Source organism: Rhodomicrobium udaipurense JA643 (assembly GCF_000636015.1).
In the GTDB taxonomy this organism is placed as follows: domain Bacteria; phylum Pseudomonadota; class Alphaproteobacteria; order Rhizobiales; family Rhodomicrobiaceae; genus Rhodomicrobium; species Rhodomicrobium udaipurense.
Window position 1 is genome coordinate 1 of record NZ_JFZJ01000010.1, and the last position, 51,694, is coordinate 51,694.

The window sequence follows — 51,694 nt, forward strand, 5'->3', positions numbered from 1 at the left end:
CCCGCTGGAGGTCACGCCGTTCCGCCTCTTGCTGTCGGAGCACGTCGATCTCATCAACGACGCCAACATTCTCGGTGTCGAGCAGGGGACGGACGCCGTCGTTCTCACCGTCGAGGACAAGAAAGGCGACGGCTCGGGGCGCATCCGCCTCATGTTCTCGAAGCCGGACATGGTGCTGAAGGAATGGATCATCACCGATGCGCAGGGCCTGAGCACCAAGATCGAGGTCGCGAATCTTGAGGAAAACAAAGAACCTGCGCCCGATGTTTTCAAATTCTCGCAGACGATCGGTTTCAAGGCCCCGAACTGACGCGGTCAAGCTGCGACAGATTCGCCACTGTCAAGGTGCGAATTGCCGATTTTTCATTTGCAATCGATGAGGGCCGTGCTATCTTACCTTGCATAGAGAGATTGATGCCAGTCACCATCGGTAGTGCCCCCCCGTCTAGCCGAAGGCATTAATCTCTCAGCGTCGGCTTCCCTCCCGACGCATGCGTGAAAACGCAAAAGCGCCCAACCTTCGCCGGAGTTGGGCGCTTTTTTTTGTGCGCGATCGAGCGGCAGGCGCAGCGGTCACGCTCTCGATAGTGGGTGACGCGTGGCCGGTAAGTGCTTACGCTTCGGCATCCACGGCTGGGCCAAACGTGCCACTTTCCGCGATGACGGAATCCTGCGCGCCGACGTTGACGGGCTACCGTCGAGTGGTTCGTGCGATGTCATTAATGCGAAGCCGCTGTTCACCGGGCGGCCTATGCGGCACGCGCCATCGGCAAAGACGAAGCTCGTGGAAACGCCGATGGTCGTAGCTTCTTTCAGACTTTGCGGGATCGATTCGCCCGGCTGTGCGGCAGAGCGGGGCGCGGATCGCTCTCCCCCGAGTTCTCGACATCCATCCGCCGCAATGAGGCGTTTCCTGCCTGCCTCGGGATGAGCCCTAAGCCGCAGCCCGCGTGGCCTCGGCACCGAGGTCGCCGTGGCGACGGGCTCACGTAAAAGCGAATCGAGCGCATGACACTCCGCATCACCACCTGGAACATCAATTCCGTCAGGCTCCGCTTTGAGCTCGTCGCCCGCTTTGTGCGCGAGACGCGGCCGGATATCCTCTGCCTGCAAGAAATCAAATGCCGCGACGAGTTTTTCCCGCTCGAAGGCTTCCGCGAGCTTGGCTTCGAGCACATCGCGATCTGCGGGCAGGCGGGCTATCACGGCGTGGCGACGCTGTCCAAGCTACCGCTTGAACCGCTGCCGCGTCAGAGCTTCTGCGGCACGGAGGAAGCGCGCCATCTCGGCGCCAAGATCGCGCTGCCAAGCGGCGGCACGCTCGCCGTGCATAATATCTACGTGCCTGCGGGCGGCGACATCCCCGACCCGGAGTTGAACCCGAAATTCAAGCAGAAGCTCGCCTATCTCGCGGCGTTGGCGAAGTGGGAGCGCGGCTGGACCGACGACGCGAACGCCGTGCTCGTCGGCGACTTCAACGTCGCGCCGCTCGAAACCGATGTCTGGTCGCACAAGCAGCTTTTGAAGGTGGTGAGCCACACGCCCGTCGAGGTGGAGGCGCTAACGAAGGTGCGCGAGGATGGCCGCTGGGTCGATCTCGTCCGCAAGGTCATCCCGCCGGAAGAGAAGGTCTACAGTTGGTGGAGTTACCGCGCGCGGGACTGGGCGGCGTCGGATCGCGGGCGGCGGCTCGACCACATCTGGGGCAGCGCGGCAATGGCCGAGCGCACGCGCGCCGTCAGCGTGCTGAAAGATGCGCGTGGCTGGCCGGGACCGTCCGACCACGTGCCGGTCACGCTTGAGTTCGAGAGGTAAAGCGCGACCTCCCCCGTCAGCCAAGCACGCCGCGATCACTCGCGCACGGCGCGGCTTTCCTTGTCGACAAATGACGGATGCGCAATCGCAGGCTGCGCGAGGCCCCGCGCCTCAAGCTCACGGCGCGCTTCGAGGCGCAGGCGCTCCGATGCTGTTTCGATCTCGCTTTCGAGCCGCTGCATGAACTCCAGCTTCGGCAGCCCCGGCGGGATCGGGTCGAGGAATTCCACGACGATAGTGCCGGGATAGCGCAGGAAAGAATTGCGCCGCCAGAACATGCCGGAGTTGAGCGCCATCGGGCACACGGGCACTTTGAGATCTTGATAGAGGACAATGATGCCCGGCTTGTAATTGGGAGCAGCGCCCGGCGCGGCTCGCGTGCCCTCGGGAAAGATCACGATCTCGCGGCCTTGCGCGACGCGGCCGCGCGCCTCGCGCATCATCTGGCGCAGCGCAGCCGGGCCAAGCTCGCGCTGGATCGGGATGAGCTCGAATTTCTTGCAGAACCGGCCATAGAGCGGGATCGACAGCAGTTCCGCTTTCATCACAAGCGCCGGGTCGCGCATGAGCGAGAGCGGCGCGAAGGTGTCCCACGTCGCCTGATGTTTCGCGGCGACGATGCACGGTCCCGGCAGAAGCTTCTCGCGCCCGCGAACCTCCATTTTAGTGCCGCAGATCACGCGCAACAGCCATTGCGACACGTCGCCGTGCAATTTCAGCGCCGCCATCGCCCAACTGCGCGGCACGAACGGCAGAAGCAGCCAGCTTCCGAGGATCAGAAATATCGCCCAGCTAATGTAGAGGATCGGAATGAACAGCGCGGATCTGAAATAGAGGAGGGCTTTAGCTGGCGCGCGCATTGATCAACTGTGGCTCGTGTTCGACTCTGGCGGAGGCGTTGGAGATGGAGTTCGCGCCGTAACGCGCCATCGCCGTGATGTACTTCATATACTCCTTCCAGAGAACCCACGCAGTGCGCGAATCGCGCCACCAGCGCTCGTCGAGGCGCGGCGCCCTGACCGGATACGGAACAAGCTCCACGTCCCGCATCGCCTGATGAAGTTCGATCAGCGCGCGCGGCATATGATAGGTGGACGTGACGACGATGATCGACCGGTAGCCGCGTTTTCGCACCCAGTTCGTGGTCTCGGCCGCGTTGGCTTCGGTGTTGTGAGCGTTGTCGAGATCGACGCAGCAGGAAAACAGCGACCAGCTTCGCGACCCGCGGGATGTGGTGAGGCTCATGATCTGCGGCGCGCGTGTCGTCTTGTGCACGCCCGAAATAAGCAGTCGGCGCGCCTTGCCCTCCGACAGAAGGCGCACGGCGGCGGCGATGCGCTCCTCGTCACCAGTAAGCGCGACGATGGCGTCGGCGTCCCTCAGCCTCGCTGACGGCATGATGCTGACCGAATACGCGAAGATGAAAAAGCCGCACATGATGGCGAAAGAAAAAAGTGCGGTTATGCGCACGGCGCGACGGAAGATGGCTCTGGGAGAGAGCAGATTACGCGGGCAAGTCCTGTCGCCGTCGGTGCTCATTGCTCCGGCAGTATAGCGCCGGGCTGAGGAATTGCCTATTTTTTTTGGATCGCGTGCCTCGATCATTAACCTTAAATGTTCTGGTTGTTGAGGATTCTCCGCACACCGTAGCGCGAAGTAAGTTTGCAGATGAGAGCAACCGCGACCACGACCACCACAAGCACGGCGTATCCGCCTATGTCGAGCGTGCCCGCGCCGACGAGGCGGCGAATCTCGGCCGCCGATGTCGCGGACGTGCTGATGCCCTCGGTGATGTAGGGCAGGCAGAAGAAGAGAAGGCCAGCCAGCCCCGCGCCGAAAATCCCGGCCCTCACACCAACCTTGACGAAGTGCGTCTCGAACTGGCGCGCGATAAATTTTTCCTCGGCGCCCACAAGGTTCAGCACAGACACGATCTCGCGGTTCGAGGCGAGAGCGCTCGTCGCGGCGGCCACGATCACCGCCGCCGTCGCCATCGCCATCAGGAACAGCATACCGATGCCGCCGATTTCGAGGAGCCGCGTAAGGCGCCGGATTTCGTTGCGCCATAGCCCATGGTCGTCGAGCAGCGCACCCGGAAACTTCGATTCGAGCACCGTCTTGAGCGTGGCGATGTCGGGCGGGCTCGACATATCGATCTGCACCGCGATGAGCTTTGGAATCGCGAAGCTCTTGAGCACCTCGGAGCGGCCGATCCACGGTTCGACCAGCTTCAGCGACTGTTCCTGTGAAAATGGCGTGACGCGAGCGATGCCGTTCTGGCCCTTCAGGAACTGGACGATCTCGGCGGTGTCGTCGCTGGAAGAGTCGGCGTGCGGCTGGATCTGGATGGTGATCTCGGCCGAGATGCGATTCGTCCACACATTCGCGGCGTTGAAGACGACATACACACCGCACGCCGTGATCGAGGCGAGGAAGCCCATGATCGCGATCACGAGCGCGAGCGAGTGGCCCGTGACCGATCCCGGCGGCACGATGGGAGCGTTCGGCCGTGCATATTTGGGCTGCGACTGCTTGCGCGTCTTGTAGGGGACGGGAAGCGAGGACGCGGGTTGAACGGTACTCATGATTCGACGGTACTCATGGCCACATCGCTACTCGTGCATTTCCAGCCGGCCGTTTTCAAGCTGCATGCGCGCTGCCGGGAACTGCGACATGAGCTGATAATCGTGGGTCGCGATGATGATCGACGTGCCGAGGCGGTTCAACTCGATGAACAGGCGGAGAAGGCGGCGCGCCATCTGCGGGTCGACGTTGCCGGTCGGTTCGTCAGCGAGGAGCAGTTCCGGCTTCGCGATCACGGCCCGCGCGATGGCGGCGCGCTGCTTCTCACCGCCCGATAGCACCGCAGGGAAGGCGTGCATGCGGTCGCCGAGGCCCACCCAGCGCAGAAGTTCCGTCACATCGTCCTGATAGTCGCTCTGCTTGCGGCCCATCACGCGGAGCGGAAGCGCCACGTTCTCCCACGTCGTGAGATGGTCGAGCAGGCGAAAATCCTGAAAGACGATGCCGATGCGTCGCCGGAGATCCGCGCGCTGACTCGTCGTATTCTTGGCGATATTTCGTCCGAAAAGATAGACGAGGCCGCGCGTTGGCCTGAGCGACATGAAAAGCATGCGGAGAAGCGTTGTCTTCCCGGCGCCGGACGCTCCGGTCAGGAAGTGAAACGAGCCAGGATGCAGATGAAAATTTACGTCGCGCAGGACTTCCTGGCCGGCCCCATAACGGAGACCGACATTCTCGAATCGAATAAGAGCATGACCGGTATTCACAACCTCAACCCTGCTGTTCGCTCCCGAGCCGATTTATGATAAGCCCGGGTCGATCTAGCAATTGATTTCGACAAAGCCGAGACGGCGGTAGCGGAAAACGAAGAACAGAGTTGATCCGATGATCATCGAATGCCCGGCCTGCACGACGCGCTATGACATCAAGGCCACGCTGCCGCCGGAAGGCCGCTCCGTCCGTTGTGCCAAATGCGGCACGGTCTGGCGCGCGCTGCCTGATGCGGTGGCGGAGCCGCAGGAGTTTCAAGACGCCGTGACGCAGCGTGTTGCCGAGGAAGAGCCGTCCGTTCCCGAGGTGGAGCGTCAGAAGCGCGACCTGGCCGCGGAGCTGCGGCGGCAATGGGCCGCGGAAGCCGCTCCCCGGCCGGAGCGCGAGGATGCCGCGCCGGATGCTCATGCCGATGCGGATATCACAGCAGCCGTGCAGCAGCATCTCGCCGACGAGCCCGTGCAAGAAGAGCCCGTGCCGGAAACGCGTTACGCCTCTTTCGGTGAAGGTTGGCGCCGCGACGCCGCCGCTTCACCCGACGAACCCGATGTTCGCGCGGAAGCCGAAGCGCAGCCGGTCGCCGGTGTCGCGCCTTCGCTGAACGACGAGCGCGACGCGCAGGTGGTCGCTCAGCATGGGCCGCAGGCGGCGCGAGAGCCCGCAGAGGATGTGCCCGCCGAGGAGGCGGTGTCCTCTGCCGAGCCGCCGGCTCCAGATGCCGAGGATGTAAGCGGGCAGGATGCTCCGCCTGAGGACGGCAAGGTGAGCTGGTTTGGCAGCTTCCGCCGTCGCCACAAGCAGAAAGACGCCGAAGCTTCCACCTTTGCCAAGGAAACGGCCGCTTCGCCCCAGGTCGCCGAAACGATCCCCTTTCCGCGCCAGCCGACTGTCGCGGAAGCCGAAGTGGCTGGGCCTGCCGAACCCGATCTTCGCACGCTGGAAGAAGCGCGCGCGGCTGTTCGCGGGGTGTTTTCGAGCCTAGGCGACGGCCGACCGTCCCTTGCGGGCCATTCCTTCGCCTCGCCCATGACCGCGCCAGTCAGCGAGGCGGCGCGCGACAGCGATTTGTCCGCGAGCGGTAAGGATACAGGCGCGCCCGCGACCCAAGGCTTAGGTGAGTGGCGCGAAGGCAAGTATGATCGCAACGCCTGGCGGGCTCCCGAAGACGAGCGCAGGGAAGAAAGCGCAGGCACGGCGGATGCCGGCAGGTCCGATTCCGCTTCCCTTCGCTGGACGCCGACCCAAGAGCACCCCGTCGTGTCCAGCGATCCCGAGGTCGCGCTGCGAAAAGCGATGCAGTCGCAATTCTCCGAAGCCTCGGATGACAAGGAACTGGCCGAGGAGCTGGAAAGCCATCTCCGCGCCGCGGCGGGGCCACGCGATGAAGCGCGGGCCGAAGACGATCTTCAAGGCGATCTCGCGGCGATCTGGAAGCGCCCGCAGGTGCGCGCGCCGATTGCACCCGCCGAGGATGCTTATCCGGCGGCCGAGGAAGCGGAGGAAGCGAGTTTCGATCCTCGCTTGGCGCGCGAAATCGAGGAAACACAGGAATCGTCCGGCGTTGTGCGCCGTGGCTTCGGTAGCCTCGCGGTCGCTGCGGCGTGGGGGCTTTTCGTGACCGTCGCCGCCGGGCTCGTGGTCGGCCTTTTCGCTTTTCGCGATATCGTCGCCGACTCAGCGCCGGGTCTTGCGCCGCTCTACACCGCGTTCGGAATGCCCGTCACGGTTCAGCCGCTCTCGTTCGATGCCGTCACATATAAATGGACGCTTACGGACGGAAAACCGACGCTTCTCGTCAGCGGAGCCATTTACAACACGTCCAAGCGCAAGGTCAAAATGCCGGACTTTACGATCACCATCAAGGATCGCGATCCCGCGCTCGACCGCGAATACTCCGCCGCGCTTCGCAGTGGAACAACCAAGATAAGGTCTAGGCAGCGCGAAGATTTCGATATTGAACTGGTCTCGCCAAGTCCGACATTGTCTTCCATCGAACTCGCGCTCAAGAAAGTCCGCTAGGCCATAATGACAGCCGGTCTCCTGGAACGCTACCGCCGCCTTCTGGCTGACGGTAAGATCTCACCTGACCCCGCGCAGGCGCTCGCCGTCGAGAAACTGCAAATCCTCACAAACCGGCTCGCGCTCTATGTCGCGCCGACGAAGACGGACTTCTTCTCCTTCTTCACGCGGAAGCGCGGCGAGGTGCCGAAGGGGCTTTACGTCTACGGCGCGGTCGGGCGCGGCAAGACGATGCTGATGGACCTCTTCTATCAGGAAGCGCAGGTGGAGAAGAAGCGCCGCGCGCACTTCCACGAGTTCATGGCCGATGTCCATGCCGCGCTGACGGTGGCGCGGCGCGCGGCGAAGGACGATCCTATCGTGTCCGTGGCGAAGTCCATCGCGGCGGAGGCGCGGCTTCTGTGCCTCGATGAGCTGTTCGTGACCGACATCGCCGACGCCACCATCGTCAGCCGCCTGTTCGCCACGCTGTTCGATGCGGGGACGGTCGTCGTCTTCACCTCGAACGCGCACCCGATGCAGCTTTACAAGAACGGGCGCAACCGCGACCAGTTCGTGCCCTTCATCCATCTGATCGAGAACACGATGGAGGTTCTGCAACTGGAATCCGCGCAGGATTACCGCCTTCAGCACCTCACCCACGGCGCGCTGTATTTCACGCCCGCCGACTCAGCCGCGAAAGCCGCCATGGACGAGCTTTGGAAAAAGCTTACGTTCGGCGAGCCCTGTGCGCCCGAAGCCATCCCGGTGCTCGGCCGCGAGCTTCACGTTCCGCGCGCATGCCTCGGCGCAGCGCGCTTCACCTTCGCGGAGTTGTTCGAGCAGCCGACCGCCGCCTCCGATTATCTGGCGCTCGTCCGGCACTACCACACGATTTTCGTGGATGGCATTCCGGTCCTGACACCCGCCGACCGCAACGCCGCGCGCCGCTTCATCACCTTCATCGATACGCTTTACGATGCGCGGACCGGCTTCGTCGCCTCGGCCGATGCGCAGCCGGACGATCTCTACAAGGCGGGCGACGGCTCGGAGCTTTTCGAGCGCACGGCATCGCGGCTCATCGAGATGCGCTCGCCCGACTATTTCACGAAGGCGGCCGCGAACCTGGAAACGGCGGAGGAAAGCGAATAACTCGGCGGCTACCCGCGAGGTTCGCTGCGGTGTTTCGTCCGCTTGCCCTTGACACAACCCCAGCGCATCCGCCACACCTTGCGCAATGAATTCTTACGCGCGAGCGCTTCCATGAAAATCAACGGCAACGAAATCCGTCCCGGCAACGTCATCGAGCACAACAACAGCCTTTGGGTTGCAGTGAAGACGCAGGCCGTGAAGCCCGGCAAGGGTCCGGCTTACAATCAGGTCGAGTTGAAAAACCTCATCAACGGCTCGAAGCTTAACGAGCGCTTCCGCTCGTCCGAGACGGTGGAGAAGGTTCGCCTCGAACAGAAGGACTTCCAGTTCCTGTATAATCAGGAAGACATGCTGGTTTTCATGGACACCGAATCCTACGAGCAGATCGAGCTTGCGAAGGATTTCGTCGGCGAACGCTCGGCTTTCCTTCAGGACGGCATGAAGGTCATCGTGGAGATGCACGAGGGCCGCGCCATCGGCATCGAGCTGCCCGATCAGGTGACGCTGACCATCGTGGAAGCCGATCCGGTCGTGAAGGGCCAGACGGCGGCCTCGTCCTACAAGCCCGCGTTGCTCGAAAACGGCGTGCGTGTCATGGTCCCGCCCTTCATCTCCTCGGGCGAGAAGATCGTCGTCGACACGAACGAGATCGCCTATATCCGCCGCGCGGAGTAGACTACCCTCATAACGCGCTTCCTTTCGGGCATCGCACTCTTCGACGCGATGCAATCGGAGTGCGGTTTTCGCATGCCGGAACCGGCTTGAGCTGGCGTCCGGCATTGTCGCGAAGACGCAACGCGGAAGTGTTACGCTCCCGCGAACGCGTCGTTTTCAGATTTTTTCGGCAGGCCCAAGCCGCCGCCGCCATCGTGGAGTGCCCCGCATGCCCGCATCAGCGCTGATGACGATCATGATCAACGCAGCCCGGAAAGCGGGACGCAGCCTTGCGCGCGATTTCGGCGAGGTCGAACACCTTCAGGTCAGCGTGAAAGGCCCGGCGAATTTCGTCTCCGCCGCAGATCACCGCGCCGAAACGATACTCTATGAGGAACTGTCGAAGGCGCGCCACGGCTATTGCTTCCTGATGGAAGAGCGCGGCCTCGTCGAAGGACCGGACAAGTCGCACGTCTGGATCATCGATCCGCTCGACGGCACGACGAACTTCCTGCATGGCATCCCGCTGTTCTCCATCTCCATCGCGCTCGAACGCGAGGGCGAACTCGTGGCGGGCCTCATCTACAATCCGGCGACGGGCGATCTTTACACCGCAGAGAAGGGCAAGGGCGCGTTTTTCAACGACTCGCGCCGCCTGCGGGTGGCCGCGCGCGATAACCTCGATGCGGCGGTAATCGCCACGGGCATCGCCCATCGCGGCAAGCCCGCGCAGGAGCAGAACCTGCACGAGATTTACAACGTCATGGTGGATGCGGCAGGTATCCGCCGCACGGGCGCGGCGTCGGTCGATCTGGCGTGGGTGGCGCAAGGGCGCTTCGATGGCTATTGGGAGCGCAACATCCAGTCGTGGGACATGGCTGCGGGCATCGTCATCGTTCGCGAGGCGGGCGGCTACGTGTCGGATGCGGAAGGCCGCTCCAACATGCTGAAGTCCGGCACCATTGTCTGTGGCAATGAGTCGATTCATGCGGCGATTTTGAAACGCATCGCCATTAAAGCTTAGCAAGATTGCGTTTTTCAGGGTGAAGTTGTATTCCGCGCTTTCCGCAAATGGTGTATAGGGCGTCCCAAAGCTTGAGTTTTGCACCGATCGACGCGACCGCGGGACACGCTGATCATGAGTAAATCGCCCTACTACAAGACGTTATCCGGCCCCGGACGGTTCGTCGGCCGCATGCTCCTGTTCCTGATCCTCGCCGGGTTGGTCGGGTTCATCATTCACAAACCGATCATCGAGAATTTCGACCACAACCGCCCGTTGAACACGCTGATCGTGGGCGTGCTGCTTTTCGGCATCCTCTACACCTTCCAGCAGGTGTTCCGCCTCTTCCCCGAAGTGCGCTGGGTAAACAATTTCCGCCTCTCCGATCCCGTGGCGACGGATCGCTCGCCTGCCATGCTCGCGCCGATGGCGACGCTGTTGCAGCGGCGGCAAGGCCAAGGCACGATTTCGCCCTTCGCGATGCGCTCGATCCTCGATTCCATCGCCTCCCGGCTCGACGAAAGCCGCGAAACCACGCGCTATCTCGTCGGCCTGCTCATCTTCCTCGGCCTGCTCGGCACATTCTGGGGCCTGCTCGAAACGACGGGATCGGTCGGCCAGACCATTTCCGCGCTGAACACCGAAGGCAAGGAAACGGCGGAAGTCTTTCAGGAGCTGAAGACCGGCCTCGAAGCGCCGTTGCGCGGCATGGGCACCGCGTTCTCGGCCTCGCTGTTCGGCCTTGCGGGCTCGCTCATCCTCGGCTTCCTCGACCTTCAGGCCGGACAGGCGCAGGCTCGCTTCTACAACGAACTCGAAGAGTGGCTCTCGACCATCACCGAACTTCGCTCCGAAGGCCCGGCCGACGCGCCCGGCTCGCAGGCGCAACTCCGCTTCGCGCTTCTCGACATGCAGCGCAGCATCTCCGACCTCGCCGAGAAGATCGAGCACGGGTTCATACGCGGAGGCGGCGCGAACAGCGAACACCTCGCCAGGCTTTCTGAGGGCATCGACAAGCTCGTGCAACAGATGCGCGCGGAGCAAAAGGTCTTGCGCGAGTGGGTGGATGAGCAGTCGCACAATCAGGGCGAGCTTGCCTCCGTGTTGAGAGAGCAAAACCGCCTCGCCGGTGCGCTTCGCGAGATCGCCGCGCGCGCCCGCCGCGACCCCGTGGACCGGTAGCCCCGGAGGATCACCGATGGCCCTTTCGAAGCGCCGCCGCCCGCACGCCGTCGATTACTGGCCGGGCTTTGTCGACGCGCTGTCTACGCTGCTCCTCGTCGTGACGTTTCTCATGGTCCTGTTCATGGTCGCGCAATATTTCGCGGCGCAGGACGCGAGCGGCAAGGACACGGCGCTCGCCAAGCTTCAGCGCCAGATCGCGCAAATGGCCGACCTCCTTTCGCTCGAACGCTCGCAGAAGAAAACCGCGATGGAAGAATCGAGCGGGCTTCGCGAGACGCTTGCCGCCACCAGCGCCGAGAACAAGCGGCTCACAAGCCTCCTGTCGGTCGATTCGGCGAAAAGCGGCGATGCCCGCGTCGCGGCGGTCACGACGCAACTCGATGAGCAGAAAAGCATAACGGCGCAGGCGCTCGCGCAGGTGGAGCTTCTGAACCAGCAGATCCTCGCGCTGAGGAAGCAGCTCGCCGCGCTTGAAAATTCGCTCGGCGACTCGGACAAGCGCGACAAGCAGGCTCAGGCGCAAATATCCGATCTCGGCCAGCGGCTGAATGTGGCGCTCGCGAAGCGCGTGCAGGAGCTGTCGCAATACCGTTCGACGTTCTTCGGCGAACTCAAGAAATCGCTCGGCGACCGGGACGACATTCAGGTCGTCGGCGACCGCTTCGTGTTCCAGTCCGAAATCTTCTTCGATAGCGGCTCGGCGGACCTCTCGCCGCTCGGTTACGCCGAACTCGACAAGCTCGGCACGGCGCTGAGAGACCTGGAAAACAAGATCCCGCGCGACATCAACTGGGTTCTTCGCATCGACGGCCACACCGATGTGCGCCCGATCGCGACGGCGGCGTTCCGCTCGAACTGGGAGCTTTCCTCGCAGCGCGCGATCTCGGTCGTGAAATATCTCGTGTCGAAGGGCGTGCCGCCGAACCGGCTCGTCGCGGCGGGCTTCGGCGAATATCAGCCGCTTACGAGCGGCTATACCGACGCCGACCTGCGCCGAAACCGCCGGATCGAACTGAAACTCACGGAGAAGTAGGCGCGGCGCGGTTGCGGATCGCGCGCCGCTTCGTTACGTAAATCGCCATGCTGCCACCGCAAAAGAAATCCTCCGGCGCCGAAATCGAAGAGCTGATCGCGCTGCTCGCGAAGCTGCCTGGGCTCGGGCCGCGCTCGGCGCGCCGCGCGGCGCTGCACCTCATCAAGAAGCGCGAGCAGCTTCTCCTGCCGCTCGCCCGCGCGCTGGGTGTCGCCGCCGACAAGATCGCGATCTGCAAGGAATGCGGCAACATCGACACACAGCAGCCCTGCGCGATTTGCGCGGATGCGGGCCGCGACGCCTCCACGATCTGCGTGGTTGAGGAGGTGGGCGACCTGTGGGCGCTGGAGCGGGCGGCCATCGTGCGCTCGCGCTATCACGTGCTCGGCGGTACGCTGTCGCCGCTCGACGGGCGCGGGCCGGACGACCTCTTCCTCGTCAAGCTGATGGAGCGCGCGCGCCAGCCCGGCGTTAACGAAATCATCCTCGCGCTCAACGCCACGGTGGAAGGTCAATCGACGGCGCATTACATTGCGGCAGAGCTGGAAGGATTGCCGCTGAAGGTGACGCGTCTTGCGCGCGGCGTGCCCATCGGCGGCGAACTGGACTATCTTGACGAAGGAACGCTCGCTGCCGCGATCAAGCTTCGCCAGCCGATCTGATTCGCACACGCTGCGCGCGCAGCACTCGCCTTACGGTCGCTCTCTTTCCTGTGGTAACGTGTTGGAATGACGACGCAGAGTAGCAAGTCCGAAAACGAGGCCGGGGCCAGGAACGGCGTCGAGGCATCGCCGTCTCCCGAGGAACGGTTCCTGAGGCGGAAGGTGCGTGCCGCGAACCGCGCGATGCTGTTCGAGAAGCTGTGGCCGCGCGTCTGGCTGCCGCTCGCGGTGGTCGGCGTTTTCGTGCTGCTCTCGGCGTTCGAAGTTTGGCAGATGCTGCCGCCCGCCGCGCATTTCGGGCTGCTATGGGGGTTCGGCGCGGGGTTCGTCTTCTCGCTGGTGCCGCTCGTGTTCTGGCGACCTCCGTCGCGGCAGGATGCGCTTGACCGGATCGAACGCGCCTCTGCCCTCGATCATCGCCCGCTGACCGCCTTTCAGGATACGCTTTCGCAGGATGCTTCGCCCGCCACGCGCGCGCTATGGGAGGCGCATCGGGCACGCGCGGCCCGGTCGCTCGCGAAGCTCAAGACGGGCGAAGCGCGGCCGCGTATCGACCGTTACGACCCTTTCGCACTTCGCGCGCTTCTCGTGCTCCTGCTCGTCGCCGCGCTCGCATCGACGCAAGCCGACCTGCCGAACCGGATCCGCGCCGCTTTCGCGGTGCCCGACCTTCCACTCATCGGCAACGGCCTGCGCATCGACGCGTGGGTTTCCCCACCCACCTACACGCGCAAGGAACCCTTCGTGCTTTCGGCGAACGCGTCGGCCACAGAGGCCGTGCCCGTGCCGCAGGGCTCTACGCTCACCGTCAAGATCAACGGAGCCGACGCGAAGGGCTACAGCGTTGCGCTGGCGTCGCCCGGCGGCAAGCAGCCGATTGCGCCGACAGCGCAGTCGACCGACACCTATGCGGAATACACGAGCGCCATCGACGAAGATGTGACGCTTTCCATCGGCTGGACGCTCGGCTCGGAGCGGACCTGGCGCTTGAGCGTCGTGCCGGACGGTGCGCCGAGGATCGCATTTCACGGCCCCATTGAGGTGTCGCCGCGCGCGGTGATGCTCCTCAAATACAAGGTGGACGACGATTATGGCGTCGCGAGCGCGGAAGCGCGCGTGGAGCGCGTCATTATCCCGTCCGTAAGCGAGAGGGACAGCGAGGCTGTGGAAGCGCCCCCGCCGCCGGCCGTTCCGCAGATCGGCAAGCCGCCCGTGTTCCCCCTCTCGCTTCCGCATGCGCCGGTCAAGGCCGCCGACGCGAAGACCTACAAGGATCTGACATCGCATCCCTGGGCGGGCCTGCCCGTTGTGATATCGCTCGCGGCGAAGGACGAGGCCGGACATGAAGGGCTGAGCGCGCCACGCGGCATGATCCTCCCCGAGCGGAAATTTACGAAGACGCTCGCGCGCGGCACCATCGACCAGCGTCGTTCGCTCGTGCAGAACCCTGCCGACACAGCGCGCGTCGCTGAAAATCTCGACGCGCTGGCCGTCGCCGCGCAGGACGAGGGAGCGGCCGCGCCTATTTATCTCGGGCTGCGCTCGGCTTTCTGGCGGCTCAAGAACGAGCCGGAAATCGGCGACATCGAGGATGTGGTCGAACAGCTTTGGGATGTCGCCATCCGTATCGAGGACGGCAATTTGTCGGCGGCAGAGCGGGAGCTTCGCGCCGCGCAGGAGCGTCTGAAGGACGCCTTGGAACGGGGCGCACCGCGTGAGGAAATCCAGAAGCTCATGGCCGAGCTTCGGCAGGCGCTGAACAGCTATTTGCAGGCGCTCAGGCAGCAGCAGAACAAGAACAGCGACCGCGCGGCCGCCTCGCCGAACGCGAAGACGATTTCGCCGCAAGATCTCGCGCAGATGCTCGACAAGATCGAGAACCTCGCGAAATCGGGCTCGGCCGATGCCGCTGCGCAAATGCTGAACCAGCTCCGCGACATCCTCGAATCGCTGCAAACCGCGCAGGGCAGCGGCCAGAGCCAGGAAGAGGACGCCGAGAGCCTTCAAAAGCTCGACGAGATGACCGATCTCCTGCGCAAGCAACAACAACTTCTCGATGACACATTCCGCGAGCAGCAAAATCAAGACGAGAACGCCGACGACGAGAAGGGCGCTCAGCCCCGGCAGGGACAGCGCGGCCAGAAGCAGGGACAAGCCAGCCCGAAAAGCTCGGCCGAACTCGACCAGCGTCAGGAAGACTTGCAGAAACAGTTGCAGGAGCTTCTCTCCGGCATGAATGCCGAGGGGAAAGACCCGGTGCAGCAGAAGCTTCGCGAGGCGGATGAGGCGATGGGCGACGCTGTCGACTCGCTGCGTCAGAAGCAGCTTGGCGACGCGGGGGAAGAGGAAGGGCGCGCGGTCGAAAGCCTGAGGCAAGGCACACGCGCGCTCGCCGAGCAGATGATGCGCTCGGCCGGCGGGTCGGGGACCGGCAATCAGGCCAACCGCGATCCGCTGGGGCGCAAGCAGAACGGCCCGCTCGACAACGCCGGCGATGATGTGAAAATTCCGGACGAGTCGAGCGGTCAGCGCGCGCGCGCCATCATGGACGAGCTTCGCAAGCGACTCGGCGAGCCGACGCGACCCATGCTCGAACTCGATTACCTCGAACGCCTGATCAAGCCCTATTGAGGCTCGTCGCCTTGCGAAATCGCACCGGCGGCAAGATATTTGCATTAGGGAGAACAAACGGATTTGGGCGGAACGCGCCCGGACAGGAAACATTATGACCGGCTCAGCAAACATCGACGAACTCGTCGAGAATTTCGGTTTCCTCGACGATTGGGAGGACCGTTACCGCTATCTGATCGAGCTTGGCCGCGCGCTTGCCCCGCTTGATGACGCCGAGCGCAACGAAGTCACCAAGGTGCGCGGCTGCGCGAGCCAGGTCTGGGTTGTCAGCAAGGCGACAGGCGCCGGTCCCGACACGGTGATCGAGCTGCGCGGCGACAGCGACGCGCATCTGGTCAAGGGGCTGATCGCGGTGGTGCTGGCGCTGTTCTCGGGCCGGACCGCGCGCGAAATCCTCTCGACGGACGAGAAGGCCGTTTTCATGACGCTCGGGCTCAACGATCATCTGACGCCGCAACGCTCGAACGGGCTTGCGTCGATGGTGCAGCGCATCAAGCGCGATGCGCTCGCCGCGTCGAGCGCGGAAACCTCGGCGGCTGTGCATTAGATCGACGCGGCGCGCTTACATGGGCGCGGCGTGCGTTCGTGAGCGGACTATCGACCGCCCGAATGTGCGGTGCGTCAGCGGCCATGAACGGCTCTACCCGCGCCGCGATGCCCCGCTCCCGGCGCGCCGGAGACTTTGACGCAACGGCGCAAACATACTAAAATTCAACGCTTCAGCCGCATTATCGGCGGCACAGGCCTTTTGACCCGGTGCGTTGCTCGTGATGCGTTTCGCTTCTGAAAACATCCCTCCGACCGAATTCTCCGCCATCGAACACGCGCCCTATCCATCGCAGCCCTACCTGCCGCTGCCCTCGCATCGGAAGCGCGTGGCGGTGACAGCGTCCTCGGCTGGCGCGCTCATCAATTTCTGCCATGGCCTGATCCTCGACATGGTCAATCGCGGGCACCGCGTCTTCGCGTTCGCGCCCGAACTGTCGAACAGCGACTTGCGCATTCTCTCGCACATCGGCGCGGAGGCATACTCCCTGCCGACGCAGCTCGCGCTTTGGGACAAGTACCGGCGCATGCGCGAACTCTCGAATCTGTTCGGCGACCTCGCGCCGGACGTGCTTCTCGTCGAGTCCGCCCGTAACGGCATGGTGACTGTCGCTGCGGCGAAGATCGCGAAAATCCCGCACGTCGTGACGGTGGTGCCGAGCTTTGGCCCGGCCTTCATGGAGGGCGCGGCGGGTGCATCCGCGTGGAGCCACCGGCAGGCGATGAAGACCGTGTTCCGCACGGTCTTCTCCTGGAGCGACGCGGTGGTGTTCCACAGCGCACACGACATGAAATTCGCGGACGACACGAAGCTTCTACCGCCGTCGAAATCGGCGGTCGCGGTTGGCGGCTGGGGCGAGGATTTGCACCGCCACGTCCAGCGGTCTCTGCCGCCGCTCGATCGCGGTATGCTGTTCCTGATGGCCGCGCCGCTCGACCAGCTTCAGGGCATTCTCGAATATTGCGAGGCGGCGAAAACGATGCGCCTCAAGGCACGCCGCGCGCGGTTCTTCCTCGCGTCCACGCCGGGCGAGGCTATCGCGCCGGTCGGCACCGCCATCCTGAAGCAGTATCGCGAGTTCGTGCAGTATATCGGCCCGATCGACGACGCGGGTTCGCTCATCTCGAAATGTCATGTGCTGGTCGCGCCCTCTTGGGGCAACGGCGCCCCGCGTTCGTTGTTTCAGGCGCTGGCCCTCGGGCGGCCGGTCATCACCACGGACACGAGAAGCTGCCGCGACTTCGTCCAGCTGGGGCTGAACGGCTACAAGGTGCCCGTCCGCGACCCGGAGGCGCTCGTCCGCGCGATGATCCAGATCTTGCAGAGGCCGGATCTCATGCCGTTGATGGCGGAGGACTCGCGCCGCCTCGCGCTCCGCTTCTATGACATGAACGCCGTCAACGCGCTCGTGCTGGAAACGCTGGGCCTTTAGGGTTCCGGACTGAAAACTTGAAAGAGCAACTGCCAAACGAAGGTCGAACTGCGCCCGGGTTTTCCCGCTCGCTTTTTGCCGTCTCGGCGTCACTTGGCGTTCAGTGCTTGCGCCTGGTCGGTTAGCCTCCAGGACGGGCGATTGAGGGTAATCCCGCACCGCAGAGTAGCGTTCGCCCGTCTTCGAGCCGATATGCTATACCTTTTTCCTGTACACGGGTCGAAAGCTCCGGTTCGTCGCTCACTTGCGACGCAGACGAAGCCCCACGGGCACTGCGCCTCGCCTGACTGTTCGAGGGGGCTTTCCGGCGTGACTATTTCGATTTGCCGATAGCTTACCCTTGAAAAGTCGAGGAAGATTTTAGGCCGCTTGGAGCGACGCCTCTAATGCGAGACAAATGTCGCGACGGGCACCTGACGCAGCACGTCGCGGCTCACGCCACCGAACAGCATCTCGCGGAAGCGCGATTTCGAGTAGCCGCCCATGACGAGCAGGTCGCAGTCCTGCCCCATCAGGCGCACGATGGCGTCCGCCGCGCCGTTGTCGCCCGCATAGGCGACTTCGCTTCTGGCGGTGATACCGTGCCGCGTGAGGTTCGCGATCAGGTCTGCGCCGAGCGCTTCCGCCGCCGCGCGCTCGCTTTCGCGCTGGATCACCGTCACGGCGCGAACGCTGGCGGCATCCTTGATCAAGTCGAGCGAGTCGAACACCGCGCGTGCCGCCTCGCGCGTGTCGTTCCACGCGATGATGACGTTCCGGGCAACGGACTTCTGCGGCTTCAGCGTCGGCAGGATCAGCACCGGACGCCCGCCGCCCATCAGCGCGATTTCGGAGAAGTCGTTCCACGCGTCGGGCAGGTCTTCGGATTGCGCCCCGCAAACCACGAGGTCCGCTCCGTGCGCGTTCCGCAGGATTGCGTCGGAACCGGCGGCATAAGATGCGCTGAAGCAGCGCCATTCGTAGGTGAGACCGCTATTCTGAAGCGTGCCTTCAAACGCCTGTTTCGTTTCCATCGCCGCATCTTGCCCCGCCTTTTGAATGCGGGAGATGACCTCCTCGGAAATGTCGGCCGGAAACTCGCCATATTCGGGCACCTGCGGGATGAGGTGCAAGCCGATCACATGGGCCGACCGCGCAGCCGCGATCGTGACCACGGGTTCGAGAATGGCAGCGGCCGTGCGGCCATTGGGCAGATAAACCAGGATTGTTTTAATCGGCATCGCGCGCCTCCAACCTGTCGCTTCCCGGAAACTCCGCAGCGTCGGCCGGTTGCCCGGCCGCGACTGCGCGCGTTTCAGATCGGGAACTCGTCACCAATATACTCCCGTACGCTTCCATTTGGAACCTTGGTGAGATCTTTTGGCACTTCGCCAAGGACAACAGCGCGCAGTTTTTCGCTCAACGCCGTCCGGATCACGCCCAGAGTTTCCGGCGCGGCCACCACGAGAAGCCGGTCGAACTCGTTGTTCTCCAGCCGCTTGTCGAGTTTCGCCGCGAGCGCGACCGCGAACTTTCCTTTTTCGACCTGATGCAGGTCGGGACGCTCGATAGCGTGCCGCGACACATTCGCAGACTCATGCACGCGGCCCGGCCGGTCTCTCTCAAGCTCGTGATCGGGCTTCAGTGTCTGGCGCTCGTCCGAGCTTGGCACCTCGGTGAGGGCTTTCGTGCGCCCCTCGGACAGGAGAAGGCGCGCCCGCGCGCCGTCCGCGATCAGGATATAGGTTCGAATGGGCTTCATCGGCGGTACTCCGTGGCAAAGGAGACATGGTCTCCTGCCTGTCTCAACAATCCCTTGACGCATCTGTGCCCCGGACGCCTCGCGCGCCGTGTTGAGGCGGGCGTAGCATCCGCCCACGTCAAGGGCAGAGATAGGCGCGAGTTCTCGGTACCGTTTCGATCCTCTTCGCAAGCTGGATCTGGAAGACGCACAGATCGTAATAGCGGAAGCTCACTTCGCAGCCTGCGAGATAATACTCCCACATCCGGCAGAACCGTTCCGACAGCATCGCCGAGGCCTTGCTCCGGTTCCGCTCGAAGTTCTGTCGCCAGATCGCAAGCGTGTCGGCGTAGTGCAGTCGCAACACCTCGACATCGGTGATGAGCAGCCCCGATTTCTCGACGGATGGCACGATCTCGCTCAGCGACGGGATGTAGCCGCCGGGGAAGATATACTTCGCGATGAAAGCGTTCGTATGCCCCGGGCCGGACAGCCGCCCGATGGTGTGCAGCAGCGCCACGCCGTCGTCTTCGAGGCAGTCTTCCACCTTGCGGAAGAATGCCCTGTAGTTCGGCACGCCGACATGCTCGAACATGCCGACCGAAACGATGCGGTCGAATTTCTCATCGATGCTGCGATAGTCTGTGAGGCGGACATCGACTGCCCCCGCGCCTGCCTCGCCCGCCTCGATCCTTTTCTTCGCGTAGGCTTCCTGTTCCTCGCTCAGCGTGACGCCAACCACGCGCGCGCCCCTCTCGCGGGCCAGATGCAGCGCGAGACCGCCCCAGCCGCAGCCGATGTCGAGCACGCGCTGGCGCGGCGCGAGGCAGAGCTTCTTCGCGATATGCCGCTTCTTCGCGATTTGTGCTTCGTCGAGGGGTTCGTCGCCTTTCTCGAAATAGGCGCAGGAATATTGGCGGTCCTTGTCGAGAAACAGCTCGTAGAGCGCGCCCGGCAGATCGTAATGCCGTTTGACGTTACGCCTCGCGCTGATGGTGTCATTCCATTGCCGCGCAAATCGTGTCAGGCGACGATACTTGTCCCCCGCTCGCATCCAGAGCGGGAAGTCCTTGCGCGTCAGGTTCTTCGCGAACAGCGCCAGAAGTTCGTAGAGCGTCCCTGATTCGATCTCAATGTCGCCATCCATCCAGCCTTCCGCGAAGCCGAGCTGCGGATCGGCGAGGAACGCCCTCTGCACCTTGCCGGTCACAAAGCGCACGGCGAGCGGCTTTCCTTCCCGGTCGCCGAAAACGCGGACTTCGCCGCGGCAATCCCGCGCGCGAAGATGCCCCTCGCGCACTACGGTTGCAAGAACCCGCCAGAGCGGCCAGGACGAAGCCGTCCGCCGATCTTCAACCTGATGAGTAATCTCGTGGACCATCGCTAAAAACTCGCAATTCGGCCACGCGTCCAATTTTATTGCCGCGGTGCAACGCGTGAGCCAGTTTAACTCACGCTTGAAAAAATCGGCGAAAGACAATGTTCCCGCCGATTGTTATATTACTTTGCGCCGCATCAAGGCGATTGTAACAACTGCGTGTGACGATTAAGAATTCGGTCAGAAAACGGGTCTTGACATGCAAAACCTCAAGTTGGAAAAGCGCGACTGGCAGCCTCTTCTCGATCACATCTCCCGTTCGGACGGCGCTTACAAAGTTACGATCGAAGTTGACCGCGCGGATATCGGCGCTCAAATTCAGGTTCAGGACGTCGATTTCCGCGGGGTGAGCTACGACCCGAAGCACGACGATATTGCCATCGACGCAGGCTCCATCGAGCATCGCATCCACAAGCCGACGGATCTTCTGGTAGCGGTTGAGGGTGCGGAACTGGTTTCGCTCGAAATTCTCGGCGAGGACAAGGCCGTGAACTCGATCAGCTTCAAGCCGCGCATGAACCTGCCCGATCTACTGCTGCCGGGCGATCAGTAAGGCCGGGAGAGCCGAAACGGCATGCGCTGCGCTCGGAGTTACTCGGGGCATGATTGCTTTCGCGCCGATCAATCGTTCAGCTTCAATTCAAAGCAAAACTGAGGATGTTCGCAAACGCACTGCACCGAACATAAAAAAAGCCGCTCCGATGAGCGGCTTTTCGTAGTCCTGCGCCGGGAACCGGCTCCGATCAAGCAAATTCCATGATGACAGCGTCGACCGCGAGGCTGTCGCCCGGCTTCGCGCGGAGCTTCGTCACGGTGACGTCTCGCTCGGCCTTCAGCACGTTCTGCATCTTCATGGCCTCGACGATGGCGAGTTGTTCGCCTTCCTTCACTTCCTGGCCCTCTTCAACTGAGATGGAGATCACAAGGCCGGGCATCGGGCAGAGAAGCTTCTTCGAAGTGTCGGCAACCTTCTTCTCGGGCATGAGCGCGGTAAGTTCGGCTTCGCGGTTCGTGTAGACGTAAGCCTTGGTACGCACGCCATTATAGGAGAGGTCGAAACCGTTCGGAATGACGCGCACCTGCACGGAGACTTCCTTGCCGTCAACCTTGCCATGCCAGACGGGCTTGCCGAACCACCAATGCGTCTCGAACGCGACCGTCTTCTGAGGATTGCCCTCGGCATCCGTGAAAGTGACTGTCGTGCCGCTCTTGTAGTCGCCCGCCAACACGACTGGCTGCTCGACTTTGCCGAACTGGACGATACGCGCCGCGCCGAGCCGCAAGCCGACCGCATGCGGGAGCTGCCCGGAGATGTGCCGGCGCCTGATGTTGTTGATGTGATCGATCCAGGCGGCGACGGCGACAAGCACCTCGCGTTCCTCGCCCTCCGGCTCGCGGTGCTTGAAGCCGTCAGGGTATTCTTCCGCGATGAAGCCGGTGGAGAGATTGCCCTCGCGCCAGCGCGGATGCTGCATCAGCGCCGAAAGGAACGGGATGTTGTGCTCGATGCCGTCGATGTAGAACGCGTCGAGCGCGGCGGCCTGCGCGTCGATCGCGGCTTCGCGCGTCGGCCCCCAGGTTACCAGCTTCGCGATCATCGGATCGTAGAACATCGAGATTTCGCCGCCCTCTTCCGTGCCGGTATCGTTGCGCACGATGGTGCCGTTCAGGCGCGGCCCTTCGACCGGCGGGCGATATTTCACAAGGCGGCCGATGGACGGCAGGAACTTGCGGAACGGGTCTTCGGCGTAGACGCGGCTTTCCACGGCCCAGCCGTTGATCTTGAGGTCTTCCTGCTTGAACGGCAGCTTCTCGCCATAGGCCACGCGGATCATCAATTCCACGAGGTCGAGGCCGGTGATCATCTCGGTGACCGGATGCTCCACCTGAAGGCGGGTGTTCATTTCGAGGAAGTAGAAGTTCTTTTCCGGGTCGACGATGAACTCGACGGTGCCCGCGCTCTCGTAGTTCACGGCCTTCGACAGCGCAACCGCCTGCTCGCCCATCGCCTTGCGGGTGGCTTCGTCAAGGAACGGGCTCGGTGCTTCTTCGATGACCTTCTGGTTGCGGCGCTGGATCGAGCATTCGCGCTCGAACACGTAGACCACGTTGCCGTGCTTGTCGCCCAGCACCTGAATTTCGATGTGGCGCGGGTTCTCGACGAACTTCTCGATGAACACGCGGTCGTCGCCAAAGCTCGACTTCGCTTCCGCCGTGGAGGTGAGGAAGCCCTCGCGCACTTCATCGGCCGAACGCGCGATGCGCATGCCCTTGCCGCCGCCGCCCGCGCTCGCCTTGATCATCACCGGATAGCCGATGTCGTTCGCTATGGTGATCGCCTGTTCGGGGCTTTCGATGACGCCGAGATAGCCGGGAACGGTCGAGACGCGCGCTTCCGCTGCCGCCTTCTTCGACTCGATCTTGTCGCCCATCGCCTTGATGGCTTCTATGTTCGGGCCGATGAAGGCGATGCCTTCCTTTTTGAGCGCCTCGGCAAAGCCCGCGTTTTCCGACAGGAAGCCATAGCCGGGGTGGATTGCTTCCGCGCCCGTCTTTTTCGCGGCCTCGATGATCTTCTCGGCGATGAGGTACGACTGAGCGGCGGGAGCCGGACCGATGAGCACGGCCTCGTCGGCCATCTCCACGTGAACGGCGTTTCGGTCCGCCTCGGAATAGACGGCGACCGTCTTGATGCCCATACGGCGCGCGGTCTTGATCACCCGGCAGGCAATCTCGCCCCGGTTTGCGATGAGAATCTTCTTGAACATTGCGGGCATCCTATGCGGCAGGCAGCGGCAGTTTGGTTATTGTCTTGTTTGTGCCTGTTCTAGCCGTCATAGGGCCGCGCATCAATGGTGCTAATGGTCCAGTGCTGCCATATACCACGCATGCGGATCAGGTATGTCCGGGATTGCGCTGGAAAGACCTAATCGTCAGGAACTCGCTTCGATGCCTGAATCTACAACCTTGAAGGCCAAATTGCTGCCTGAAGAGAAGGTGATGTGGTCCGGTCGCCCTCGTCAGGGCCTGATGTTCTACCGGGCCGACGCGTTTATCATTCCATTCAGTATTGTCTGGACCATGGGAGCCTGGAGCGGCATCTCAAACGGGCTCAACAAACATGCGGCCCTCCTTCCTACGCTCATGGCGCTCCTTTTTCTCGCAGTCGGCTTTTGGCTTCTGATCGGGCGCTTCGTCTACGACATCTGGCGGCGGTCCCGTCTCACCTATGCCGTAACGGACCGGCGTGTGCTGATCCTGCGCGGGGAAAACTCCTGCACTTCACTCGATATCGCTAACCTGCCGGCACCGAGGCTCGACACTTATGGCAGCAACGGATCCGGTTCTATCATCTTCGGCGTTCCGCAAACGGGATGGGCAAGGGAACCCTTGTTCTGGCCGGATGCTGGAGTGCCAAACTTCATTTGGATCACAGGCGCACGCGACGTGTTCACGCTGATAATGCAGCTTTCGCATCCCTCGCCGAACGCTCTCGCGGCGCGCGAAGAAACTTCTCAGCCATCATCCCTGTCGTGAGCCATCATCATCACGGCCGCGCCCGCCGCCGCGCTGCCGAAGGTGATCGCGAAGCCCGCCATCAGCATGCCGATGGGCACGAGCGGCGTTTCCGACGTCGCGATAAGGGTGCCGACACCGTTCACATCGGTCACGAGGATGAGCACGAGCAGAAGCCAGCCCGCAAGGATGCCGATCCCCGCGTTCAGCCCGAGAAAGCGGATAAGTTGCGGGAGGTCGTTCCAGCCCGCCGAAGCGCGTTTCAAGAGAAGCTTCATTTCGGCCTCGATGCCCTTGTGCCGGACCCAATCGATCGAACGCCCGATCGGTTGATCCGCTGCGCGTGCGCGCTGCGCCACCCACCATGCCACGGCCGGATACCGACCGCATGGGGAGGCAATGCACGAGCACGGAGATTTGTTCAAAGGCGGCCGCAGAAGGCGGCTTCGAGGGGAGGGGCGCGGGGCAAGTCCTCGATTGCGAAGGGAGGAGGTTGTCCCGCTTATTCCAAGGAGGTGTCCACCGTGTCGACTTAGCTGCGGACGGACACCAGCCTTCTTCAAAGCTTACGCGTCAGTGTTGATAGCCGGCCAGGCCTTGAACGGGAAAGGCTTCTCCTCCGTGTCATGGTAGATGAACCGCGATGCGTCACCCAGCCACTGACCTAAGCTTGGTCCGAACCGAGACAGGAACGGGTTCGGAGCCCGCTGGACGAGAAACCAGACCATCTGCACGAGAGCCAACGCAAAAAACAGGCTCTGACCGATACTGAACAGAACAAGAAAGAAAAGTGATAGACCCGCGCGAGGCCAGTTCCTTGGCTCCTGCGCGGCATCAGACTTGGTCTTGTCGGCCTCTATGGCCGAGAGATTCGCTGCTTCACTCATCATGATTATCCTCCATCCCTTCGCACTCCCCGCTTATCATGCGAAGTGAGCGGCATTGCGCCGTTGGGGCGACATGTGGCATTTCGCCACGGGTTCTCCACAGCGCTAGGGTCGCGCTGAGGGTATTTTTCGGTTGAGCGATGCGATGGCGCACGCTTGGCGCGAGTTTCGCCCAAGATCCGTCAAGCTTCGAGCGGCGCCTTGGCGAAGCGCTCAATCGCAATTTGATTCGCGGCCGCCATCGAAATGCAGCGCGAGCCACACCGTTGGCGCGTCGGGCGACGTCCAATCCACGCGGTGGCGTCGCCGAGCCGGGATGAAAACATAATCGCCGGGCTTGAGCGCGCGCGCCTCATCCTCGCCATCGAACCGCAGCCGCGCGGCACCCGACAACAGCAACACCCATTCGGCACGCGGCTGGTCGTACCAGAAGCCCGGTGGGCTCGCCTGCCCGGTGGAAACGATGCGCTCGACGCGAAGCCCCGGCACGTCCAGAAGCGCGGCGATGTCCTCATCCGCACACTCCATGACGGGCAGGTTGGCGAATATGTTGCCGGTGTTCGACATCGCGCACTCCGGATCGACGCTAATCCCTCACGACGGTGCGCGCGAGGATCTGGAAGTCCATCGGGAACTTGCCATCGTTCGAAGCGACATCCGAGAGAATGAGCGTCGAGCCGACATAGAGCCGTTCACCGATGCGATCCTCCACGTCCTCCGGGATCTCGATACGGTCGAGCGCGGCGGCGGCGGTTTCGGGGAACGGCTTCGCAGCCTGCTCCGGCTCAAGCGGCTCGACCGTGCGGCCGCGACGGCTCGAATGCCTGCGATATTTCACCTCGACGGCGGCAGGCGGTGTGATGCCGACCCAATTCAGCGATGCCTTGTTCTCGCCGGTGCGTGTCGCGATGAAAAGATGCGTGCCGAGCGGGCGATCCGCGTCCTTGATCGTCACCGGCACGTCGAACAGCGGGGTTGTGCCCTGCCGCACATAAAGGCGGCTCGTCTTGCGACTGATGAGGATCGAGATCGGGGTGGCGCGCGACGCTGCGTCTTTCGCCATCCGAACGGCCTCGTCGCCTTCGGCAGCCGCCGCGCGGATGGCCTCCTGCGCCAAGAGCAATTCGCGCTCGACCGCTGTGCGCACGTCGCGTGCCGCGCCCGCCTTCGTTTCGGCATCCGCAAGCCTTGCCTCGACCGCGTTCACGCGCAGATCGACGGCCTTCGACGTTGCCTCGTCTGCGTCCACCTTCTCGGCGGCACGGGTGGCGGCCTCAAGCTCACGGCTCACGCGCTTCACCTCGGCCTCGGCCACCGCGACATCCCTGTCGGCCTGCCGAAGCTCCGCCTGCTTTTTGCCGGCTAGAGCCGCGGCGGCCTTTTTTGCCTGCGCGGCGGCTCGGCCCTTCTGAACGGCGGCGGCCTTGAGCGCCTCCGCATATTCGCCCGGCGCAACGAGTTCCGGCTTCGGCTCGTCGGCCTTTGCGGCGGAAAGGGCGACAGGCTCGACGCCGGGCGCGGTGTCTCTCGCCGTGGTCTTGTCATCGCCCTTGTCCGGTAGCGCCAGGAGCTTCGGTGCCGGAAGCTTCGCATGGGCGATGTCCACCGGGGGGACATCCTGCGGCGCGATGACGATGCGCTGGCCCAAGTCTGTCACGCCGAAAAGCCGCTGCGCGAAGGCCCCGGGCAACCGCACGCAACCATGGCTCGCCGGGTAGTTCGGCACGACGCCCAGATGCAGAGCGACGCCCGTCCAGGTGAGCCGCTGCATGAACGGCATCGGCGCGCCGCTATAGATGTTGGAGCGGTGATAACGGTTCTTTTCGAGGATCGAGAACACACCGGCGGGCGTTGCGTAGCCCTGCTGCCCCGTGGACACCCGGCTTCGCGCCCAGACGCCTTTCGCGTCGTAAAACGTCACGTGCTGATCGGCGAGCGAAACTACGCCGTAGAGTGGCCCGACCGGCGCGCGGCTCTGCGCGTCTTCAGCCGCCTGCGGTTCCTCGCGTTCGGACTGATAATAGCGGCGGCGCGCGTCAGCCGGTTGCGCCACCAGTCCGAAGCCGATGAGCGCGACCATGAAAGCTGCCAAGGCGGATGCGGAGTTTGGAACGGATGCAAAAATGCGGCGCGGGCTCGGAAAATCAAATGGACGCATGACGTTGAACATTCGTGAGGTTGCCGGGGAGCGTAGTATGCAGGCTGTGCCGTAACTATAGCGTGAAATTGTGCCGCGCAAAGCAGAAGCGAATATTAGGCGCGCAACAGGGCAAGCCGCCTACTCCGCCGCGTGGCGCTGCATCACCATCGACGTTATGAGCGCGCGCAGCGCCGCCGGTTTCACGGGCTTCTGCAGGAAGGCATAATTCGCTTCGCTCACGATGCGCCGCACCTCGTAGGAACCGTCCGCCGTGACGATGATGCCGGGCAACTCCGTCTCGCAGGCGGCGCAGATATTCTTGATCGCCGCGCAGCCGTCGCCCCGGTCGAGGTGGTAGTCCGACACGACGATATGCGGCACGATCATCGCTTTCTGAAGCTGGCTGATCGCGTCTTCCGCGTTGAGCGCCGTCATGACCTGGCATTGCCAGCCCGAAAGCAGCGTGCTCATGCCGTCTATGATGCTGCGTTCGTTGTCGATGCAGAGAACGATCGTGCCGCGCAGGTCGCCATAGGATGCAGGGCGGGCGGGGAAGACGCGCGGCTGCTCCATGTCGACCCAGCGCGCCAGCGGTACGTTGACAGTGAACGTCGAGCCGTGTTCGAGCTTCGAGCGTAGCGCGAGTTCATGACCGAGCACGCGGCACATGCGCTCGACGATGGACAGGCCGAGACCGAGGCCCGGCGCGTGGATGTGATGATCGAGCCGCTGGAATTCCTTGAAGATGAGGTCGCGCTGGTGCTCCGGGATGCCGGGGCCGCTGTCGTGCACCTCAATGACGAGATCGCGGCCATGACGGCGGCAGCCAAGCACGGCGCGGCCCTTCTCGCGGTTATATTTCAGCGCGTTCGAGATGAGGTTCTGCAGGATGCGCCGCAAGAGTTTTCGGTCCGAGCGAACGAGCGCGCCGGAATCGAGGATCTTGAACGAGATGCCGCGTGCCTTCGCGATCGGCTCGAAGTCGATGCGGATCTGTTCGAGCAGATCCTTGATCGGGAAGACGGTAAACTCGGGCTTCATCGCGCCGGAGTCGAGCCGCGAAATGTCGAGCAACGCGTTCAGAATTTCTTCCACGCCGTCGAGCGAGGCATCGATGTTGCGGGCAAGGCGGCCGAGTTCGGCAGGCGGCGACCGTTCGATCAGGCTCGCAGCGTAGAGCCGCGCGGCGTTCAACGGCTGGAGCACGTCGTGGCTCGCCGCCGCAAGGAAGCGCGTCTTCGAGAGGTTCGCCTCGTCCGCCTTGGCCTTGGCGATGGCGAGTTCCTGCGTACGCGCTTCGACACGCCTTTCGAGCGTCTCGTTCGCCCGCGCCAGCGCTTCGGCGGCGGTTTCGCGCTCGGTAATGTCGGTGTAGGTCACCACGATGCCGCCCTGCGGCATAGCATTGGTTCGCACCTGGAGCACGCGCCCTTCGATGGAGCGCTCGTGGAAGCTCTCCATGGTAAGCTGATACTTCGCGATACGATCCGTGACGAGTTCCTCGGCCGCCGTCGGGTTCTGGTGCACGCGCTGGGCCATGTAGCGCAGGATTTCGTCGAGCGGCGCGCCGACGCGGCCGAATTGCTGCGGCAGGATGAGGATCTCGCGAAATTGCCGGTTCCAGCAGATGAGTTGCATGTTCTTGTCGAACACGGCGATGCCCTGACGCACGTGATCGAGCGCCAATTGCAAAAGGTCGCGGTTGTACTGGACCGCCTCGGACGCCTCGTCGAGGAGCCGGAGCGCCGATTCGCGCCCGACATTGAGACGCCTCAGCATCAGCGACATGACAAGCCGCGAGGACGGCGCGCCGATGGCGCTCGCGAGCAGGTTCTCGGTGAAGCGCAGCGCGTGAACGTCGCCCTGAGGATGACCGGTCCTGTCGATACCCCGGCTCTCCATATAGTCCGAAAAGGAGCGCTGCGTTCGCTCCTCGCCGAGATAGCGCGATACCGTGCCGATGAGTTCCTCGAAGGATACCGTCGTGCGCCATGGTTTGAACGCGGGGCCGCTGGAGGGCTGCGGGTTCGGGTCTTCGATAAAGACGTTGGTCTGAAGGCGCTCGATGGGTTCGAGCGGTCGCAGCAGCGAGACGGTTACGAAGGCGAAGAGGTTGACCGCGAGGCTCCAGACGACGCCATGCGTCAGCTGGTCGAAGTTCATGTAGAACAGCATTTCGGGGCGCAAAAACGCGATGCCGAAGGGGCCGTCCTTCAGGAAGGCCGCGCCTTCCACCGACGAACCGATGAGCTTCGGCAGAAGCAGCGTGTAGGCCCACACCGCGAAACCCGCGAGGATGCCCGCGACCGCGCCGCGCGCCGTCGCCCTGCGCCATACCAGCCCGAGGAAGAATGCGGGCGAGAACTGCGCGATGGCGGAGAAGGACAACAGCCCGATTTCCGCGAGCGACGCCTTGCCGATGTGATCGTAGAGCAGATAGGCGAGCAGGATGACCGCCAGCATCGCCATGCGGCGAATGTCGAGCAGCACGCCGCTCATGTCGCGCCGGTTCTGCACCACGTTGGCGCGGCGCTTGAGGATCAGCGGCATCAGGAGGTCGTTGCAGACCATCACTGACAGCGCGACCGTTTCCACCACCACCATCGCGGTCGCTGCCGACAGGCCGCCGAGAAACGCGATGAACGTGAAGAACTCGCTCCCGGCGCTCAGCGGCAACGCGAGCAAGTACATGTCGTGCGGGACGTTCTGACCCTGAAAGATGAGCGTTCCCGCCATCGCCACCGGCACGACGAAGAGGTTGATCGCCACGAGATAGAGCGGGAACAGCCACGATGCGCGCTTCAGCTCTTCGTCGGAGACGTTCTCGACGACCGTCACATGGAATTGGCGCGGCAACAGGAAAATGCAGACGAAGCTGAGCCATGTCACGGTGAGCAGCGTTCCGCCATGAAGGCCGGTGCTGAAGATCTGGCTGATGTGCGGATCGGCCATGGCCTTGGTTACGAGCGGGCCTATGCCGTCGAACATGCCGTAGACGACGAACATGCCGACCGCGAGGAAGGCCGCGAGCTTGACCACCGATTCCACGGCCACGGCGAGCATCAGGCCGCGCTGATGCTCGGTTGCGTCGCTGTCGCGCGCCCCGAACAGGATCGCGAACGCCGCGAGCACGAGCGCGACCGCTAAATCGGTGTTCGGCGAGGGGGCGGAAGGCAGCCCGGCGGCGGTCGATGATGAATTGGCGAGAAGCACCGCGATGGCTTGCGAGATCGCCTTCAGTTGCAGCGCGATGTAAGGGAGCATTCCCACCACCGCGACGATTGTCACGACAGCGGCAACGGCGGGGTTCTTGCCGTATCGCGCGGCGATGAAGTCGGCGATCGAGGTGATGTTCTGCGATTTCGAAAGCACGATAAGCCGTCGCAACAGCGGCATTGCCGCTGTGAAGGCGATGATCGGCCCGAGATAGACCGCGATGAAGTCGAAGCCTTTCTCGGAGGCGGACCCGATACTGCCGAAGAACGTCCACGACGTGCAGTAGACCGCGAGGGCGAGCGCGTAGACATAGGGACGACCGTACAGGGTGCGGTATTTCTTGCCGGCGCGGTCTCCGTACCAGGCGATTGCAAAGAGCGCTCCGATGTAGAAGAACGAACACCCTATGATGACCCAGCCGTCGATCATTTTTCTCTCGTGCTCAAGCTGGATTAAAGCTGACGCGTGTCAGCCATGCGGAACTGGAATATCAATGTAGAACGCCGGACCAAGGTTAAGCAACAGCGCTGCGTCGCTCGCCACGTCCGAGAGCGATAATTGCGCAATGCATGGCGGCGGCGCTTTTGATTTGCGCCCGCATCGGTGGTTTCGGTGAGGAGACGCGCCGGTCGCCAGCGACAGATTGCATCGGGGCATTTGGCGAGGCGTCGCCTCTACCTTATATGTTGCTTCGTAACGAGAACCAAAAAGCTCCGACATGCCGACATCCATCGCCGACGCGCCCGCGCCGCTCGCGGGACGCGACCCGGACATTTCTCCCGCCGCGCTCGGGCTCACGGGATCGCCGTCGAGCCATCGCATCGTCGTGGCCATGTCGGGCGGCGTGGACTCGTCGCTGACGGCCGCGCTCGTGAAACGCGCCGGCTACGATACCGTCGGCATCACGCTCCAGCTTTACGACCACGGCGAGGCGATGGCCCGAAAGGGCGCGTGCTGCGCCGGGCAAGACATCATGGACGCGCGCGGCGTCGCGGACAGACTCGGCGTTCCGCATTACGTCCTCGACTACGAGGATCGTTTCCGCCAGTCCGTGATCGACGATTTCGCCGACAGCTATCTCGCGGGCGAGACGCCCGTTCCCTGCGTGCGCTGCAACCAGACGGTCAAGTTTCGCGATCTCCTTGGCGCGGCGCGTGAGCTTGGCGCATCGGCGCTCGTCACGGGCCATTATGTGCGGAGCGTGCCGGGGCCACGCGGCATAGAGATGCATCAGGCGGCCGATCCGGACCGCGATCAGAGCTACTTTCTCTTCGCCACCACACAGGCGCAGCTCGACTTCCTTCGATTTCCGCTCGGCGGCATGACGAAGACCGAGACGCGAGAGATGGCCGCAGCCCTCCATTTGCCTGTTGCATCGAAGCCCGATAGTCAGGATATCTGCTTCGTGCCCTCCGGCGACTACGCGTCGATCATCCGGAAGCTCAGGCCGGAAAGCGGCGAGCCGGGCGACATCGTCCATGCGGACGGGCGTGTGCTGGGCCAGCACCCTGGCATTATCAATTTTACTGTGGGCCAACGCAAGGGCCTCGGCATTGCAACGGGAGAACCGCTGTTCGTGATTCGGATCGAGCCATCGGCAAGACGTGTGATCGTGGGCCCGCGCGAGATGCTGCGGACCGCGCGTCTTTCCCTGCGCGACGTGAACTGGATCGGCGGCGGCTCGCTGGATGAGGCGGTGGCCGGTGGGCGGTCGCTGTTCGTGAAGGTGCGCTCGACGCAGCCCCCTCGCGAGGCACGCCTTTTCGCGGAGCGTGGCGGCGTCGGGGTGGACCTGGCAGGCGGCGAATTTGGCGTCGCGGCCGGTCAGGCTTGTGTGTTTTATGACCGCGCGGGTGGCGCGGCCCGTGTGCTGGGCGGCGGATTTATCGAAAGGGTTGCGGCGTGAGCACGGAAACGAAGACGGTCAATCAGCCGTCGCTTGACGACAATGCGGTGCGTGAAGCCTATCGCTGGTGGGCGCCCATCTACGATTACAGCTTCGGCATGATCGCGGGGCCGGGACGCCGGCTCGCGGTGGACAAGCTAAACGAGGAAAACGGGCGCATTCTCGAAGTGGGCGTGGGAACAGGGCTCTCGCTGCCGCGCTATCGCACCGATCTCGACGTGACCGGCATCGACCTGTCGCCGGAAATGCTGTCGAAAGCGGCGCAGCGCGTGAACCGGCTCGGCCTTCGCCGCAAGACGCTGCTGGTGATGGACGCGAGCCGCCTGTCCTTCGCCGACGAAAGCTTCGACGCCGCCGCCGTCATGTATGTGATGACCGTTGTGCCGGAACCCGCCGCCGTGATGGCCGAACTGCGGCGCGTCCTGAAGCCCGGCGGAACCGCCATCATCGTCAACCACTTCAGCCGCGAGAAGGGTGCGCGAGCCGGGGTGGAGAAGTGGCTTGCGAAATATTCGCGCAGCCTCGGCTGGCATCCGATCTTCCCGATTCAGAACGTGACCGAAGCGCCGGGCTTCGAACTCGTCGACGCCACCGACGCGGCGCCGCTCGGGGTCTTCACCCTTCTCAGGCTGAAGAAAGTCGGATAGCGCGGGCGTTCGGAATATTGACGGCGCGAGCGTGTCTCCTTATACAGGTTCGACGCGGCGCAGTGATGCGTTGGCAATGGCCGTATTGGCGGAGTAGCTCAGTTGGTTAGAGCAGCGGAATCATAATCCGCGTGTCGGGGGTTCGAGTCCCTCCTCCGCTACCACTTAGCATTGTTTTCGCTGCCAATTTAGACGCGGCTCGGAATCTACCCACATTCTACCCACGCTTAACGGGGCGAACAGCCCGACGCTTAAGGCAAAGGACCAAGACCAAAGAGGCGGCCAGCCGTTCCGGCCCATGATCCATTCATTGCTGCGATCTTTCGCTGCGACCATACCCGCGCCAGTTGCGACGCATCTCGGTTTCCATCGCACACCAATCCTCTGAGCCGGGGCAATTTATTCGCGCTTGCGAATGCGGTCAAAAAGAAGGCAGCCGCTTTCCCCGGACATTGAAGGAATGTGCTTTAATCGACGGTCGCGCTCTCGCCCTCGGCAAGGCCACGCTTCTCCAGCAGCGGCCCGACTTCGGGATCGCGTCCGCGAAAGGCGCGATACGCTTCGTCGGGCTTTAGCGTCCCGCCGCTCGAATAAACGAAGCGGTGCAGGCGCTCGGCCACCTGCGGATCAAATACGCTGCCCGCTTCCTCGAAAGCGTTGAAAGCGTCGGCTTCCATCACCTCCGCCCAGAGATAGGTGTAATAGCCCGCCGCATAGCCGCCGCCCGCGAAAATGTGCTGGAAGTGCGTCGGCCGGTGGCGGAGCCCGATGGCATCCGGCACGCCAAGGCTCACGCGAAGCTCGGTCTCGAATGCGGCCGGGTCGATGTTGTCCGCGTCATCGGCCTCGTGGATCGCGAGATCGTACAGCGCCGATGCGGCATATTCCGCCGTGGCGAAGCCCTGGTTGAATTTCCGAGCCGCGTGCAGCTTGTCCACGATGGCTTGCGGCAGCGGCTCGGCCGTCTCGACGTGGCGCGCGAAGCGATTGAGGATTTCCGGCTGAAGCGCCCAGTTCTCGTAAAGCTGCGACGGCAGTTCCACAAAGTCGCGGTCGACGCTCGTGCCGGAAAGGCCGGGGTAGGTGACGTTCGACAACATGCCGTGCAGGCCGTGGCCGAACTCGTGGAACAGCGTGCGCACGTCGTCGAGGCTGAGGAGCGAAGGCTTGCCGTCGCCGCCCTTGCTGAAGTTCAGCACGTTGACGATGATCGGCAGCACCTCGCCATCGATGCGGGACTGCTCGCGGAAGTCGCTCATCCACGCGCCGCTGCGCTTCGACGGCCGCGCGAAATAATCGCCGACGAACAGCGCGAGCGGCTTGCCGTCGCGACCCTTCACAGTCCAGGCGCGCACGTCGGGGTGATACACCGGCACGTCCCGCCGCTCCTCGAAGCTGAGGCCGAATAACCGGTGCGCCGTCTCGAACGCAGCCGCGATCATCGCATCCAGCTCGAAATAAGGCTTCAGCGCCGCGCCGTCGATGTCGAACTCGGCCTTGCGCTGCTTCTCGGCGTAGTGGTGCCAGTCCCACGCGGCGAGCGGCTCGTTATGTCCCTCCGCCTGGGCGAGCGCCGCGAGCGCAGCCGCCTCCGCGTCGGCGCGTCGTTTCGCACCGGCCCACACCTTTTCGAGCAGGCCGCGCGCGGTGGCGGGCGTCTTGGCCATCGCATCGTCGATCTGATAGGCGGCGTAGGTGGAAAAGCCGAGCAGCCTTGCGAGTTCGGCACGGAGCGCAAGGATTTCGCGGATCAGCGGCGTGTTGTCCGGTGCGCCGTCGCCGCCGTCACCACGCGCGATGTAAGCGCGGTAGGCCTTTTCGCGCAGGTCGCGGCGCGTGGAAAATTCGAGGAATGGCTCGACGTTCGCCCGCGAGAGCGTGATGACATGCTTGCCGGGAAGGCCGCGTTCCTCCGCCGCCATCGCCGCGCCCTCACGCACGAAATCCGGTAGGCCCGCGAGGTCTGCTTCACCGTCGAGCACGAGTTGGAAAGCCTTCTCCGCAGCAAGCACGTTCTGCGAAAAGGCCGTGTGGAGTTCGGAAAGCCGGGTGTTGATTTCGGTCAGACGCGCCTTGCCCGCCGCGTCGAGCTTCGCGCCCGCCCGAATGAAACGCTTGTGATAGCGCTCCAGAAGGCGGCGTTGCTCGCCGTCGAGGCCGAGCGTGTCGGCCTTTTTCGCCAGCGCGTCGATGCGCCCGAAAAGCTTCGGGTCGGTGTAAATCGCCATGGAGTGCTTGGCGAGCTTCGGGCCGATGTTGCGCTCGATCGCCTGCCGCGTGTCATTCGTATCGGCCGCTGACAGGTTGAAGAAGACATTCGCCACCTTGGTCAGCGCGCGCCCGGCGCGTTCCAGAGCCTCCACGGTATTCGCGAAGGTCGGCTCGTTCCCGTCATTCGCTACGGTCTCGATTTCCGCGCGGTGTGTTCGCATCGCGTCCTCGAAGGCGGGTATGAAATCTTCGTCGCGGATCGCTTGAAAGGGCGGCAGGCCGAAAGGAGTGTCCCAGTCCTGAAGGAGAATGTTCGATGAAGTCACGCGAGATCCTTTTCGGCTCAAATGCATCTGTCGATGCCACGAGCCGAATTTGGTCTTTGACGGCCCCTTGGACAAGGCGCGAGGTGTATGCGCGAGCCGAAACCGCAGGCATCGCCGCCACGGATGCGATGCGGCCGCCTGAAGTTTGCTAGCGGCCGCGTCCGAGGTTATTCCATATCGAAAGGTTCGTATTTGCCGGTTTCGCCAAGGACCGTGCCCCAGACCTTGTGCGATCCTTGATGATCGCTTCGGCTGAACGAAACCGGCGACCCAAGTCCCAGATCGAAGTCGCGCATGTTTTCAAACGCCTCGACAAGCTTCTCGGAGTCGAGTTGAGGCCCCGCGCGACGAAGGGCTTCGATCATGATTTGCGCCGCCACATAATATTCAAGCGAGACGTAATCGGGGGATTCGCCTTTGAAGTATTTCGAAAGCGCGGATTTGTATTCGAGAATAAGCGACGAATAGCCCTCCACGGCGGGCACCACCTCGGTGACGATGACGCCGGAAGCAAATTTCGGCCCCAGAAGCATCAGCTCATCGCGCAAGGCGATCGGACCGACAGCCGAAATATTGGTGTAGATCAGCCCCGGCACGGCCTCGCGGCTTTTCTCGATGAATTTCGCGGCCGCGCGATAGGTCGCCACCATCACGACCGCCTTGATCGGCGTTTTGGCGGTCTTCAGGAGATTGATCGCGGGCTCCACATCGAGCGAATTGCGGGGGTACGTCATCTTGAGGATTGATCCGCCGTCACCGCCGCGAAGCGCGCGCATCGCCTTCGTCACACCAGCGTAGCCAGCCTCGCCGAAGCCGTCCTGCTGCATGAAAACGGCGATCTGATCGGGCTTGAGCCGCTTCACCTTCACAAGATAGCGGACGACGGTTTCCGTTTCCTCGGCGTAGCTGGCGCGGTAATTGAAGACATAGCGGTCTGGCGGGTCGCGCCGAAGCACGCTTGCGCCCGAGTAGCCCGCATAGAACAGCGCCTTGCGCTCAAGCGCGTAAGGCGCAGCCACCGCGGCCGTTGCCGTTCCGAAATTGCCGATGAAGCCGAAAACCTGTTCGTTCTCGTAAAGCTGCTTCATTGTTTCCGCGGTGCGAGCGGGCTCATAGCCGTCATCGGCGGCGATGAGGCGCAGCGTGCGACCGTGAACGCCGCCTTCATCGTTGACCTTCTTGAAGGCCGTCTCGATCCCAACCCGGATCTGATAGCCGTAATCCTTGTTGGGACCGGTGAAGGGAAGCGACGCGCCGAACCGGATTTCGTTGTCCGATACGCCGCGAACCACGGCGACCGTCTGAGCGGCGAAGACGCCAACGGAGGGCGGAAAGGGGACCGCCACCGGCGCTGCATTCGCTTGTGGTGTCGAAGCACTTTCAAGGTTCGCGAGGTCGCGATTGGCGGCCGTGCAGTCGGTTTTCTTGTCGGCCAGATCCTTTGTGCCCTCGGCCAGGCTCGTCTTGAAGGAGGCGAGGATCGCCGCGCTTTCCGGCTCGCTCGCGGCCGATGTCCTGACGACGTCGACGAACTTGTCGGCGACCGCCTTCACGCGCGACTGGGCGATGTTCGAGCAACTCGCCGCCGTTCCGAGAACATAACCGACACGCGTTGCCAAAGTGCGGAGCACGCCGCCCTTGTCATCGCGAGGCGCGGACCAAGCCGGCTGGAACGCAGATGCGAGGATAAACGCGCCCAGTAACCCCTTGGAAATTCGTACATTCATTCAAGTTCCCCCCAAGTACCCTGTCTTTAATTACGTCTGAGATCCGCGTTTTGGCCCCCGGATGCGACATCGCCCAAACGTTTCAAGCCGTCCCTGCTTCCCTGAAGGCCCGGATTGAGCCGCAGGGCGCTCCGATAGTCAGCGGCGGCTTCATCGCGCCGACCGATAAATTCCAGAACGTGACCGCGCGTATCGAGCAGATCCGGATCGAATGGCCGGATTGTCAGAGCCTTGTTTGCATCGTCCAGCGCGCGCGCTGCATCGCCCATGCTGTAATAGGCCCAGGCGCGATTGTTGTAGGCGTCGGCGTCTTTCGGTCTCAACTCGATGAAGCGGGAGTAATCGGTGATGGCGCTGTTGAATAACGCCATGTCGCGAAGGACGTTTGCGCGCTCGAAATAGGCGTCCGCGCTCTCCGGATTGATCTTGATCGCCGTCGAAAACTCGGCAATGGCGCGCAGGCGGTCCCCGCTCCCGCGATAAACCGCGCCGCGCGCAAGATGGACCCAGGTCGCGCGTGGATTGACGGCGAGCGCCGCATCGTAATCGCTCAGCGCGCGAGAGAGGTTTCCTTGTGCCCGGAAGACTTCGCCGCGCGCGAAGTAAGCCCCGTCGAGCTTCCGGTCGATTTCGATGGTCTTTGTAAGATCGTCCGCCGCGCGGCCGAGAAGGCCCTGTCGGGTGAGGGCGAGGCCGCGCTTGTAGAGCACCTCGGCATCGCGCGGCTCGAATTCCAGCGCCTTCGTGTAATCGGCTATCGCGCGGGTGAAGTCGCCCGTCGCACGATAGGCATCGCCTCGCGCGGAAAAGGCCGTTGGCGTGGGTGCCTTTGCCTCGATCAATGCGGTGCAGGCCGAGATGGCGAGCCTGGAATCCTCGTCCTGCAAACAGTCAATGGCCGTTCCCGCAGCCGATGCGGAAAGCGGCATCGCCACTGCCAAGCCGATCAACCAAGCATGTACGCGTGACTGTCCAGACAAATCACCAAGCTCCGGCGCGCGATCAAAGCCAACAACTGGCTCCGGCGATCCGGTAAGAAACATTTTTAAGTGAATTGCGCACTCTCGACTTCAGTCTAAGCCGGTCTTCGAATTGGTAAAATTTGAAGCTGGTGATGTTCCGCGACGGAAATCTCAATCAAGACTCCACGGCCCGGGCGGCTTCTTCAAACAGCCCGGGCCATGATTTTACGAGCGGCGCTTCACCGCGTAGCCGTATTGCAACGGCCAACTCTTGTCTCCGCCGTTCAGTTCGCGTTCGGCGCGCAGCGCGAAATACGGATCGCGCAGGAACTCGCGGGCGATCAGCACGAGATTGGCGTCGCCGCCAGTGATGATGTCGTTCGCCTGTTGCGGGTCTGTGATGAGGCCGACCGCGCCGGTGCGGATGCCTGCTTCCTCGCGGATGCGTCGCGCGAACGGCACCTGATAGCCCTTCGCCACCGGGATCTGCGCGGTGGGCGTGAGGGCTCCTGACGACACGTCGATCAGGTCCACGCCGATGCGCTTCAGGTGCTTCGCCAGTTCGACCGATTGCGTGTCGTCCCAGCCACCCGGCACCCAGTCGGTCGCGGAGATGCGCACGAACAGCGGCAGGTCGTCCGGCAAGATGGCGCGCAGCCGTTCCGCCACGGTGAGGGTTAGTCGCGCGCGGTTCTCGAAGCTGCCGCCCCATTGGTCGGTGCGGTGGTTCGACAGCGGCGACAGGAATTCGTGCAGCAGATAGCCGTGCGCGCCGTGAATTTCGATGACCTTGAAGCCCGCCTTCAGCGCGCGCCGCGTGGCCTCCTCGAATGCGGCGATCACGTGGGCGATGCCGTCTTCGGAGAGCGCGGTTGGCGTCGGGCTTTCGGGGCTGAACGGCACGGCGCTCGGCGCCACAGGCCGCCAGCCGCCTTGCTCGGGCGGAAGCGCCCTGCCGCCGTTCCAAGGCGCGTCCGTGCTCGCCTTGCGGCCCGCATGCGCGATCTGGATGCCCGGCACCGCGCCCTGACTTTCAATGAAGCGCGCGATGCGGGCGAGCGGCTCCATGTGATCGTCCGACCAGAGGCCGAGATCGTAAGGCGAGATGCGCCCCTCGGGCGTGACCGCCGTTGCCTCCGCGATCACGAGGCCCGCGCCGCCGCTCGCACGGCTGCCGAGATGGACGAGGTGCCAATCATTCGCAAAGCCGTCCTTCGCCGAATATTGGCACATGGGCGAAACGGCGATGCGGTTGCGGAACGTCACGCCGCGAAGTGTGAGCGGCGTCAGGAGGTCGACTTCCGGCACGCCGTAATCCTGCCGCGTGTCGGCCTGCCCAGAACGCTGAGTGCTGTGATCCGTCATGATGCGATCCTTTCTCGCACGACAATGCTTTCAGGGCAGATGTGGGCATTGTTCGAGATTTGTGAACTAGTGGCGGGCAAAAAAACAGCCATGCTCGCGGTCACGGGTTGGCGAAGGCTATCAGCTGTGCTTGAGGTGCGCCCCACGTGTAACGCTGTTGCAAATACAAATTCGCCTTGCCAATCGGCGGCGGTCGCGCGATTCAAAGCGAAAAGCGATATCGTTTGATCGACCATAAGCGCATCGCTTCGAAGGAATGAGCGTGACCAAACCCAAACTCCTCATGACGCGCGTGCTGAGCCCCGCCACCATCGAGCGGGCGCGGCGCGACTACGACCTCGACCTGAACGAGGCTGACGTGCCGTTCACGCCGGACGAACTCATCGCGCGCGCGGCAGGCAAGGACGCGCTGCTCGTCACGCTGGCGGACCGTTTCAGCGCGGACGTGATCGCCAAGCTCGACCGCTCTGTGAAGGTCATCGCCACCTATTCCGTCGGCCATGAGCATATCGACCTTCAGGCCGCGAAGGCGCGCGGCATCCGCGTCGCCTACACGCCCGACGCGGTGACGGTCGCGACGGCGGAAATCGGCTTCCTCCTGATCCTCGGCGCGGCCAGGCGCGCGAGCGAGGGCGAGCGGCTGCTCCGCGCCAAGGCGTGGCACGGCTGGCAACCGATGCAGCTCATCGGGCGCAGGCTCGACGGCAAGCGCCTCGGCATCTACGGCATGGGCAAGATCGGGCAGGCCATCGCCAAACGCGCGCGCGGCTTCGATATGGACATTCATTATTTCAACCGGCGGCCGCTCGACGCGGCGGACGCGCGCGGCGCGACCTACCATGCGACGCTCGACAGCCTGCTCGCAGTGACCGACATCCTCTGCATCGCCGCGCCGTCCACGCCCGAAACGCGCGGCTCGATCGATGCCGCCGCACTCGCGAAGCTCAAGCCGGGCGCCATCGTCACAAACATCGCACGCGGCGACCTCGTGGTGGACGCCGACCTCATCGCGGCGGTGAAGTCCGGCCACATCGCGCATATCGGCCTCGACGTCTACACGAACGAGCCGAACATCCACCCCGGCTATTACGACCTGGAAAACGCGTTCCTCCTGCCGCACATGGGCACATCCGTCATCGAGGCGCGCGACGAGATGGGCCGCGACGCTCTCGACAACATCGACGCCGTTCTCGCGGGGCGCGAACCGCCTACCGCGCTCGTCTAGAGTCCTGTTTTGCCGCGCTTTCCGGGCGGAAAACCGCATACACTTTTCCTGAAAGCGCTCTGAACGAAAGCCAACGCCATGCCGAACCTTCTGCTGGAACTGTTCTCCGAGGAAATTCCGGCCCGCCTTCAGGGGCGCGGCGCGGACGATCTCGCAAAGCTCGTAACCGAGGCGCTCACGAAGGGCGGCCTGACCGTCGGCGCAACGCGCACATTGTCCGGGCCGCGGCGCATCGTGTTCATCGCGGACGACGTGCCCGAGCATTCGGCCGCGACGGTCGAGGAGCGCAAGGGGCCGCGCACGAGCGCACCAGCCAAGGCGCTGGAGGGCTTCGTCAAGGCGGCGGGGCTTAACAGCATCGATGAAGCGCAGGTGGTGAAAGACCCGAAGGGCGATTACTACCTCGCGCGGAGCGAAAAGCCGGGCCGCGCCGCCGCCGACATCATCGCGGAGGCCGTGCCTGAGATCATCCGCAAGTTTCCGTGGCCGAAGTCGATGCGCTGGGGCAACGGGCGGCTGCGCTGGATCAGGCCGCTGCATTCGATCCTGTGTCTTTTCGATGACAAGCCGGTCGCATTCGAGGTGGACGGCATCAAGAGCGGCGACATCACATACGGACATCGCTTCCTGAGTGGCGAAAATGCCACTCAACCAAAGGTTGTGAAAGTCGCCCGTATTTCAGACTATGCAGATGCATTGATGCACGCTAAGGTTGTGGTCGCAGGAGAACACCGGGCGAAGGCCATCCTTGAGGGCGCGCACACCGCCGCCTCGGATGCCGGGCTCGCTCTTGTTGAAGACCACGGGCTGCTTGCTGAGAATGCGGGGCTCGTCGAGTGGCCCGTGGTCCTTTCCGGCCAATTCGAGGAAAGCTTCCTCGATGTGCCGGAGGAAATCCTGATGACGTCCATGAAGGCGCATCAGAAGTGCTTCTCGTTGCGCTCGGCGAAAACCGGGAAACTGGCGAACCGCTTCATTCTCGTTTCCAACCTCGAAGCTGTGGACGGCGGCAAAGCCATCGTCGCGGGCAACGAGCGCGTGATCCGCGCGCGCCTGTCCGACGCGAAATTCTTCTGGGAGAACGACCGCAAGCGCCCGCTCGAAGGGATGACGGCGCTGCTCGGTCAGGTGACGTTCCACGAAAAGCTCGGCACTCAACTTGAGCGGGTGGAGCGCATCAAGGCGCTCGCGCGCGAGCTTGCGCCCATCGTAGGCGCGAACCCGGACGATGCCGAGCGCGCGGCGCATCTCGCCAAGGCCGATCTCATGTCAGAGACGGTGGGCGAGTTCCCCGAGCTTCAGGGCATCATCGGCCGCTACATCGCGCTCGCGCAGGGCGAAAAGCCCGCAGTCGCCGACGCCATCGCGGAGCATTACAAGCCGCAGGGGCCGTCCGACGCCGTGCCGACGAACCCGGTTTCCGTGGCGGTCGCGCTCGCCGACAAGCTCGACATGCTCGTGGGCTTCTGGGCCATCGACGAGAAGCCGACCGGCTCGAAAGACCCGTTCGCGCTGCGCCGCGCCGCGCTCGGGGTTATTCGCATTGTGCTGGAGCGGTCAGCGAGTGAGCTTGATTTGAATAGGTTATTGTCCAAGGCGCTCCATTCATATTTGGTTCCCCCTCGCTGTACGTACGATGAGATCGTCGATAATGTCGTTAGGGCCGACCAGTTGATGGAAGGATTTATCGATACTTTCGAATTATACGGCTCGCTGAGGTCAAAGAAGTACCTAAAGCTTGCAGAGGGCCTTTTCAAAGACGTTGAAGAACCTCAGGGCTATACCGAGCGTTCCGGAAACGAAAAGATGCCAGCTTGGCTGGATCTTTACCTAAATTATACGGATTTCCTAGTCCCGGGATACAAGGAAGATCATCTCGATGATCTTGACCCTGATGGTTTCCACGAAAGGTATATGTCCGCTGCTAAGGTTTTAGAGCCTGCTATTTCTCAGTTCACGCGGTGTTCGCGCTGCCGGGGCAGGACGATCTGCTCATGGTCGTTCGCCGCGTTGAGGCGCTGGGCCGCTTCCTCGAAACCGATGACGGCAAGAGCCTGCTCGCGCTGGTGCGTCGCGCGCTGAACATCCTGCGCATCGAGGAAAAGAAGGACGCGCGCGCGTTCGATGGCGAACCGGCGGCGAAACTGCTGAAGGACAAGGAAGAAAAGACGCTCGCCTCGGCGGTGAAGGCCGTCGGCAAGGATGTCCGCGCCGCGCTCGCGACCGAGGATTTCGAGGCGGCGATGGCGGCGCTGGCGAAGCTCCGCGCGCCGGTGGACGCCTTCTTCGACAAGGTGACGGTGAACGCCGCCGCGTCCGACATCCGCGAGAACCGGCTGACGCTGCTGGCGCAGATCCGCGCGCTGACGCTCGACATCGCGGATTTCTCGAAGATCGAGGGATAAAAGAAAAGCGGCCGGGGATGCCTCGGCCTCAACATTCATCGCCCGGCGACGGTCCTTTCGCCAGCGCCGCACCTATCCCTTGTTCCAGGGCGAATCCGTGCGCTTCGCGCTCGACCCGCCCTTGCCTTCGCCGCGCGGCACCTCGGTAAACTCGACGTCGATCACCGTTTCGCTGCGCACCGGGCCTTGCGCGTCCCCTTGGGGCTCGGGCCGCGCACCCTGCTGAGTCCGCGCCTGCCACTTCCCGCCGCGCGCTCGCATGCCGTAAGATGCGCCGCGCCACAGAAAGCCGCGCACCACCGGGAGCAGCAGCAGGATCGCCACCGCGTCAGACACGAAGCCGGGGATCATGAACAGGATGCCCGCGAGCGATGTCGTCCCGCTGTCGAGAAGGGTCTTTTCGGGCGACCCGCCGGACCGCATCGCTTCCATGACGCGAACGCCGACCAAGCGGCTTTGCGACTTCACGAGGAACGCGCCGACCGCCACACCCGCCGCCAACAGCAGGAACGTGGGGATGCCGCCAATCCAGCGGCTTACCTGGATGATGGAGGCCACCTCCAGCACCGGCCACGAAATCATGAGAAAGAGAATGACGAAGGGCATCGAGACGCTCGGTCCTAGGGGTTGGATTGAAAATTCGCACTCCCTAATATGGGAGCGAAGATCGATTTGCGGAGAAGGATGCAAAGAATTCGGCAACGCTTGCGTCAAAGGGCGCGCGGCTATAGCCAGCGGGCCTCGAAGCTCTTATATCACGCGCAGGAAGTCACACAACATCGGGCCCGACGGGGGTCAGGAGCGGCGGTTTGACGAGCGACATTTTCGACCTCACCAATATTTTGCTTTTAGCGGTTGCGGTGGCCATCTTTCTGCGGTTGCGGAGCGTACTCGGCCGCAGAACCGGCGATGAAGAAACACGGCTTGGTAATTATGCGCGCGATGCGGCGTCCACACGGGACAACGTCGTTCCGCTTCCGAGGGCGGAGCCGAGACCGGGCGGCGCTCCGTCGGCAGGCCCCAGCGTTGACGAGCGGCTCGCCAATGTTCCCGAGGATAGTGCGGTGCGTGCGCCCCTGCGCCAGATAGCCACGGCCGATCCATCTTTCGACACGGCATCGTTCGTCAATGGAGCGAAGATCGCCTATGAATCCATCATCACGGCCTATGCGAAGGGGGACCGCGAAACGCTGCGCCACCTCCTCGCGCCGGAGGTGTTCGATAGTTTCAACGTGGTGATCAACGACCGCGAGGCGAGCGGCGAGACGGTGGAGTTTCACTTCGTCGGCATATCGTCGAGCGAAATCGTCGAGGCCCAGCTTTTGGGTCGCGTCGCGCAGGTTAAGGTGCGGTTTGTGAGCGATCTCGTGACCGCCACGCGCGACAAGCACGGCGAAGTGGTTGACGGCGACGACAAGGCCGTGCGCCAGGTCACCGATATCTGGACCTTCTCACGCGACGTGTCTTCGCCGAACCCGAACTGGCAGCTCGTCGCAACCGACGCGGCGTGACCGCCGAAGCTCGGGACGCCGCGCTCTGGCGCTGGCAGCATGGCGGCGCTTCGCCCGCCGTGCTCTCGCTGGAGCCGATGGACTTCGACGCAATCCCCGGCTGGCGCGACGATAATCATGCGGACGCGCTGGCCTGCTATCTCCGTTCCGCCGCGCTCGCGCCGCATCTTCCGCGACCTGTATGCGATCCGGCGGCGCGCCTCTTCTTCGAGGCGCATTTCAGACCTTGCCGCGTGAACGCCGAACAGGGTCTTCTCACATCCTATTTCGAGCCGGTGCTTGAAGGGTCGCGCATGCGTTCCGCCGCGTTCCCGGTTCCGGTCTACCGGCGGCCGAGCGATCTTTCGCTGCTTCCGACCGAACATCCGCTCGCTGCGCATGGCTTGAGTGCCGCGCGTGCCATGGCCGCAGGTTTCGAGCCGTATTTCACGCGCGGCGAAATCGAGGCGGGTGCGCTCGAAGATCGCGGGCGCGCGCTTCTCTATCTCGCGGATGCGGTGGACGCTTTCATCATGCATGTGCAGGGTTCGGGCGTCGTCAAGCTAGAGGATGGCACGCGTGTGCGTCTGACCTTCGACGGCAAGAACGGCCATCCGTACACATCCATTTCGCAATGGCTGATCGCGCATGGGAAGCTCAGCGTCGGGGATGCCCATCTCGAAGGCATGAAGGCGTGGCTGCGCGCGGAGCCGGGTCGCGAGGCTGTTCTCGCCGAAAATCGCTCCTATATCTTTTTTCGCGAACTCGACGCTTCCGCCGCCGCGCCGCGCGGTTCGTCGGGAGTGGATCTGTACCCCGGAAGGAGCCTTGCGACAGACCCGGCCTTTCATCCGGCGGGTACTCTGCTATGGGTTTCGGCTCCGGACCTCACGTTTCAGAGAAAACGGTTCCAGCGGCTTACCGTCGCTCAGGACACCGGGTCGGCGATCAAAGGGCCACAGCGCGGCGACATCTTCGCGGGAACGGGCGACGCAGCGGGCGAAAGTGCTGGCGCAGTGCGCCATTCATGCGATTTTATCGTTCTTCAACCAAGATGCTAGGTAGCGCGACTGAAGTGGGAAAAGGGATGGAAGGCCGCCGAAAGAAGCGCCTCCTCTCGAAAGAGGAGATCGAGTTGTGGGTCCGCGTGACCCGCAATGACGAGCCTCTTGCGCGCCCGCAACCGGACACGCCTGCGCCGCATGAAGGCGATGGGGCCACCCCCGCGCCACCGCTCACGACCAGGGCCAAGCCCCTCGACGCCGCGCCGACGCGCGCGGAGCCGACTGTTGCGAGCCCCGGCGCCGTGCCCGCTGCGATGCGCCCGACTCCGCCGCCGCACCAGCCTTTCGATCACCGCATCGTCCGGAAGATCGCGCGCGGCCGCCGCGAAATCGACGCCCGGATCGACCTGCACGGCCTGCGCCAGCACGATGCCTACGCGACCCTTCGCGCGTTCCTCGCCCGTTGTCGGGTGGAGGGGCACCGCCACGTGCTGATTATCACGGGCAAAGGTGGCCGCGCCGACTCCGACAGCCGCGACTTCTGGACCACCGAAAATCGCGGCGTTTTGAGACGGCTTGTTCCGCACTGGCTGTCCGAGCCGGAGTTCCGGGTGCATGTGGTGAGCTTCACCGAGTCCGCGCACCATCACGGCGGCAGCGGCGCGCTTTATGTGACGATCCGCAGGCGCGGCAAGCCGGGCTGAGTTTGCATTATTACGCAGCCGAAGCGCCGGGCTCACTCCGCGGCGCGGGCGGCCGGGGCGTCGGGCTGGTCTTCCTTGAAGTCGCCGGCCTTCACGAGCCGCTCGAAGATGCCGCCCGCTTCGGCCAACGCGGCGAACGTGCCCATTTCCACGATCCGCCCCTTTTCGAGCACGAGGATCTTGTCTGCGCTTGCAACTGTCGAGAGCCGGTGCGCGATGAGAAACGTCGTGCGCCCGCGCCGCACGCGGTCGAGCGCGCGCTTGATTTTCAGTTCGGTCTCGTTGTCGAGCGCGCTCGTCGCCTCGTCGAGGATCAGAATCGGCGCGTTCTTCAAGATCGCGCGCGCGATGGCGATGCGTTGACGTTCGCCACCCGACAGAGCCGAGCCGCGTTCGCCTATGACGAAGCCGTAGCCGCCGGGCTTGGCGAGGATGAAGTCGTGCGCTTCCGCGAGCCGCGCCGCTTCTTCCACCTCCTCGTCGGTCGCTCCGGGGCGGCCCACGCGGATGTTTTCTGCGATCGAGCGATTGAACAGCCCCGCATCCTGAAACACCACGGCGATGGACTGGCGCAGCGAGTTCAGCGTCACGTCGCGGATGTCGACGCCGTCGATGAGGATGCGACCTTCCTGCGGGTCGCGCAGCCGCTGGAGCAGCGCGAGCGTGGTCGTCTTGCCAGAGCCGGTCGGGCCTACAAGCGCAAAAGTCTGCCCCGGCGCGGCGTCGAAATCCAGCGCGAATACGCCCTGATCGCTGGCCGGGAAGCGGTAGGTGACATGATCGAAGCTGACGCGGCCCCTCACGTTTTCGAGCGGCACCGCGCCCGTCTTCTCGATGGTCATGCCGCTGGTGTCTAGCAGGTCGAAGAAGTTTTGCAGCGTCGGCGCCTGCATGAAGATGCGCGCCACGAAGCTCGAAAGCTGGTCTAGCTTGGAGATGAGCAAACCCGCGAAGCCGACGAAAGCCACGATCTCGCCCACCGTCACTTCGCCGCGCTGCGCGAGGATAGAGCCGATGGCGAACACAGCGACCATAGTGATCGTCGCCGCGCCACGCGTCAGCACGGTGAGCATCGCCCACCAGGTCAGCACGGGATATTGCGCGCGCAGGAGGTCGGCCATGAGGTTGCGGAGCGCGCTCGTCTCGTCCACGAGGCGTGTATAGCTCTGCACCACGGTCACGTTGCCGATGACGTCGCCGACGCGGCCGAAGACATCCTGATGATAGGCTTCGACGTTCTCCTGTCCGCCCTGCGTCCGCTTGATGATGACGGTGTTGGCGAGGAAATACAGCACCGCGAGCGCGGCAAGCAGCGCCGCAAGCCGCGTGTCGATGGAGATGGCAACGGGGATCAGCAGGATGATGCTGATGATGGCGGTCAGGTGCTCGCGCAGGAACGAAAGCCACAGCGCGAAAAGCTGGTCCGTCCCCGCGAGGATGATGCGGACGAGCCGCCCGGTTCCGTGCTGTGCGTGATAGCTGACCGGCAGGTTGATCGCGCGCTCGAACGCCGCGCCCATTGCCGCGAGCCGTTGCCTGTGTGCGAGGCGGTCCGCCATGATCGATAGTGCGACGCTCGCGATGATGTTGAAAAGCCCGAGCGCGGCCCAGATCGCGATGATCGGGAACGCCTGATCGCCCTTCGACAGGGCATCGACCACGCGGCCGAACAGGATCGGTTCCGCGAGTTGCACGATGGCGATGGCCGCGCCCGCTGCAACCAGCGCCATGGCAAGCCAGCGCTCGGAAGTGAGCATGCCGAGAGCGCGAATGTATATCCTGGCCATCTTCATGATGCGCCGGCCCGATCGGATCTGTGGGTTGAAAAATGAGGCACTTGCGTCGCTGACGAGAAACTATGCGGCCCGCGCTGTCCGCTTCGCATGCGGGGCGGCGATGCCGACGGTCTTTTGCATCCCGTCGGAGAATATGGCCACGACGCGGTCGTCGGCAAGAAGCGACAGGCGGGCCACATCGCGTTTTGCCCAGCCATCCGGCGTGAGCTTGGTCACCTTGACGCGCCCCGCCTCGCAGGCGAAGCAGGTCAGCGCGCCGAAGGGATGCACAAGCCGCAGCCTACGGCCATCCGGCGTCCGCACCGGGAGCGAAATCTCTTCGGGTGCGTTCAGCGCCCCGCCGCCCTTGGCCTCGAAAATGTAGTCGTGATCGACGGCATGCCATGCGTTTTGCGCGCCATGACCGCCGAGGCGGACGAAGCAACGCCACACCGCGCCGATTCCCGAGTCCGCCGAGACGCACACCCACCGCAGGCGCAGGGTGATCCGCTCACCTTTCGCGCCGATGACGGCGGTGTTGCCAGCGGGGAACGAGGCGGCCAGAAACTCGGCTTCGCTGCCGCTGTCGATGCGGTCGGGAAACTGGGCGCTGAGCACGGGCGTCGGCACGGCTCCACGCGTTAGCGGCAGATTGCAGCTGTAGGCGATAGCGCTTGTCGCGAGCGGATCGAGATAATTCGGTGGAAGGACGAGAGGCTGTGGCGCGCCGTCGAGATTTCCGGCCGGCCAGCCGACGATCGGTTCGGCAAGCGTCGTCACAATGCCGCCATCCGCGCCGAGGGCAAGCGTTGCGGTATACGCATGGTGCCTTGCGCTGCGCTCAAACATGTCAACCAGCCGCCGGATTCGGAACGTCTACGCTGTCTTGACTGTCACATGAACCCGTCACCAAAGGGTGAATCGCGTGAACGGCTTGTCCACACTGGTTGTGCGGCCACGAAAAAGCCTGCTATGAGCGGTTAAGGAAATCGAAATGGGCTCCGCGGAAGCGAGCTTGCGAAGGTGGCGGTCATGACTGTTGCGGTGGTGATCCCAGCGCTGAACGAAGAAGGAAATATCGGCCGTCTCGTCGAGGAAACGCTGCGCGCCATCGCGCCTGAGGTTCTCGGCGAGGTGATCGTGATTGACGACGGCAGCACCGATGGGACCGGCGCGGAAATCAAGGCGCTCGCCGCGCGCGATCCGCGCGTGCGCTACATCCGCCACCGCGCGCGGTCCGGCCAAAGCGCCGCGATCCGCACGGGCGTTCTCGCTGCGCAATGCCCCCTGATCGCTACGATGGACGGAGACGGTCAGAACGATCCGGCCGACCTGCCGAACCTCCTGAAGAGCCTCGGCACGCCCGGCAAGGGTGGCCCGGCGCTGGTGGGCGGCGTGCGCGTGAAGCGCAAGGCGGTCGGCTCACGGCGCATCGCGAGCCTCCTCGGCAACCGCGCGCGCGCTGCGATCCTCAAGGATCAATGCCCGGACTCGGGTTGCGGCATCAAGGTTTTCTGGCGCGAGGCGTATTTGCGGCTGCCGTTCTTCACGAGCATGCACCGCTTCATGCCCGCGCTGTTCCAGATGTACAGCCACAAGGTGGAGTACGTCCCGGTGAACGACCGTCCGCGCATCGCGGGGCAATCGAAATACACGAACTTCAACCGCGCGCTGCTCGGCATCTACGACATGATCGGCATTGTGTGGCTGAGGCGACGCACGCGGGTGCCGGAAATCATTGAGGATACGCTCGGCGTGGCGCGGCTGAGGGAAGCCGCTCCGGTTCGTCGTGTGGCTACGGTTGCCTCGCGGCAGACGCATTGAAGCGTTTCGAGCGAAGCGGGCGCAGGTTCGCATGAATAAGACGTGTCCGCTTCTTTGCGGGCGGGATATTGAGGCACGTTTCGGCCGGTCCGGCAAGTCGGGCCAGCAGGCGTAGCCTTAAGCCGAGTACGGGGATCGCATGGACCTTGCAAAGTTCAGCCAGTGGTGGGCGCAGGTTTCGGAAGTGGAGATGGCTTGGGTCATCTTTGGCTTCGCGGCGCAGTCCATGTTTTTCATGCGCTTCGTTTTGCAATGGATCGCGAGCGAGCGCGTGAAGCGCAGCATCGTGCCGGAAACCTTCTGGTATTTCAGCTTTGCGGGCGGCCTGATGCTGTTCGTCTACGCCGTTCACCGCGCCGATCCGGTGATCATGCTCGGGCAGCTTGCGGGCCTTTTCATCTACGCGCGCAACATCTACCTCATCTGGGCGCACAAGCGCTCCGAGCGGGCCGCCGCGAACGCTCCCGCAGGTCTTCGCGCGGCGGAATAGCCTCCGCGACCGCTCCCGACCGACGTCGGTATGCGGCCAGAGCCAAGAATTTTGCGCATAAAGCTTCGGTGCCATGTAACCGCGTCCATGACGGATGCGGGCGGGAGGATTTTTGCGCGCCTCGCCGATTCCGAGGCACGGGCGTCGCTGTGCGGATCAGGAACCGCGCCGCCACTTTTTTCGCCGAAACATGAAGGTATGTGTTGCGGTTTCCGGCCGAACGGCCTATGTCAACTTTGTGACGCGGGGTGGAGCAGCCCGGTAGCTCGTCAGGCTCATAACCTGAAGGCCGCAGGTTCAAATCCTGCCCCCGCAACCACCACCTCTACTACGCTTTCTCCCAACAAATTCGACAGCGTTCCCTCGATCTCGACGCGCATCGGCGTAGCCGCAGCCGGTTCGGTCGGATGGACGATGATGACCGAGATGATCGCGCGAGCCGCATTGCGGAACGCTGTGCTTTCCCTGCGCGTGATGCTCGAAGAAGCACCGCGAGATTGTCCATAGTGCGGTTATAGCCCGCGACCGCCTCGGTATGAAGATCAACAGCCGCTGGCCGCCCGATTGTTGCAAGCCGGGCCTTCGCTTTTTCCCATTCCGCCTTCGGCGCGCGAGTACGCCTTCGCCTCTCCCGAAATATCCTCCCGCCTTTTCTTGATCGCAGTGCCGATCGCTTTCTGCATAACGTCCTTCTGCGACAGGACGGCCACGAACGCTTCGGCGACGACAGCCTCGACCCTATCGAGGTAGTAGGACCGCTTGTGATCGCAGACGCCGGCGTCTCTGGCGCGAACGCAACTTATGCGCACTCTTCCGTCGGTCGATCCGGAGATCGCCATTCCTCCCCCGCACTTCCCGCATTTGGTAAGGCCCGACAAGAGCCTATGCTTTCGGGCGAAGCCCTTCCCGCCGCGAGCGGTTGAACCGAGGCGCGTCTGAACCTTCACCCATAGCTTTTCATAGACGATCCGAAGCTCCGGAACGTCCGTATACTTCCATTCTTCGGTCGGATTGATCCGAGGAGCGCGCCTGCCGGTTTCAGGGGCTTTGAGATAGCGTTGCTTGTTCTAGATAAGCTCGCCGTGGTATTGCGGAATCGCGGCCCAGCCGAAACTGATCTTCGATTGACTGGTCGCGTTGCAGGCGCTCGAATAGCGAGCCCTGCATTCCGTCCTCGCGTTGCCGCAAGCGGCCTCACCTTTACGACAGAGCGCTCTGCCGGAGAGACACAGGATCGAAAGCCTGTTCGCGAAACTGAAAGACTGGCGCCGCGTCGCAACCCGATACGACCGATGCGCCCATACCTTCTTTTCCGCCATACTCATCGCGGCAACCGCCATCTTCCGGTTGAGTCAGATTTCGCTCCCCTA

General features: G+C 63.3%; 45 protein-coding genes, 2 tRNA genes and 1 pseudogene. 27 read left to right on the forward strand and 21 right to left on the reverse strand.

What is annotated here, in order from left to right:
• Both T281_RS02940 and T281_RS02945 read left to right on the forward strand, forming a co-directional pair.
• The coding region (locus T281_RS02940) for a LolA family protein (protein WP_037233923.1) at positions 1 to 310 on the forward strand (310 nt) is incomplete at its 5' end.
• 698 nt (positions 311 to 1,008) lie between these two features.
• Entirely contained in the window at positions 1,009 to 1,815 is an 807-nt protein-coding gene (locus tag T281_RS02945; RefSeq protein WP_037233925.1) for an exodeoxyribonuclease III, read from the forward strand.
• A 35-nt stretch (positions 1,816 to 1,850) separates the two neighbouring features.
• Here T281_RS02945 and T281_RS02950 read toward each other — a convergent pair whose 3' ends face one another.
• The 4 genes from T281_RS02950 to ftsE all read right to left on the reverse strand — a co-directional run bounded on the left by T281_RS02950 (position 1,851) and on the right by ftsE (position 5,105).
• On the reverse strand, positions 1,851 to 2,675 hold the full coding sequence (locus T281_RS02950; RefSeq protein ID WP_037233928.1) for a lysophospholipid acyltransferase family protein: 825 nt from the start codon (positions 2,673 to 2,675) through the stop codon (positions 1,851 to 1,853).
• The gene (locus tag T281_RS19035) at positions 2,659 to 3,354 is read right to left on the reverse strand and encodes a YdcF family protein (RefSeq protein ID WP_162173098.1); all 696 of its coding nucleotides are present in this window, start codon (positions 3,352 to 3,354) and stop codon (positions 2,659 to 2,661) included. Before T281_RS19035 ends, T281_RS02950 begins: the two co-directional genes overlap by 17 nt.
• Before the next feature lie 71 nt (positions 3,355 to 3,425).
• Positions 3,426 to 4,400, reverse strand: a complete 975-nt coding sequence (locus T281_RS19040; RefSeq protein WP_052036957.1) for a cell division protein FtsX — start codon at positions 4,398 to 4,400, stop codon at positions 3,426 to 3,428.
• Between the two features lie 27 nt (positions 4,401 to 4,427).
• Positions 4,428 to 5,105: a cell division ATP-binding protein FtsE gene (ftsE, locus tag T281_RS02965; protein WP_037233931.1), complete on the reverse strand. Its 678-nt coding sequence runs from the start codon at positions 5,103 to 5,105 to the stop codon at positions 4,428 to 4,430.
• Between the two features lie 118 nt (positions 5,106 to 5,223).
• Between ftsE and T281_RS19465 the strand changes: the two genes are divergently transcribed.
• The 10 genes from T281_RS19465 (at position 5,224) to T281_RS03015 (ending at position 17,406) form a co-directional block, all read left to right on the forward strand.
• A complete protein-coding gene (locus T281_RS19465) occupies positions 5,224 to 7,128 on the forward strand; it encodes a zinc-ribbon domain-containing protein (protein ID WP_037233935.1) in 1,905 nt (634 codons plus the stop codon).
• Positions 7,129 to 7,134: 6 nt separating this feature from the next.
• Positions 7,135 to 8,259 carry a cell division protein ZapE gene (gene zapE, locus T281_RS02975; protein WP_037233939.1) on the forward strand — a complete coding sequence of 375 codons (1,125 nt, stop codon included), beginning with the start codon at positions 7,135 to 7,137 and terminating at the stop codon, positions 8,257 to 8,259.
• Between the two features lie 111 nt (positions 8,260 to 8,370).
• Positions 8,371 to 8,934 (forward strand): elongation factor P, encoded by a 564-nt coding sequence (efp, locus tag T281_RS02980; protein WP_013420923.1) that lies wholly within the window; start codon positions 8,371 to 8,373, stop codon positions 8,932 to 8,934.
• 208 nt (positions 8,935 to 9,142) lie between these two features.
• Complete coding sequence (locus tag T281_RS02985) at positions 9,143 to 9,937, forward strand: inositol monophosphatase family protein (RefSeq protein ID WP_037233945.1); 795 nt, start codon at positions 9,143 to 9,145, stop codon at positions 9,935 to 9,937.
• Positions 9,938 to 10,051: 114 nt separating this feature from the next.
• The gene (locus T281_RS02990; protein WP_037233948.1) at positions 10,052 to 11,098 is read left to right on the forward strand and encodes a hypothetical protein; all 1,047 of its coding nucleotides are present in this window, start codon (positions 10,052 to 10,054) and stop codon (positions 11,096 to 11,098) included.
• Positions 11,099 to 11,114: 16 nt separating this feature from the next.
• Positions 11,115 to 12,134 (forward strand): peptidoglycan -binding protein, encoded by a 1,020-nt coding sequence (locus T281_RS02995; protein ID WP_037233951.1) that lies wholly within the window; start codon positions 11,115 to 11,117, stop codon positions 12,132 to 12,134.
• Positions 12,135 to 12,181: 47 nt separating this feature from the next.
• Entirely contained in the window at positions 12,182 to 12,796 is a 615-nt protein-coding gene (gene recR, locus T281_RS03000; RefSeq protein ID WP_037233954.1) for a recombination mediator RecR, read from the forward strand.
• 66 nt (positions 12,797 to 12,862) lie between these two features.
• Positions 12,863 to 15,427: a TIGR02302 family protein gene (locus T281_RS03005; RefSeq protein WP_037233957.1), complete on the forward strand. Its 2,565-nt coding sequence runs from the start codon at positions 12,863 to 12,865 to the stop codon at positions 15,425 to 15,427.
• 94 nt (positions 15,428 to 15,521) lie between these two features.
• Positions 15,522 to 15,974: a SufE family protein gene (locus T281_RS03010; protein ID WP_037233959.1), complete on the forward strand. Its 453-nt coding sequence runs from the start codon at positions 15,522 to 15,524 to the stop codon at positions 15,972 to 15,974.
• A 223-nt stretch (positions 15,975 to 16,197) separates the two neighbouring features.
• Complete coding sequence (locus T281_RS03015) at positions 16,198 to 17,406, forward strand: glycosyltransferase (RefSeq protein ID WP_162173099.1); 1,209 nt, start codon at positions 16,198 to 16,200, stop codon at positions 17,404 to 17,406.
• A 383-nt stretch (positions 17,407 to 17,789) separates the two neighbouring features.
• Here T281_RS03015 and T281_RS17360 read toward each other — a convergent pair whose 3' ends face one another.
• From T281_RS17360 to T281_RS03030, 3 genes are all read right to left on the reverse strand, one after another.
• Positions 17,790 to 18,626: a universal stress protein gene (locus tag T281_RS17360; protein WP_052036958.1), complete on the reverse strand. Its 837-nt coding sequence runs from the start codon at positions 18,624 to 18,626 to the stop codon at positions 17,790 to 17,792.
• A gap of 74 nt (positions 18,627 to 18,700) precedes the next feature.
• Positions 18,701 to 19,147: a host attachment protein gene (locus tag T281_RS03025; protein WP_052036959.1), complete on the reverse strand. Its 447-nt coding sequence runs from the start codon at positions 19,145 to 19,147 to the stop codon at positions 18,701 to 18,703.
• A 118-nt stretch (positions 19,148 to 19,265) separates the two neighbouring features.
• Positions 19,266 to 20,507 (reverse strand): SAM-dependent methyltransferase, encoded by a 1,242-nt coding sequence (locus tag T281_RS03030; protein WP_037233964.1) that lies wholly within the window; start codon positions 20,505 to 20,507, stop codon positions 19,266 to 19,268.
• A gap of 196 nt (positions 20,508 to 20,703) precedes the next feature.
• Here T281_RS03030 and T281_RS03035 point away from each other — a divergent pair, with 196 nt between their 5' ends.
• The gene (locus tag T281_RS03035) at positions 20,704 to 21,057 is read left to right on the forward strand and encodes a DUF5335 domain-containing protein (protein ID WP_037233970.1); all 354 of its coding nucleotides are present in this window, start codon (positions 20,704 to 20,706) and stop codon (positions 21,055 to 21,057) included.
• Between the two features lie 190 nt (positions 21,058 to 21,247).
• Here the strand turns inward: T281_RS03035 and T281_RS03040 are convergent, their stop codons facing one another.
• A complete protein-coding gene (locus T281_RS03040) occupies positions 21,248 to 23,272 on the reverse strand; it encodes an acetyl-CoA carboxylase biotin carboxylase subunit (RefSeq protein WP_037233973.1) in 2,025 nt (674 codons plus the stop codon).
• Between the two features lie 133 nt (positions 23,273 to 23,405).
• Here T281_RS03040 and T281_RS03045 point away from each other — a divergent pair, with 133 nt between their 5' ends.
• A complete protein-coding gene (locus T281_RS03045) occupies positions 23,406 to 24,041 on the forward strand; it encodes a hypothetical protein (RefSeq protein WP_155955044.1) in 636 nt (211 codons plus the stop codon).
• Here the strand turns inward: T281_RS03045 and T281_RS17365 are convergent.
• The 4 genes from T281_RS17365 to T281_RS03065 form a co-directional block, all read right to left on the reverse strand.
• Positions 24,020 to 24,298: a hypothetical protein gene (locus T281_RS17365; RefSeq protein ID WP_155955046.1), complete on the reverse strand. Its 279-nt coding sequence runs from the start codon at positions 24,296 to 24,298 to the stop codon at positions 24,020 to 24,022. The genes T281_RS03045 and T281_RS17365 overlap by 22 nt on opposite strands.
• A gap of 288 nt (positions 24,299 to 24,586) precedes the next feature.
• Positions 24,587 to 24,910 carry a DUF4389 domain-containing protein gene (locus T281_RS17370; protein ID WP_013420180.1) on the reverse strand — a complete coding sequence of 108 codons (324 nt, stop codon included), beginning with the start codon at positions 24,908 to 24,910 and terminating at the stop codon, positions 24,587 to 24,589.
• A 210-nt stretch (positions 24,911 to 25,120) separates the two neighbouring features.
• Complete coding sequence (locus tag T281_RS03060) at positions 25,121 to 25,474, reverse strand: cupin domain-containing protein (RefSeq protein WP_037233978.1); 354 nt, start codon at positions 25,472 to 25,474, stop codon at positions 25,121 to 25,123.
• Positions 25,475 to 25,493: 19 nt separating this feature from the next.
• On the reverse strand, positions 25,494 to 26,987 hold the full coding sequence (locus T281_RS03065) for a L,D-transpeptidase (protein WP_052036962.1): 1,494 nt from the start codon (positions 26,985 to 26,987) through the stop codon (positions 25,494 to 25,496).
• On the opposite strand from T281_RS03065, the gene T281_RS19710 reads away from it, so the two are divergent.
• Positions 26,986 to 27,120, forward strand: a complete 135-nt coding sequence (locus tag T281_RS19710) for a hypothetical protein (protein ID WP_276324614.1) — start codon at positions 26,986 to 26,988, stop codon at positions 27,118 to 27,120. The genes T281_RS03065 and T281_RS19710 overlap by 2 nt on opposite strands.
• A 65-nt stretch (positions 27,121 to 27,185) precedes the next feature.
• On the opposite strand, the gene T281_RS03070 is transcribed toward T281_RS19710, so the two are convergent.
• Entirely contained in the window at positions 27,186 to 30,692 is a 3,507-nt protein-coding gene (locus tag T281_RS03070; protein ID WP_037233981.1) for a PAS domain-containing hybrid sensor histidine kinase/response regulator, read from the reverse strand.
• Between the two features lie 289 nt (positions 30,693 to 30,981).
• On the opposite strand from T281_RS03070, the gene mnmA reads away from it, so the two are divergent.
• The 3 genes from mnmA (at position 30,982) to T281_RS03085 (ending at position 32,980) form a co-directional block, all read left to right on the forward strand.
• Entirely contained in the window at positions 30,982 to 32,169 is a 1,188-nt protein-coding gene (gene mnmA / locus T281_RS03075) for a tRNA 2-thiouridine(34) synthase MnmA (RefSeq protein ID WP_155955048.1), read from the forward strand.
• The gene (locus T281_RS03080) at positions 32,166 to 32,816 is read left to right on the forward strand and encodes a class I SAM-dependent methyltransferase (protein ID WP_052036963.1); all 651 of its coding nucleotides are present in this window, start codon (positions 32,166 to 32,168) and stop codon (positions 32,814 to 32,816) included. The genes mnmA and T281_RS03080 overlap by 4 nt, the downstream gene beginning before the upstream one ends.
• Before the next feature lie 87 nt (positions 32,817 to 32,903).
• Positions 32,904 to 32,980: transfer RNA gene (locus T281_RS03085), tRNA-Met, on the forward strand.
• 303 nt (positions 32,981 to 33,283) lie between these two features.
• Here T281_RS03085 and T281_RS03090 read toward each other — a convergent pair.
• From T281_RS03090 to T281_RS03105, 4 genes are all read right to left on the reverse strand, one after another.
• Positions 33,284 to 35,353, reverse strand: coding sequence for a M3 family metallopeptidase (locus T281_RS03090; RefSeq protein ID WP_081796556.1), 2,070 nt, complete (start codon positions 35,351 to 35,353; stop codon positions 33,284 to 33,286).
• Positions 35,354 to 35,520: 167 nt separating this feature from the next.
• Positions 35,521 to 37,080, reverse strand: coding sequence for an ABC transporter substrate-binding protein (locus T281_RS03095; protein ID WP_081796557.1), 1,560 nt, complete (start codon positions 37,078 to 37,080; stop codon positions 35,521 to 35,523).
• Positions 37,081 to 37,106: 26 nt separating this feature from the next.
• The gene (locus T281_RS03100; protein ID WP_162173100.1) at positions 37,107 to 38,009 is read right to left on the reverse strand and encodes a tetratricopeptide repeat protein; all 903 of its coding nucleotides are present in this window, start codon (positions 38,007 to 38,009) and stop codon (positions 37,107 to 37,109) included.
• Positions 38,010 to 38,267: 258 nt separating this feature from the next.
• Positions 38,268 to 39,407, reverse strand: coding sequence for an NADH:flavin oxidoreductase/NADH oxidase (locus tag T281_RS03105; RefSeq protein WP_037233990.1), 1,140 nt, complete (start codon positions 39,405 to 39,407; stop codon positions 38,268 to 38,270).
• A 256-nt stretch (positions 39,408 to 39,663) separates the two neighbouring features.
• Between T281_RS03105 and T281_RS03110 the strand changes: the two genes are divergently transcribed.
• Complete coding sequence (locus T281_RS03110; RefSeq protein WP_155955049.1) at positions 39,664 to 40,632, forward strand: 2-hydroxyacid dehydrogenase; 969 nt, start codon at positions 39,664 to 39,666, stop codon at positions 40,630 to 40,632.
• A gap of 78 nt (positions 40,633 to 40,710) precedes the next feature.
• Positions 40,711 to 43,037, forward strand: a pseudogene (gene glyS / locus T281_RS03115) (glycine--tRNA ligase subunit beta).
• Between the two features lie 72 nt (positions 43,038 to 43,109).
• Here glyS and T281_RS17375 read toward each other — a convergent pair.
• Positions 43,110 to 43,643 (reverse strand): FxsA family protein, encoded by a 534-nt coding sequence (locus T281_RS17375; protein ID WP_052036964.1) that lies wholly within the window; start codon positions 43,641 to 43,643, stop codon positions 43,110 to 43,112.
• Between the two features lie 203 nt (positions 43,644 to 43,846).
• Between T281_RS17375 and T281_RS03130 the strand changes: the two genes are divergently transcribed.
• The 3 genes from T281_RS03130 to T281_RS03140 are packed head-to-tail and all read left to right on the forward strand — an operon-like array spanning position 43,847 to position 46,235.
• On the forward strand, positions 43,847 to 44,548 hold the full coding sequence (locus T281_RS03130) for a Tim44/TimA family putative adaptor protein (protein WP_052036965.1): 702 nt from the start codon (positions 43,847 to 43,849) through the stop codon (positions 44,546 to 44,548).
• Positions 44,545 to 45,588 carry a murein transglycosylase A gene (gene mltA, locus T281_RS03135; protein WP_052036966.1) on the forward strand — a complete coding sequence of 348 codons (1,044 nt, stop codon included), beginning with the start codon at positions 44,545 to 44,547 and terminating at the stop codon, positions 45,586 to 45,588. The genes T281_RS03130 and mltA overlap by 4 nt, the downstream gene beginning before the upstream one ends.
• 26 nt (positions 45,589 to 45,614) lie before the next feature.
• Positions 45,615 to 46,235: a Smr/MutS family protein gene (locus T281_RS03140; RefSeq protein WP_037233996.1), complete on the forward strand. Its 621-nt coding sequence runs from the start codon at positions 45,615 to 45,617 to the stop codon at positions 46,233 to 46,235.
• Between the two features lie 32 nt (positions 46,236 to 46,267).
• Here the strand turns inward: T281_RS03140 and T281_RS03145 are convergent, their stop codons facing one another.
• Positions 46,268 to 48,022, reverse strand: coding sequence for a glucan ABC transporter ATP-binding protein/ permease (locus tag T281_RS03145; RefSeq protein ID WP_245269139.1), 1,755 nt, complete (start codon positions 48,020 to 48,022; stop codon positions 46,268 to 46,270).
• A gap of 69 nt (positions 48,023 to 48,091) precedes the next feature.
• On the reverse strand, positions 48,092 to 48,859 hold the full coding sequence (locus T281_RS03150) for a flagellar hook protein FlgE (protein WP_037234002.1): 768 nt from the start codon (positions 48,857 to 48,859) through the stop codon (positions 48,092 to 48,094).
• A 183-nt stretch (positions 48,860 to 49,042) separates the two neighbouring features.
• On the opposite strand from T281_RS03150, the gene T281_RS03155 reads away from it, so the two are divergent.
• The 3 genes from T281_RS03155 to T281_RS03165 all read left to right on the forward strand — a co-directional run bounded on the left by T281_RS03155 (position 49,043) and on the right by T281_RS03165 (position 50,643).
• Complete coding sequence (locus T281_RS03155; protein WP_037234067.1) at positions 49,043 to 49,834, forward strand: glycosyltransferase family 2 protein; 792 nt, start codon at positions 49,043 to 49,045, stop codon at positions 49,832 to 49,834.
• A gap of 139 nt (positions 49,835 to 49,973) precedes the next feature.
• A complete protein-coding gene (locus T281_RS03160; RefSeq protein WP_013420224.1) occupies positions 49,974 to 50,324 on the forward strand; it encodes a lipid-A-disaccharide synthase N-terminal domain-containing protein in 351 nt (116 codons plus the stop codon).
• A 242-nt stretch (positions 50,325 to 50,566) separates the two neighbouring features.
• Positions 50,567 to 50,643, forward strand: a tRNA-Met gene (locus T281_RS03165).
• A gap of 223 nt (positions 50,644 to 50,866) precedes the next feature.
• Here the strand turns inward: T281_RS03165 and T281_RS03170 are convergent.
• The gene (locus T281_RS03170; RefSeq protein ID WP_276324615.1) at positions 50,867 to 51,271 is read right to left on the reverse strand and encodes a zinc ribbon domain-containing protein; all 405 of its coding nucleotides are present in this window, start codon (positions 51,269 to 51,271) and stop codon (positions 50,867 to 50,869) included.
• 232 nt (positions 51,272 to 51,503) lie between these two features.
• Here T281_RS03170 and T281_RS18605 point away from each other — a divergent pair.
• On the forward strand, positions 51,504 to 51,694 hold a 191-nt coding region (locus tag T281_RS18605; RefSeq protein WP_199502336.1), incomplete at its 3' end, for a transposase.

What these genes read in the sequence shown, in the direction of transcription:
- T281_RS02945 (WP_037233925.1), top strand. Translation starts at nt 1,009, where the DNA reads ATGACACTCCGCATCACCACCTGGAACATCAATTCCGTCAGGCTCCGC.
- T281_RS02950 (WP_037233928.1), bottom strand. Translation starts at nt 2,675, where the DNA reads ATGCGCGCGCCAGCTAAAGCCCTCCTCTATTTCAGATCCGCGCTGTTC.
- T281_RS19035 (WP_162173098.1), bottom strand. Translation starts at nt 3,354, where the DNA reads ATGAGCACCGACGGCGACAGGACTTGCCCGCGTAATCTGCTCTCTCCC.
- T281_RS19040 (WP_052036957.1), bottom strand. Translation starts at nt 4,400, where the DNA reads ATGAGTACCGTTCAACCCGCGTCCTCGCTTCCCGTCCCCTACAAGACG.
- T281_RS19465 (WP_037233935.1), top strand. Translation starts at nt 5,224, where the DNA reads ATGATCATCGAATGCCCGGCCTGCACGACGCGCTATGACATCAAGGCC.
- zapE (WP_037233939.1), top strand. Translation starts at nt 7,135, where the DNA reads ATGACAGCCGGTCTCCTGGAACGCTACCGCCGCCTTCTGGCTGACGGT.
- efp (WP_013420923.1), top strand. Translation starts at nt 8,371, where the DNA reads ATGAAAATCAACGGCAACGAAATCCGTCCCGGCAACGTCATCGAGCAC.
- T281_RS02985 (WP_037233945.1), top strand. Translation starts at nt 9,143, where the DNA reads ATGCCCGCATCAGCGCTGATGACGATCATGATCAACGCAGCCCGGAAA.
- T281_RS02990 (WP_037233948.1), top strand. Translation starts at nt 10,052, where the DNA reads ATGAGTAAATCGCCCTACTACAAGACGTTATCCGGCCCCGGACGGTTC.
- T281_RS02995 (WP_037233951.1), top strand. Translation starts at nt 11,115, where the DNA reads ATGGCCCTTTCGAAGCGCCGCCGCCCGCACGCCGTCGATTACTGGCCG.
- recR (WP_037233954.1), top strand. Translation starts at nt 12,182, where the DNA reads ATGCTGCCACCGCAAAAGAAATCCTCCGGCGCCGAAATCGAAGAGCTG.
- T281_RS03005 (WP_037233957.1), top strand. Translation starts at nt 12,863, where the DNA reads ATGACGACGCAGAGTAGCAAGTCCGAAAACGAGGCCGGGGCCAGGAAC.
- T281_RS03010 (WP_037233959.1), top strand. Translation starts at nt 15,522, where the DNA reads ATGACCGGCTCAGCAAACATCGACGAACTCGTCGAGAATTTCGGTTTC.
- T281_RS03015 (WP_162173099.1), top strand. Translation starts at nt 16,198, where the DNA reads ATGCGTTTCGCTTCTGAAAACATCCCTCCGACCGAATTCTCCGCCATC.
- T281_RS17360 (WP_052036958.1), bottom strand. Translation starts at nt 18,626, where the DNA reads ATGCCGATTAAAACAATCCTGGTTTATCTGCCCAATGGCCGCACGGCC.
- T281_RS03025 (WP_052036959.1), bottom strand. Translation starts at nt 19,147, where the DNA reads ATGAAGCCCATTCGAACCTATATCCTGATCGCGGACGGCGCGCGGGCG.
- T281_RS03030 (WP_037233964.1), bottom strand. Translation starts at nt 20,507, where the DNA reads ATGGTCCACGAGATTACTCATCAGGTTGAAGATCGGCGGACGGCTTCG.
- T281_RS03035 (WP_037233970.1), top strand. Translation starts at nt 20,704, where the DNA reads ATGCAAAACCTCAAGTTGGAAAAGCGCGACTGGCAGCCTCTTCTCGAT.
- T281_RS03040 (WP_037233973.1), bottom strand. Translation starts at nt 23,272, where the DNA reads ATGTTCAAGAAGATTCTCATCGCAAACCGGGGCGAGATTGCCTGCCGG.
- T281_RS03045 (WP_155955044.1), top strand. Translation starts at nt 23,406, where the DNA reads ATGTCCGGGATTGCGCTGGAAAGACCTAATCGTCAGGAACTCGCTTCG.
- T281_RS17365 (WP_155955046.1), bottom strand. Translation starts at nt 24,298, where the DNA reads ATGAAGCTTCTCTTGAAACGCGCTTCGGCGGGCTGGAACGACCTCCCG.
- T281_RS17370 (WP_013420180.1), bottom strand. Translation starts at nt 24,910, where the DNA reads ATGATGAGTGAAGCAGCGAATCTCTCGGCCATAGAGGCCGACAAGACC.
- T281_RS03060 (WP_037233978.1), bottom strand. Translation starts at nt 25,474, where the DNA reads ATGTCGAACACCGGCAACATATTCGCCAACCTGCCCGTCATGGAGTGT.
- T281_RS19710 (WP_276324614.1), top strand. Translation starts at nt 26,986, where the DNA reads ATGAAAGCTGCCAAGGCGGATGCGGAGTTTGGAACGGATGCAAAAATG.
- T281_RS03065 (WP_052036962.1), bottom strand. Translation starts at nt 26,987, where the DNA reads ATGGTCGCGCTCATCGGCTTCGGACTGGTGGCGCAACCGGCTGACGCG.
- T281_RS03070 (WP_037233981.1), bottom strand. Translation starts at nt 30,692, where the DNA reads ATGATCGACGGCTGGGTCATCATAGGGTGTTCGTTCTTCTACATCGGA.
- mnmA (WP_155955048.1), top strand. Translation starts at nt 30,982, where the DNA reads ATGCCGACATCCATCGCCGACGCGCCCGCGCCGCTCGCGGGACGCGAC.
- T281_RS03095 (WP_081796557.1), bottom strand. Translation starts at nt 37,080, where the DNA reads ATGAATGTACGAATTTCCAAGGGGTTACTGGGCGCGTTTATCCTCGCA.
- T281_RS03100 (WP_162173100.1), bottom strand. Translation starts at nt 38,009, where the DNA reads ATGCCGCTTTCCGCATCGGCTGCGGGAACGGCCATTGACTGTTTGCAG.
- T281_RS03105 (WP_037233990.1), bottom strand. Translation starts at nt 39,407, where the DNA reads ATGACGGATCACAGCACTCAGCGTTCTGGGCAGGCCGACACGCGGCAG.
- T281_RS03110 (WP_155955049.1), top strand. Translation starts at nt 39,664, where the DNA reads ATGAGCGTGACCAAACCCAAACTCCTCATGACGCGCGTGCTGAGCCCC.
- T281_RS17375 (WP_052036964.1), bottom strand. Translation starts at nt 43,643, where the DNA reads ATGCCCTTCGTCATTCTCTTTCTCATGATTTCGTGGCCGGTGCTGGAG.
- T281_RS03140 (WP_037233996.1), top strand. Translation starts at nt 45,615, where the DNA reads ATGGAAGGCCGCCGAAAGAAGCGCCTCCTCTCGAAAGAGGAGATCGAG.
- T281_RS03145 (WP_245269139.1), bottom strand. Translation starts at nt 48,022, where the DNA reads ATGGCCAGGATATACATTCGCGCTCTCGGCATGCTCACTTCCGAGCGC.
- T281_RS03150 (WP_037234002.1), bottom strand. Translation starts at nt 48,859, where the DNA reads ATGTTTGAGCGCAGCGCAAGGCACCATGCGTATACCGCAACGCTTGCC.
- T281_RS03155 (WP_037234067.1), top strand. Translation starts at nt 49,043, where the DNA reads ATGACTGTTGCGGTGGTGATCCCAGCGCTGAACGAAGAAGGAAATATC.
- T281_RS03160 (WP_013420224.1), top strand. Translation starts at nt 49,974, where the DNA reads ATGGACCTTGCAAAGTTCAGCCAGTGGTGGGCGCAGGTTTCGGAAGTG.